The sequence below is a fragment of the Alteromonas sp. 009811495 genome, from assembly GCF_028865455.1.
Lineage (GTDB): Bacteria > Pseudomonadota > Gammaproteobacteria > Enterobacterales > Alteromonadaceae > Alteromonas.
The window spans coordinates 2,882,640-2,940,310 of record NZ_CP113972.1 but is presented as its reverse complement, the minus strand read 5'-3'; the positions used below and the strand labels follow the sequence as shown (position 1 = coordinate 2,940,310).

Genomic DNA, 57,671 nt, shown 5'->3' with positions numbered 1-57,671 from the left:
ATCATCCACCCAATTTAGCGTAGCGTTGATGTAATGGGAATGCGATAAAGAAGAGGGCTGGTATTTGTTTGGCATTGGACGTGTACAATCTAAGGGAATTAAAGGCACCATATGCAATGGTGCCAATAGCTAATGAACTAAGAATGATACTTAACGTAGGCTTCTAGCGTATTTTCAATCAAGCTTGCTACCGTCATTGGGCCTACACCACCTGGTACTGGGGTGATCCATCCCGCACGCTCTTTCGCTTTCTCAAAGTCTACATCACCCACTAACGACCCATCATTAAGGCGGTTAATGCCCACATCAATAACGATAGCGCCAGGTTTGACCCAATCGCCAGGGATAAAGTTAGGTTTACCTACCGCCACAACTAATAAGTCAGCACGCTGAACATGACTTTTCAGGTCTTGAGTAAATTTATGACACGTGGTTACCGTACATCCGGCAAGAAGTAGCTCTAGACTCATAGGGCGACCGACAATATTTGAAGCACCTACGATTACTGCATCTAAGCCTTTTACTGGTCTTTTAGTCGACTCAATCATTGTCATGATGCCTTTGGGCGTACAAGGACGAAGGGCAGGTATGCGCTGCGCGAGGCGACCTATATTATACGGGTGGAATCCATCTACATCTTTATGTGGCTGAATGCGCTCTAACACTTTTTCAGCGTTCAATCCTGCAGGTAGTGGGAGCTGAACCAAAATGCCGTCTATTTCCTTGTCTTCGTTCAACTCGTCAACGAGGTTAAGTAGCGTTTCTTCGGTGGTATCTGCAGGTAGATCAAAAGAGCGAGAGACAAAACCTACTTCTTCACATGCCTTACGCTTATTAGCAACATAAACTTGAGACGCTGCATCACTTCCTACTAGGACAACAGCAAGACCAGGTTGTCTTTTTCCAGCTTGTGTCAGTGATTCAACATAGGATGTAACGTGTTGGCGAACTTGTTTGGCAATTAGTTTGCCGTCGATGAGGTGAGCGGTCATAGTGTTATTTATTAAAGTATAGTGGTCAACAAGTGCCCTATATTGTTTCACAAAACGCTATTGCTAAACCAGCACTAAGCCTTCTCTTAATGAAAAAAGAGACTAAAGATGTGTACAAACGCAAATTATCCGTACACTTTTTTCTTATCCAAACGCAGTTTTTCTTATTTGTGCTTAAATGATGAAAACGTGTCACGCTAATTTTGCCGACAAAAAAGGGTGTAGCTAAGTAATTTCTTGCTTGTTTATTGCTCTTTTTGTTCAAAAAAAAGTTATAATGCGCGCTTTATGAGCGGTTGGAAAATTTATTTAAAAAAGTGTTTGACGAGGTGGGGTCATGTCAGTAATATTCGCACCCCGTAACGGCACAGAGACAAAACATCTCAGAAAGCAGTTACATCAGTCGGTGAGTGGCGCAGCTTGGTAGCGCACTTGTTTTGGGTACAAGGGGTCGCAGGTTCAAATCCTGTCTCACCGACCACTTTTTGCAGCGAAGATTCGCCGAGCGCCCGTAGCTCAGCTGGATAGAGCAACGGCCTTCTAAGCCGTGGGTCGCAGGTTCGAATCCTGCCGGGCGCGCCATGCGGGTCAGGTAGGTCCTGACAGGATGGCAGAATTTTCAAGTTTACATGTTTAACAATTCACATGTAAACTATGCAAGCACCTCTATGGTGGGCGTAGCTCAGTTGGTAGAGCCCCGGATTGTGATTCCGGTTGTCGTGGGTTCAAGTCCCATCGTCCACCCCACTTTTTGCGGAAGTGGTGGAATTGGTAGACACGCTGGATTTAGGTTCCAGTGCTTCACGGCGTGAGAGTTCAAGTCTCTCCTTCCGCACCATATTTTCAAGCTTTATCTAAAGCTTTTCAAAGATATCTCTGTCGGTGAGTGGCGCAGCTTGGTAGCGCACTTGTTTTGGGTACAAGGGGTCGCAGGTTCAAATCCTGTCTCACCGACCATTTATCTCTCTTTTCTTGAAAGCCTTTTAAATCTAAATGTCCATTTATCGCTGAATCGATACTTTTAGTGCTTGTTTGGTCGTATTCTGCACAAATGCGCGTTACAAACTTGTGTTTCCCTCTCGACTCTTGTGATCTGCGGCTGTATACTACCGCGTCTTTTTTTAACCAGTACGTTTGTTTCAGGTTGGCTTTTTGACATAAATATTGTCCTAACCATGATTGTATAAACGTCAGATAACGACCTCTTCCCCGCAAGTGATATGCAACATTGCATGACGGGAGAGGGGATTGAGAACAAAACGCCTGTAAAGGCGTATAGTTGAGGTAACATAATGCAAGTTTCAGTCGAGACGACCCAGGGTTTAGAACGCCGTCTTACTATCACCGTTCCAGCAGACGCGGTTGATTCAGCAGTTAAGTCACGCCTACAGCAGTTGGCAAAAACACAACGCATTAACGGCTTCCGCCCAGGCAAAGTTCCTGTAAGCGTAATCAAAAAGCGTTTCGGCCAAGCAGTTCGCCAAGAAGTTGCTGGTGACGTAATGCAACAAAACTTCTACCAAGCGGTTATTCAAGAAAAAATCCAACCAGCTGGTATGCCAAAGTTTGAACTGACTAAAGACGAAGACGGTCAGGACCTAGAATTTACTGCATCTTTCGAAGTTTACCCAGAAGTAGAAGTGAAAGGTGTTAGCGATATCGAAATCGAAAAGCCAGTAGTAGAAATTACTGACGAAGATCTTGATAACATGATGGAAACGCTTCAGAAGCAACACGCAACTTGGAAAGAAGTTAAGCGTAAAGCGAAAAAAGATGACAAAGTGATCATCGATTTCGTTGGTTCTATCGACGGTGAAGAATTTGAAGGCGGCAAAGCAGAAGATTTCGCACTTGAGTTAGGCAAAGGCCGCATGATCCCAGGTTTCGAGAAGCCTCTTGTAGGTGCGAAAGCGGGCGAAGAAGTGACTATCGAAGTAACTTTCCCTGAAGACTACCACGCAGAAAACCTGAAAGGTAAAGACGCGGTTTTCCAAGCAACTGTTAAGAAAGTAGAAGGTCAATCTCTACCTAAAGTTGACGAAGAATTTGCGAAGCTTTTCGGTGTTGAAGAAGGCGGTGTAGACGCACTTAAAGCAGAAGTTCGTAAGAACATGCAGCGTGAACTTGACCAAACGCTAAAAGCACAGGTTAAAGAAGACGTTATCGCTAAACTAGTAGAAGCTAACGAAATCGATATTCCTCAAGCGCTAATCGATCAAGAAGTAAATGCGCTTCGCGAGCAAGCAAAGCAACGCTTCAGCCAACAAGGCGGTGGTCAGAACCTTCCTGAACTACCAGCTGAGTTGTTTACTGACAACGCTAAGCGTCGTGTTTCAATTGGTCTACTTCTTGGCGAAGTTATCAAGAATAACGAACTTAAAGCTGACGAAGCGAAAGTTAACGAGATGATCGAAACTGCAGCATCTGCGTATGAAGATCCACAAGAAGTTATTGATTACTACAACAATAACCAAGAGCTTATGCAGCAAATGCAAAACGTTGCACTTGAAGAGCAAGCGATTGAGTGGGTTCTTGAGCAAGCAAAAGTTACTGAAGTAACTAAAGCTTTTGACGAGGTTATGAACAAACAGGCGTAATTTTTTACTGTCTGATTGACAATACTTGTCAGCAACTGCTTAAATGCTCGGAGCCTTCCGAGCATTTTTGTTTTTAACGCTAGATAATCAAGGTAGCTATGACTAATACCCCGTTTGACCCTATGAATGCACTTGTTCCAATGGTTGTAGAGCAAACCTCAAAAGGTGAGCGCTCTTATGACATTTATTCGCGCCTATTGAAAGAAAACGTTATTTTCTTAGTGGGGCAAGTTGAAGACCACATGGCCAACCTAATCGTTGCTCAAATGCTGTTTCTTGAAGCTGAAAACCCAGAGAAGGACATTTTCCTTTATATCAATTCACCTGGTGGTTCAGTAACTGCGGGAATGGCAATATACGACACAATGAACTTCATAAAGCCAGATGTTAGCACCGTATGTATGGGGCAAGCGGCAAGTATGGGCGCATTCTTGTTGTCTGCTGGTGCCAAAGGTAAGCGCTATTGCCTACCTAATTCTCGTGTAATGATTCACCAACCATTAGGTGGGTTCCAAGGCCAAGCTTCAGATTTTGAAATTCACGCGAAAGAAATTCTGTCTATTAAAGAGAAGCTAAATCGCCTAATGGCTGACCATACTGGTCAAGACTACGAAAAAGTTGCTCGTGATACCGATCGTGATAACTTCTTAAGTGCAACTGAGGCGAAAGAATACGGCCTAGTTGACCAAGTTTTAGCAAATCGATCTGACGTAGCCGCAACTAAGTAGTATAGTTATAGAGAACCCGAGCCAGTGCATCGCACGTTATGGTTTTCGGCTCGGGCAAGGCAGAGGCAAAAGTAATGAGTGATAAGCAAAGCGGTGACGGTGATAATAAGCTACTGTACTGTTCGTTTTGTGGCAAAAGCCAACACGAAGTAAGAAAGTTAATAGCAGGCCCGTCGGTATTTATATGCGACGAGTGTGTTGAGTTATGTAACGATATCATTCGCGAAGAAATTAAGGAAATCGCGCCAAAGCAAAAGCAGGACGCTTTACCTAAACCTAGTGAAATACATGCGCATCTTGACGATTACGTAATTGGTCAAGAGCATGCTAAAAAAGTACTTTCAGTAGCCGTATACAACCACTACAAGCGCTTGCGCAACGGTGATGTTCATGACGGTGTTGAATTAGGTAAGAGTAACATTCTGCTAATTGGTCCTACAGGTAGCGGTAAAACGTTACTTGCTGAGACATTGGCTCGATTGCTTGATGTGCCGTTTACAATGGCAGATGCAACTACATTAACCGAAGCCGGTTACGTAGGTGAAGACGTTGAAAACATAATCCAAAAGCTGCTTCAGAAATGTGATTATGACGTTGAAAAAGCACAACGTGGTATTGTGTACATCGATGAAATCGACAAAATTTCGCGTAAGTCTGATAACCCCTCGATTACTCGCGATGTGTCGGGCGAAGGTGTTCAGCAAGCGTTGCTTAAGTTAATCGAAGGTACTGTCGCATCAGTTCCACCACAAGGTGGTCGCAAACATCCTCAGCAGGAATTCTTGCAGGTTGATACCTCTAAGATCTTGTTTATCTGCGGCGGCGCATTTGCTGGCCTTGATAAAGTAATTGAGCAGCGAGCGCAAAAAGATACCGGTATCGGTTTTGGTGCTACGGTTAAGTCGAAAGACAACAGCAAGCAAATAAGCGAACTGTTTAAGCAGGTTGAGCCAGAAGACTTAGTGAAGTACGGATTGATACCAGAGTTCATTGGTCGTCTTCCTGTTGTAACCAGCCTTGAGGAGTTAAACGAAGAAGCGTTAATTCAAATTTTACGCGAACCTAAGAATGCCATCACTAAGCAATACGGTGCGCTATTCTCTATGGAAGATGTAGATTTGGAATTCCGTGACGATGCACTTAACGCTATTGCCAAAAAGGCAATGGAGCGTAAAACCGGTGCGCGTGGTCTTCGTTCAATTGTAGAAGCTGTTCTACTCGACACTATGTATGACCTTCCATCAATGGAAGATGTCAGCAAAGTCGTCATTGATGAAACCGTGATTCGCGGGGAATCGAAGCCGATTTTGATATATGACAGTAACGAAAAGAAAGCAGCCTCTGAATGATTTAGAGCACTAAGAAAGGCCCCTCGGGGCCTTTTTTGTTTTTAAACCGCTACTGCGCTGGTTTATACCGCGTTGGTAAATTTTGTGAAATCCTCATTTACCGTAAGTAAACTCCGGTTCCCCAAAACTTCCCGCCTTGTCTAAACCATGCTCGCTGACGCGGTTTAAAAACGACAGTCGCTGTTTCTGGTTTGATTCAACAAAAACAAAGGTTGTCGCGGTTTTTCGTCAACATCCGCCTTGCACCCACTTCGCTCACGACGCTGAACAAAAACACTGGATGATGTTTTCGGAGCACTTTTTTATACTTAGTCTGTGAAATCCTCATTTACCGTAAGTAAACTCCGGTTCCCCTAAATTTCCTGCCTTGTCTAATGCATGCTCGCTGACGCGGTTTAAAAACGACGAGTGTTGTTTTTTGTTTAGGTGAGGAGCCTATATAGGTTCATGCGGTTTTCGTTGGCTATCGGGTAGAAATGTAATTTTGAAGCGTTTGTGTTTTACTAATGCGCTACCTAGCAGTTAAATACGAAGGAACGTGAATATGGTTAAATATCTAGCACCTCTATTAATTTTTTTCCCTTTTTTATCTTTTGCGCAGCAAGTGGTAGACCCTGATTTTACGCCTCAACACACTGCTTGCTATTTTTGTCAGTTTGAATCTTCACCGGTTGTCGCCGTTGATAGTGCGCACCACAATTTTCATACCCTTGACGGACGCTACAAACCGTTCGCGAAAGTGCTTGAAGCCGATGGTTTAACGCTGAAAAATCATTCGAAACCTTTTTCTCGTGTGTCGCTTGCTGAAATCGACGTGTTGGTTGTGGCTAATGCGCTAAATGAAAGAAATACTCAGAACTGGGACTTGCCTAATTATCCGGCGTTTACTCGCGAAGAAGTCGAAGCTGTTTATCATTGGGTAAATAACGGTGGTTCACTTTTTCTTATTGCTGATCATATGCCGTGGCCTGCTGCCATGTCAGACTTGGCAGAAATATTTGGCTTTGGGTTCATCAATGGCTATGTGGAGATAGTCAACAAACAAGAGCAGTTTTTTGACCGTCAGTCACAGAGTATTTTGCTATCTCCTGTTACACCAGCAGATGGCGAAAACGTGGTAGATGTCATTCAGGGCTTTTTAGGTCAAGGTTTTACAATACCTCCGCAAGCACAGCCTGTACTTCAATTTACACAACCATCAATAAATTGGATGCCATCAAAATCATGGGCCATCGAAGACGATACGCCTTCACAAAGTGCCATTGGACTCTATCAGGGGGCAATAATGAAATTCGGAAAGGGTAAAGTGGCTGTATTTGGCGAAGCGGGTATGTTTACTGCGCAAGTTGTTAAAAGTGACGATGAGTCGTGGGCGATGGGAATGAATTCACCATCAGCAAAAGACAATCAACAGCTACTATTAAATATCGTGCGTTGGTTAGTGTCATACTAATTGATGTAAAAGCTTCTCAACCGGCAGTTGCGTAGCTTTTATCACTGATGTGTTTGAATTTTATTCACTTGTACAACGTATCCTATTCTTTCTATCAGATTTTTGACTTAAGTGTTGCCATACGGCTAAAAATCGATAATGGTTATAGGTAGAGCAGGGAAGGTAAGGTTGAGGAATTAACGCACTTTAATAAGTTTCGATTGAACTTTGCTCTTGCATCCCCATATAAAAATGACATTTCAAACTAATTGAGAACAAGTATGACAGTTGAGCGTGAAAATCGCATTGAAATTCCTGTGCTTGCCTTGCGGGATGTAGTGGTATACCCGCATATGGTCATACCCCTATTTGTTGGGCGTGAAAAATCAATCCGTTGCCTTGAAGCTGCAATGGAAAACGATAAACAAATATTTCTAGTCGCGCAGAAAGACGCTGGCGTCGATGAGCCAGAGGCTGATGACATTTATACCGTTGGTACTATTGCAACCATTCTCCAATTACTAAAACTGCCAGATGGCACAGTAAAAGTGTTGGTAGAAGGCAGTGTAAGAGGTCAAGTGGACGGCTACCAGCAATCAGAGCCGTATTTTGTTGCAAACGTAGAGAAACTCGAAGATGAAGCAATCGACGAGAGTGAGCAGGAAGTGCTTATTCGCTCAGCGGTGTCGCAATTTGAAGGCTACGTAAAGCTTAACAAGAAGATTCCACCTGAAGTGCTTACGTCACTCAATGGCATAGAAGACGCTGCACGCCTTGCTGACACTATGGCTGCGCATATGCCGCTTAAGCTGACAGAAAAGCAGAAAGTACTTGAGATGCAAGGGGTGAATGAGCGCCTTGAGTATCTGATGGCGCTAATGGAAGGTGAAATAGACTTATTGCAGGTCGAAAAGAAAATTCGTACCCGCGTCAAAAAGCAAATGGAAAAGAGTCAGCGTGAGTACTATTTGAATGAGCAAATGAAGGCCATTCAAAAAGAACTCGGCGAGCTTGACGACGCGCCAGATGAATTTGAAGCACTCTCTAAGAAAATAGCTGAAGCAAAAATGCCAAAAGAGGCAGAAGACAAGGCAAAAGCGGAATTACAAAAGCTTAAAATGATGTCGCCTATGTCAGCAGAAGCAACTGTATTACGCAGCTATATCGAGTGGCTAACCAATGTGCCATGGAATAAGCGCTCGCCAGTGAAAAAAGATCTTTCACGCGCAGAAGGCGTGTTGAACGAAGACCATTACGGCCTTGAAAAAGTTAAAGAGCGTATCTTGGAATACCTCGCAGTACAGCAGCGTGTTAAAAAGCTTAAAGGTCCTATATTGTGTCTTGTGGGGCCACCGGGAGTGGGTAAAACCTCGCTGGGGCAATCTATTGCCAAGGCTACTGGTCGTAAATATGTTCGTATGGCGCTTGGCGGTGTGCGAGATGAAGCGGAAATTCGTGGTCACCGTCGCACTTACATTGGTTCACTGCCAGGTAAGTTAGTGCAGAAAATGGCGAAGGTGGGCGTTAAGAACCCACTGTTCTTGTTAGATGAAATCGACAAGATGTCTTCAGATATGCGCGGTGACCCAGCGTCAGCCTTACTTGAGGTACTTGACCCTGAACAGAACAACAGCTTTAGTGATCACTATTTAGAAGTTGACTACGACTTATCTGATGTCATGTTTGTGGCAACCTCTAATAGTATGAACATTCCAGGCCCGTTACTGGATCGTATGGAAGTCATCCGCTTGTCGGGTTATACCGAAGATGAAAAGCTTAACATTGCTAAAAAGCACCTAATTGGTAAGCAGATGGAGCGCAATGGCCTGAAAGCCAAGGAGCTCGAAATTACCGATTCAGCAGTTATCGGTATGATTCGCTACTATACCCGCGAGGCCGGCGTTCGTGGTCTTGAACGCGAAGTATCAAAAGTTTGTCGCAAAGCGGTAAAAGACATTTTGCTTAAGAAGAGTAAAGGCAAAGTTGAAGTTACCCAAGACAACCTTAAGGACTATTTGGGTGTACAGCGTTTCGACTATGGCAAAGCTGATAAAGACAATCAAATAGGTCAAGTTACAGGTCTTGCTTGGACACAAGTAGGCGGTGATTTGCTGACAATTGAAACCACATCAGTGCCTGGTAAAGGTAAAATGACGTCTACAGGCTCGCTTGGTGACGTTATGCAAGAGTCGATTAAAGCTGCGATGACGGTGGTAAGAAGCCGCGCTGAAAAGCTGCGTATAAACGATGACTTTTACGAAAAACGTGATATTCACGTTCACGTTCCTGAAGGCGCTACACCTAAAGATGGTCCAAGTGCGGGTATTGCAATGTGCACAGCACTGGTTTCGTCTCTTACTGGGAACCCGGTTAAATGTGATGTTGCGATGACAGGTGAAATTACGCTTCGTGGCGAAGTGTTAGCTATCGGTGGCTTGAAAGAAAAGCTATTGGCTGCGCATCGTGGTGGTATAAAAACCGTTGTTATTCCAAAAGATAACGAGCGCGATTTGGAAGAAATTCCAGATAATGTTAAGAAAGATTTGTCAATTCACCCCGTTAAGTGGATTGATGATGTATTAGATATTGCTTTGCAAGAGCCGGTTGAAAGCTCTCAAGTGGTGAAAAACTAACTAGTTACAATGGCTGCATTGCTTAATTTTAAAGGCGTGTAGCCATTTTTTTGAAATAATTGCTTAAAAATTGTTCGTTAAAGTAAAGAAATACCGTTTTTTTTGAAAAATGGGCTTTCAACACACAAAAGTTGTGTTACCTTTAAGTGGTATTCGCTTGAAGCCTTGCCACAAAAGGGATTGCAGCGATTCAACAAAAAAGTTAATTATTTGTGACCGAAGCTTGATGTTAACGATCAAGCTTGCTATAACGTTCAAGCAAAATCGTTTTGGACAAACAGTATAATAACAATCGAAGGGGATCATAATTGTGAACAAGTCTCAACTTATCGACCAAATCGCTGCTGGTGCAGACATTTCTAAAGCAGCTGCTGGCCGCGCTCTTGACGCATTCACTGACTCAGTAACTGCTGCGCTTAAAGACGGCGACCAAGTTGCACTAGTAGGCTTTGGTACTTTCTCAGTTCGCGAACGTTCAGCTCGCAGTGGCCGTAACCCACAAACTGGTGAGACTATTCAGATTTCAGCAGCGAAAGTTCCTTCTTTCAAAGCTGGTAAAGCACTGAAAGACGCTTGTAACTAAGCAAAGAAATTATAGAAAAAGGCGATGGCTAGTCCATCGCCTTTTTTATTTGTAAACAGTAGATAGCAATAACGCGACACAAGCTGAAATGTGCCTAGCTACTGACGTTGAAGCACCTCGTCATTGAACATTACATCTAATTCTCTTGTTTGTTGTAGAAATCCCACAATAACGAATACAAATAGTGAGTTTAGGTCGTTTATATTCACTGGCATTGAGTTATAATCACCGCTTATTTTGTCTGTCGTACACGAAAATAATCTGCGAGAGATAACTGTAGTAAGCAACGGAGTTGAAGAACAATCATGCTAGAAAGAATCAGAGAAGGTTCTCAAGGCCCATGGGCGATGGCCATTATTGCGCTTATCGTTTTGAGTTTCGTATTCGCTGGTGTAGGTAGCTACCTTACCTCGTCTGGTACCACTGCAGTGGCAACTGTGAATGGCGAAGAAATCTCGGCACAAGAACTAGAGCGTGCGTATCAAAATCAGCGCGCGCAAATGGAGTCTCAATTTGGTGAAAGCATTGCTCAGCTTTTCTCTAGCGAGCAGTACCTAGCAGACTTTCGTAGAAACGTCTTAGATCGCCTAATCGCAGAAAAACTTATTCAGCAACAGGCTCAGGATATGGGGCTGCGAGTAAGTGATGAGCAAATTCGTGAAACCATTGTACAAATGCCAGAATTCCAGTTTGGTGGGCAATTTGACAACGAGCGTTTTCAAGCAATTTTGCGTCAAAATGGTTTCCAAGTAGCTGACTTCCGCAACTATTTGCGCACTCAGATGACACAAAATCAGCTAACAGCGGCGCTTACTAACTCAGCATTTTCATTGGATGGCGAAGTGGAGCTGGCAAATGCGCTTCAACGCCAAACACGTGACGCTAAGTACGCTGTTATAAGCTCATCAGCGTTTGCTGACAGTGTTGAAGTAACTGATGCTGATGTTGAAGCGTTTTACAATAACAACATTGCGTCATTTGATACTGAAGAACAGGTTAAATTGGCGTATGTGAAGCTTAGCGTTGACGATCTAAAAGACCGCGTGTCTGTCGATGAACAAGCTGTTCGCACATATTACGACAACAACATTAATAGTTATGGCAAAGAAGAAGAGCGCCGTGTGTCACATATCTTAATTGATGCTGGTGATGACGCCGATGCAGCTCGCGAGAAAGCACAGGCACTAAAAGCCGAACTCGACAATGGTGCGGATTTCGCCGCGTTGGCTGAGGCAAACTCAGATGATACTTTCTCTGCAGAAAACGGCGGTGACCTTGATTTCATAACGCCTGAAATGATGGATCCTGCGTTTGATGAAGCTGCATTTGGACTTGAAAACGTCGGTGATGTTTCTGACGTTGTTGAAACAGAGTTTGGTTTTCACATCATCAAGTTAACCGAGTTAAGAGAAGCGCAAATCAAGTCATTTGACGAAGTGGCGGACGAAATTCGTGATACGTTACTTTATGACGCGGCGATGGAGAAGTACTTCGAACTTCAAAATACCATGGCAGAAATTGCATTTGAGGTTCCAGATACGTTAGAAGACGTGGCTAATGCTGTTGACTTGCCAGTCCAAGAATCTGTGTTATTTAGTCGTAATACCGCACCGGTAGAACTAAGTTCTCCTGCAGTATTAGACGCTGCCTTCTCTTCACAGCTAGTTGATGAAGGACTTAACAGCGACATTATCGAACTGGATGACGAAAATATTGTTGTTGTGCGCGTGACAGAGCACCTTCCTCAGCGCACGCAGTCTTTAGACGAAGTTCGCGAGGGTATTGAAGCATCTGTTAAAGCAGACAAAGCCAAAGAAGCTGCTGAAGCATGGGCGTTTGACATTGCGCAACAAGTACGTGCGGGCGAAAGTGTTGACGATGCACTGGCGGCTAAATCTGTCACTTGGGAAACTGTGCAGGCAGTACCAAGAGCGGGTGGAACGTTAGCTCGTGCAATTGTTGATACGTTATTCTCACTTGCTCTAGAAGGAGAGAAGAAGGTAGACGTAGCGACTACGGTAAACGGCGATGTTGCAGTTGTGGAGCTTGAAGCTGTAAATGCCGCACCAGTGCTTGATGCAGAGTTGGGTGAAAGCTTGAAGCAACGTCTGGCTCAAATGCAAGGTCAGCGTGTATACCAACAGTATATTGAAGCATTGCGTGCTAAAGCGGATGTAACAGTGTCGGCGGCACTGTAGTAAACATCACACTCATACGCTAACTAAAAAGCCCCTTTCATTCATGAAAGGGGCTTTTTGTGTCTCACTAATACCGAACGCATTCTTGTAAAGCGGTCAGCGTGTTTTAATTACACTTAGTAAGTTCAATGGGTAACGAATAGCATAAATGTATAAAAAGCAGCGATAACACCAGATAATACAATGATGTAAACAAAGCCCTGCTTTCCTTGTTCCAGCGTGTACTTATTTAGTTGTAAGTAACCAAACCATAATAGGGAAAGGATGAGCGGAATTAGAACAATAATTTTTATCACATCAGTACCTTAAAACGTTATACCTAAAGCGTGCCAATCGTCAGAGTCCAGTGTGCACCGCAAAAATTAAGACATCCTATTTATAGCAAGCAGGCTGTTGAAATGCCACATCATTATTAATATCAAACTCGTTTCCAATACGCTCACTGTCATTGCTTTGTAGTAAAAGTGTTATTGCATTGTCACCTTATACTTATCTAATAGCCTAAAGCGTATAACAGGCAAGTTAAGTGTTATGTCCATTCAGTCTTTACCTCAAATTCCACTAACACGTAGTATCCACTTCGCTGAAGTATTAATGGCGCGAGAATCGATTACGCCTATTGATGCAGGCTGTCAGAGCTATTTAATGCACAGACTGGAAAAACTTGGTTTTATCTGTGAAAAACACAACGTAAAAGGCGTCAAAAACCTTATTGCCCGTTGGGGGAATGGTCCTTGTCACTTTGCGTTTTCGGGACATACCGACGTAGTACCACCTGGACCTCTTGAGAAATGGAAATCCCACCCCTTTAGCCCTGTTATCAGTCAGAACAAACTCTATGGTAGAGGGGCTGCTGATATGAAAACAGGCATAGCCGCTATGCTTGCAGCAACTGAGCGCGTTATTGGTGGTATGGATCCAACTAAAGTGACTTACTGGTGGTTGATTACCAGTGACGAAGAAGGCGAAGCGCTATGGGGTTCCAAATGGATAAAAGAAGCACTTGATTCGCAAAATGTAGTACTGGATATGTGCTTGATTGGCGAGCCTACGGCAACATCAAGCACAGGCGATACCATAAAAATAGGGCGAAGAGGGTCGCTGTCAGCCACGGTTACCGTAGCCGGAAAGCAAGGCCATGTGGCCTATCCAAAGACGGCAATCAATGCCATCCACAAGGCAAGTGACATAGTACAAGCATTGAAAAGCTACGCATTCGATGAGGGGACTGATGATTTTCCTGGTACTACACTTCAGATAACGCACATGGATACGGGAAGTTTCACCGACAACATTGTCCCAAGTAGCGTTCGAATTGAATTCAACGTTCGGTATTCTTGGCAGTTTGATGATGACAGTCTTAGTACCCTTTTAAAACGCTTAATCCACAATGCTGATGCAACAGCGATAATCAACTTTTCTCGCCCGTGTGAATCGTATTTAAGTAAACCTACTGATAACGGCAACTGTCTAATCTCATGTGTAGAGAAGGCGATAAAAAGTGCTACAGGTAAATACCCTGTTGTTAGTACGTCCGGGGGCACGTCAGACGGACGGTTCTTTGCGGGCGATAATACGCAAGTCGTTGAAGTGGGTGTGCCCAATAGCACAATCCACCAAATTAACGAGCACATTCATTTGTCAGATTTAGTCACACTTGAAGATATCTATACTGATATTTTGCTACAGGTTGGGAAAAGTGAGTAATCTACAAAGACTAACGGCGAGTGCGTCGATCGCGGCTCGCCGTACTCTTAATGCTACGCTGACGCCTTAAATTCACACTGTTGTAGATAGCGCTTACGTTTTTTATCTGTAAGTGCAAGCATATCGACAACTACTAATCCATCGATACAGTCATTGAAATCTGGGTCAACATTAAAGCCTAAAAAGGCGACGCCACCGTCTTTGGCAACTTCAGAGTATTGCTTGTACAGAGTGGGTACATTAACGCCCATATTGGCAAGCAAATGCTTAAGCTGGGTGAATTCCGCTTTGTAATCGGTACCAGAGAATGAATGCAGTGCATCTTGGGTTATTTGGTACGGGCGCTTACATGTGGCTTCTCCAAACTTTGCGGGAAAGTGTGTTGAATAAAACTGTACGATGAGATCCTTTGCAGGCTGAGGATAGGCATTGCTAAGCGATACCGCACCGAATAAATAACGGTATTTAGGATAGCGACTTAAGAATGCACCAATACCAAACCATAGGTAGTCTAAGCTGCGCTTACCCCAATAGCGTGGTTGCACAAAGCTTCTGCCTAGTTCTAAGCCTTCTGCGAATAAGGTTTTATTGTTATCACTGTAATCAAATAACGTGGCTGAATATAACCCAGTAGGGTGCTCAGGCTGAGTCAAAAGTTCTGCATCACCAAATCGGTAAGCGCCCACTATTTCAAGGTCTGAGTCGTCCCACAAGACAAGGTGGTAATAATGCGAGTCGTACTGGTCAATATCGCGACGTTTGTTCGTACCTTCACCTACGGCTCTAAAGGCAATCTCTCTTAGGCGGCCAATTTCGCGCATAATAGGCGAGCAATTTTTATGTTGATAAAGGTAAATTGACTTACCATCGCCAGTTTGACCAAGGTGCTCGCACTGGCGTATTGCTCTTGCTAATTCTTTTCTATCTTCTGGCATTGCGATAGACGCTTGTGTATCGAACACACCTTTTTTATTGCTACCTATTCGGTAAAGGTGCCGCTTGAAAAGCTTGACTTGCTCCTTTAGCGGTATAGTCGTTTGGCTGTAAGACTCAAAGGGTATAAGTTCGCCAATGCGCATGGGGAGGTGTTTGCGACGCTGTTTAAACATTTCCTTAACGAGTAGGGCAGTGGCCAATGGTTTATACACCATCGATACGCCATAAAACAGCGGGCTATTCTTTGCATCAATATAAACTGGCAAGATAGGTGACTTTGCTTGGCGTGCAATACGCAAAAAGCCCGTATGCCAACGAGTGTCTCTTACACCTTGTGGACGTAAACGAGAGACCTCACCAGCGGGGAATATTAATATTGCACCCTCATCATTTAAGTGTGATTGAATAGCTGATAAATGTTGTTTAGGCGTGCCACCTTGCATGTTGTTCACGGGGAGCAGCATATCGTGCAAGGGTTCGATCGCCATTAACATTTGATTGGCGACTACTTTTAAGTCATGTCTCACTTCACTGACGAGTTTGATTAGCGCCAGTGCATCTAAAGACCCAATTGGGTGGTTGGCAATAATTACCACACGTCCTTCACTGGGGATCCGCTCTTTTTCTACATCACGTGTCGAATAACTAATGTTGAAATACTCGAGAACTTGCTCGACAAAATCAATATCTTCGTAGTGAGGGTATGCTTCGCCAAATTCGGTAATTTCTTGTTCGTGCAATAGATGACGTAGCACAAATGACAGCGACTTGAATAAGATCGGGTTATTTGCGACTTGAGGGTAATGTTTGTTCAGTACATCGTTTACAGTAAACATAGTGCCTGTGTATCTCTTTAGATTTTGCCGAACAATAGCAGGCCAATATGACGCTTTTCACACAGTTTGATGTCAGTTATTTGACAATGTTAATGAAATGTAACTTTGCTTAAGCTGCATGATAAGCGTCTATTTTGTAATAACTGTGTACAGTAACTACGCTGCCTTTGAACGATTGGGTTTTACATTCAGCGTGGCCACGTTAGCGTTTTCAATGCAGTCTAAGTAGTGAATGAGTGTCAGGTTGCCTTTTGCGTCTTCACCCAATGCACTGCAGTTCTCAATCCAGTCTCCGTCGTTAATATAATGGATCCCTTGTTCCATACTGCTTTCTGGGTGATGTATATGACCGCATACAACGCCATCAAGGCCCATTTCTCTGGCTCTGTTGCAGCAGGCTTCACGGTAACGCGCGATAGCGTCGTTTGCCCCTTTAATATGCTTTTTGATATACCCTGCTAGCGACCAATACTCTCGCTTTCGCCATGCTCTTAAGCGGTTATATTCACGATTAAGAAATAGCAAAAGGTCGTACCCTTTATCGCCAATCCATGCGTGAAACCTACCCATAGTGACATCGCCATCAAATTGATCACCATGTAGTACCAGATAGCGTTTACCTTGCGCTGTGGTATGAACAAGTTCGCGTTCAATTTCTATATCACCAAAAGCCATGCCTGAATAAGATTGAATTGGTTCGTCATGGTTGCCAGGTAAATAAACAACCCGTGTACCTTCTTGGCTCATTTGCATGAACTTGTGCATGACTTGATTGTGGGCTTTTGGCCAGCGAAATTGCTTGGTCATTTGCCACATGTCAACAATATCGCCAACTAAGTAAAGTGTGTCGACGGTAATACTGTCTAAGAAAGAAAGTAAGTATTCGGCTTTGCAGTCTCGATTGCCCAAATGGATATCGGAAAGCCAAAGTGTGCGGTAGTGAATCTTTTTCATAGCGAAGTCCCAAAGCGATGCCTTGGAACGCCACTATAGAAGTTGTAATTGACAGTTAAGTGACGCTCGCTTGACCATTGTGTGACACACAGAAACGTGCTTTTTGTTGTATGGAAATAGCATTTTCAAAAATTTAAGGTGAAAAAGTATCTTGAAATAGGTAGTCTATTCTCATCAAGGATGAAGTATGACAATGTACATGGCAGTACATATTCTCGCTCTATTGTCATTTCCTAAACGTGTTTTCTTTCATCCTTACTATTTTTGTTGCAATAAACTTGTATAAGGATGAAACATGAAGTTAAACAAAAAACTCGCTCCAATTCCTCTATTTGTTTCGCTTGCGCTAACGGGCTGTATTGAAGTTGATGACGACAGTAACGATGGCGTAGTCGATGCGTTGAATCAACAAAACGCTGTGCTGACTGAACAAAATAACCTTTTAGCTGAACAATTAGAAAATAGTCAGACTTCCGTAACGCTTTCTGGTTTAGTGATTGGTGTTGATAGCGAGACACCTGTAGATAATGTGTTGGTTACTGTTTATCAGGGGGAATCAGTTCTTGCCGAGAATGTCGAAGCTGACAATGGGCAATTTACTATTGAAGGGTTGCCATCAAGTTCAGATTTGACTGTTGTAGCATCAACATCCGATGGCAGCTACATGAGTCGCGCATACTTTATAACAACCGCACCGGTAAGCACCGGTGAAGGGTTTGATGATATCGGTACTTTAATGCTATCTGAGCCTGTCAACGTGACTTTCTCAGTTATGGATGAGAGCACTGGAGAAGCAATTAGTGGTCTTTCTTTTACTGGTTTCTCATATTCAGGTGTGGCAACTAGCAACGTGTTTGATTTTGCACATAGCACAACGTTTAACGAAGAGACGCAACAGTACGATATTACGCTACCAAAAGACTTGGCAGTAACTTTGCGTGCAGATATTGACTTGGATGATGACGGCGCAGCTGATTTCGCTACTGCTTCTCTAGATTTTGTGAGCATTGTTGATGATAAAATGTATATCTACAATGCCAATGAATTGGACGCATCAGAGATTACACTGGGTGAACCTGAGGTTATTGTCGATGAAGAAAAGTCACTCTCCATCACACTTATCGATACGCAAGGAAATGTGTTAGACGAAGCAGCATTTATTGTTGAAATTGAAGATGAGACAATAAATTCATCGTTTGATAGCGAAGCGCAAGTGCATGAAATGACGGTGCCTTTCAACAATTATAGTGACATAGAGATGCCGTCATTCACTAGCGATGATGTTACTTATTCTACGGGTAGGATTTCGCTATCAAGGTATACAACGTCTCAAACAAACGAAACGCGTATTAGCGTAAATTTGTCTGGGTATGACTCTAATAGCTACTACAGCATTGCAGATGAAGAAACCCTTAATCTTGTGCTGGTAGCGCGTGAAGTGGTACCAAGTTCTACTGTTGAATTTATTACGTCTAACTTAAACAGTGATGACTTCGCTTACTCTGTTTTTTACAGCGAAGCGGTTAGTATAGACAGTGAAGAAGTTAGCTTAGTGTATGAAGACGTTACCGTTACACGTGGAAATGATTCAGCGGACGACACTGTACCTGCAGGGTATACGTATGTTAGAAGCACAGACAGAGAAGTAAGTGTAACAGCAAGCCAAGCATTAGGCGGCATAAAGCACACCTTTACGCCTGATGAAGCGTTACAAGGGAACACGTCATACCGTTATGAAATTGGCGAAGTTACCCCTGCTTCAGGCACGCCTGCAACTGAATTGTATGATGACGAGTACTCATTTACCACGCCTGCAAGTGATGCTGGTGACTTTGATATTAACTCGTTAGTGTTAGATAACTTTAACTACTACACAAATGGCGCTGTGATCGTTAGTGAAAATACTGCAGGTGTTGCCAATCCTGCATATCCTTACAGCAGAAATGTGAGTGTGCTACTACCTACATCAATAGAATCGCTAAACTATCTTATTTTGAATACACAAAGCTACTCAGAAAATGGTAGTGTGTATACACGAGAAAGACAGTATGAAATTGTTAGAGATGGCTATGTTTCGGCGACTCCCTATTTAGCCCTAGATGCTGCAGAAAATGAGATTGTTGATAACAATTCAAGCGAAAATATTATGCTCGGCACGACTGCTACCGACGGTAGCCACGTCTACAGACGTTCAATCAATATCTATCTTGAAGATAATACAGCTGATTATCCTGTAACCGTGACCTTCTCTTACGAGTATCAAACAAAAGAGGGTGAAACTGGCTCAGGAACAATGACGTTGCCTGTTCTATAAACCTACTATTGTTTTGCAAAGGCTGATATTTGATATCAGCCTTTTTTATTTCAAACCCAATAATTCGGTAACTTCTACCAATTTACTGCGCATCCATTTGTTGACTAAATCATCTGCATACTTTTTGTGCCAATACATGTAAACCGGTAGCAGTGGGACCTCAAACGGAAGCGGAGAAACAATAATGTCGAACTTTTCACTAAGCTGATAGGCATAGCGCTCTGGCATTGTCAGAAGAAGTGAGCATTGACTGGAGACGTGCACAGCTGCAAAGTAATGTTCACATTGAAGTGCAATGTTACGATGCATGTTATGTTGGGCAAGTGCGAGCTCCACGCTATCTAGCTTAGAGTCTTTGAGCGTTACCAAGATATGTTGCGCAGCAGCGTAGCCCTTTATTGTTGGATTTTTCAGGTAAGGATTGTTTGGTGCACTCACCACGGCAAAGCGCTCGTTGCAGACAAACTGTGACTGAATGTCTTCACTTGTTGGAACCAGAACGTCAATCACAAGATCCAGCTCTTTTTTCGTTAATAACGGCTCTATCTCTGGCCATGTGACTTGTCTGCTACATACCGAAATATTGGGAGTATGGGTAATTAGGTCAGGCATAAGCGTGGGAAGAAACGTCGACTCTAATATATCCCTCAGACCCAGCTTTAGCTGCCTTGCCGAAGCAGTAATATCAAAGGTTACATCACCTTGTACGGTTTGTTCTAGTGCATCAACGGCTTGACTGACTGGAGCAATGATTTTCTGGCATAAAGGTGTTGGCACCATTTGTCGGCCATGGCGGACGAAAAGTTCATCTTTAAAGTTGACTCGCAATCTGCCTAATGCATGACTAACGGCTGGCTGGGTTAAATGAAGGTGCCTTGCTGCTTTAGTTATACTACCTTGTTCATAAACTGCTCTTAACACGATAAAGAGGTTAAGATCGATCTTACCATGCATCATATTTATGGCTTTCCATAATAACACATCATTTTTGTTTATTTTAAAACAGCGTACACTGCTTCAATTGTTAATAAAAGGTTTCTTTTGTAAGGGGCGTGTTTATGCAGGCATCAGTACTTACTGAGGTATTGTTACCTCTGGCATTGGCGTTCATCATGTTTGGTATGGGGTTAACGCTAACCCTGCAAGACTTTTCGCGTTTACTTAAAGCGCCAAAGGCCGTGCTATCAGGGTTTATAGGGCAAATTGTACTGTTACCCATCTTGGCATTTTTGTTGTGTCTTGTTTTTTCACTGCCTGAGTATATTGCTGTAGGGGTGATGGTACTGGCGGCTTGTCCTGGGGGGACAACGAGTAATTTAATCAGCCACATTGCCAAGGCTAATCTAGCCCTGTCTGTGAGTCTTACTGCAATTTCAACGATTGCCTGCGTTTTTACGACACCCTTTATCATTCAGTTTGCCATTAACTATTTTGTGCAAGACAGTGCACCATCGTTTTCAATGATGCAAACCGTGGTAGGGCTTGTCAGTGTTTCAATTGTGCCAGTGATCGTCGGCATGGCCATACGCGTGGCTAGCACTGAGTTTGCTATGCGAACTGAAGGGTTCTTTCGCCAGTTCTCAATGTATTTTATGTTGTTAATGATTGCAGGTGTGCTGATTTCTGAGAAAGATAGCTTGGCCACATCGTTAGAAGATGCTTTTTTTGTATGTGTAACGCTGAACGTTTCGTCCGTAGGGCTAGGTATCTTACTATCGAGATTCGCCGGTCTAAGCGTAAAAGATGGACTGACGCTAGCGATAGAAATTGGTGTACAGAATGCTGCGCTAGCAATGTTAATTTGTATTAGTTTTATAAAGTCGCCTGACTATGCTATCGCCCCAGGCGTTTATGGCATAGCCATGTATATTGGGCCGGCATTGCTTGCGCTTTGGGCTAAGAGAAAGGCGCAAAAACACCTGCACAGTGAAAAAACACAGCAGGCACTATAAGTTACCCATAACTACAACATAATTAGTGAACGCAAAAAGAGAGAATAAAAGTATGCGTATAGTCATCACAGGAGGCGCGACGGGGTTAGGGCAGGCGCTAGCAATAAAATGGGCCGAGAAGCACCCGGGAATAGAAGTGTGTATTGCTGATGTAAACACTTCTAGAGCAAATGAAACCCTAGAGCTGTTGAAAGGGCTTGGTGCAAAAGCTTTTTATGTGCATTGTGACATTACTTCTGACGACGATGTACTTGAACTTGTTCAAAGAATAGAAGCGCGTTGGCAGGCGATAGATTACGTATTTAATAATGCGGGTGTAGCTACTGGCGGAAGCTTACTTGATGAAACTTTGGAACAATGGCAGTGGGTTTTTGATATCAATATGCTTGGTATGGTAAGAGTCAGTCGTGCACTCGTACCGCTTATGCGACAACAAGGTCACGGATATTTTGTCAATATCGCATCCCAAGCTGGATTGACTCCCATACCTTATATGGGAAGCTACAATGCGGTAAAAGCGGCCGTTGTGGCTTTTTCTGAAACAATGAAATTAGAACTGGCTCCCGACAATATTAATGTCAGTGTTGTATGCCCCAGTTTTTTCAAAACGAATTTAGATGAGTCAATGAGAAGTAGTAACCCTGCTGCGCATAAAATGATAAATCGCTTCTTTAGCAAAGCCGACATTACAAAAGAAGATGTCGCAGAGTCTATTTACCAACAGGTTCAACAGAAACGCTTTTTGATACTTACCCATAAGTTAGGCAAACGCGCTTATTGGCTGAAGAAATTTCTTCCTAACCAGCGTTACATTAACAGTATGCTTGGTCAGACAAAATCGATGAAACGAGCAATGGAAAAACGCTAAATTCTTTAAGTGGAAATGATATGTCACATAATGTAGTAGATAGAGCGGACAGTGTTCGAATTGGAGAAGAACTTAACACTGAGGCCGTCGATGACTGGCTAAAGTCGTCGTTGTCACAGCAGGCGTCAACAGCCCCTAATACTAAGCTAACGCTAGAAGGTAAGCCTAAAGTAACCCAATATGCGGGTGGTGCGTCTAACTGGACTTACTGTCTTGACTATGAAAATACGTCGTTAATATTGCGCAGAGCCCCTGCAGGCACCAAAGCAAAAGGTGCACACGATATGGGGCGGGAATATCGCCTGCAAAAAGCGCTTAAACCTGTATATCGCTATGTACCTGAAATGTTGGGGTTTTGTGATGATGAAAGCATCATTGGAACCGACTTTTATGTTATGGAGAAGCTCACAGGTATTATTCCCCGAAAAAATCTGCCTAAGGGGCTACAAACCACCGAGTCGCAAACTAAACTGCTGTGTACCAATGTGCTCGATAGCCTGATTGAATTGCACAAAGTGGACTTTAAGAGCACAGGGTTGTCGCACTTGGGCAAAGGGCAAGGGTACATAGAACGGCAAATAAGTGGGTGGAGCGAGCGTTACAGTAAAGCAAAAACCTGGAACGTGCCATCGGGTAAAAAGATTATGCGTTGGCTTGAAAAGCATATGCCTATTCACGAGCGCATATGTATCACGCACAATGATTTTCGCTTTGATAACGTGGTGCTTAACCCAAATAGCTATACCGAAATCATAGGTGTGTTGGACTGGGAGTTGGCCACACTAGGCGATCCATTGATGGACTTAGGCAATACATTGGCTTACTGGGTACAAGCAGATGATGACTTTTTAGCACAGTCAACCCGAAGACAACCGACACACCTGCCGGGCATGTTGACGCGCAAACAGGTAGTGGCGTACTACTGTAAAGAAATGGAAGTTGATGTAGAAGATTTTACGTTTTACGAGGTGTATGGTTTGTTTAGATTAGCGGGTATTGCTCAGCAAATTTATTATCGCTATCACCACGGACAAACAAACAACCCAGCATTTAAAAACTTTTGGATTTTTATACATTATTTAATGTGGCGATGTAATAAAGCCATAAAAGCATCAGGAAAACGATAATGACAACAAGACAAAATATTCTGATCACAGGTGCAAGTTCAGGACTTGGCAAGGGAATGGCCATTGAGTTTGCAAAACAAGGTTGTAATTTGGCGCTGTGTGCAAGACGTGTAGATAACCTCGAAAAGGTTAAGCAAGAACTATTAGATTTAAACCCTAATATCAATGTGTTTATTCGCGCATTAGATGTCAACGACCACGATGCGGTCTTTGAAGTATTTGATGCTTTTAAAGCCGATATGGGACAGCTAGACCGTGTTATTGTAAATGCTGGAATGGGCAAGGGGGCTTCGATAGGTACAGGCTTCTTTCATGCCAACAAACAAACGGCCGTTACTAATTTTGTGTCAGCATTGGCGCAGTGCGAAGCGGCAATGGCTATCTTTAGAGCTCAAAATAGTGGTCACCTTGTCACTATTTCATCGATCAGCGCAGTGCGTGGTTTCAGACGTGCTATGACAGTTTATGCTGCAACAAAAGCAGGATTAACCTCTATGACTGAAGGGATTAGAATGGATGTGATGAATACACCCATTAAGGTGACTTGTATCCACCCGGGTTTTATTCGCAGTGAGATAAATGAAAAAGTCGAAAAAGTCCCTTTTATCGTTGATACCGATGTTGGTTGTCGAGCAATGGTGAAGGCGATAAATAAAGAAAAAGCGAATGCATACGTACCAAGCTGGCCATGGGCGTTACTGCATTGGGTGATGCGAATTGCGCCTGCAAGTAGTATGCGAAAGATGAGCTAATACACAAAAGCACAATTATAGTTGAGCAGATACAAAAAAAGCGCCATAGGGCGCTTTTTTACTACTAATCTTAAAGATTAACCTAGTGCTTTGATTTGTGCAGCTAGACGGCTCTTATGACGAGCAGCTTTGTTCTTGTGAATCAAGCCTTTAGTAGCCATTCTGTCAAGAATCGGAGTAGCAGCAGTAAGTGCAGCTTGTGCAGCTTCTTTATCGCCACTAGCGATAGCAGCAACTACTTTTTTGATGCTTGTACGAGTCATTGAACGGCGGCTAGCGTTATGCTGGCGACGCTTTTCGGCTTGGATTGCACGCTTCTTAGCAGACTTAATGTTAGCCAAGGTGTAACTCCCAAAATAAATTCATGTCAAAAACGAGGGTGCGGATTGTGCCTAGCAAACGCCTAAATGTCAAACGATTTAAAACTTAAATCGTACCGCGTTAAACGCGCAAGCTATTGAACACAAAGTATGCTCAACACGTTGCACATTCTTTGCGACATTTTTAGCGGACATTAAGAGAGCGCAACGCTCAACCATGGCATCCCATATCGGGCGCGGATTATAGCAAGAAACTTACTAAAGGTGCACAACTATTTTGAATAAATCGTTTCACCCTCACACACCTTTGGTTATCATGATTTAATCATTCTTTATTATCACAGTGCGGCGCACCTCATCTTCTGCGTTTCGGCACTTTATAACCTGGAAGTATTACGTGTCGCGCAAGTTAATTAAATCGGGAATAATCGTCAGTGTTATGACACTGGTCTCACGCGTGCTAGGACTTGTTCGCGATGTGGTGGTGGCACGTCTTATGGGCGACGGTGCGGCAGCGGATGTATTTTTCTTCGCAAACAAAATCCCTAATTTTTTGCGGCGTTTATTTGCTGAAGGCGCTTTTGCTCAAGCGTTTATTCCGGTGCTGACGGAAGTACACGAAAATGATGATAAGCGGCAGTTGCGAGAGTTTGTTGCGAAAGTTAGCGGCACACTCGGGGCTATTGTTTTCGTCGTCTCTATTATTGGGGTGATTGCATCTCCTGTTTTGGCTGCGCTTTTTGGTACGGGCTGGTTTATGGCATGGCTTGAAGGCGACGAAGCAGGGGATAAGTTTGTGCTTGCCTCTACTATGTTAAAGATCACATTCCCTTATCTAGCGTTTATCTCATTAACGGGGCTAGCTGGCGCCATTCTCAACACGTTAAATAAATTTGCCGTGGCGGCATTTACGCCCGTATTACTGAATGTTTGTATAATAACGTGTGCTATTTTTCTTGCGCCTACCTTTGAACAGCCCGCCTATGCGCTTGCTTGGGGGGTATTTATTGGTGGTATTGTCCAGTTTTTATTTCAACTTCCCTTTTTGTTTAAGGCTGGCTTATTGGTAAAACCTAAATGGGGATGGCACGACGAGAATGTCGTTAAAGTGCGCACGCTCATGATACCGGCACTGTTCGGTGTATCGGTCGGTCAAATTAACTTGTTGTTTGATACGTTTATTGCCAGTTTTCTTGTTACTGGGTCAATCAGCTGGCTGTATTATTCTGATCGCCTGCTGGAATTTCCTTTAGGGCTATTTGGTATTGCCATTGCTACTGTAATATTGCCTACGCTGTCGCGAAACCATGTCAGCAACAACCCCAAGGCTTTTTCAGCCAACATCGATTGGGCATTTAGAATGGTATGTCTTTTAGGTATTCCAGCGGCCGTGGGCCTTGGTGTTATGGCGCGTCCTATCCTTACTGTGATATTCCAACGCGGTGCGTTTACCGCAGAAACGGCCATCATGGCGTCCTATTCCCTTACCGCGTATTCATTCGGCTTACTCAGTTTTATGTTGGTAAAAATATTGGCACCGGGGTTTTATTCTAGGCAAGACACTAAGACCCCCGTTAAATTCGGTATTTGGTGTATGGTTGCCAATATGGTGTTCAATTTAGTGTTGGCGGTTCCTTTTGGCTACGTTGGACTAGCAATCGCTACCAGCATGTCTGCAACATTAAATGCAGCACTGTTGTACATTACGCTCCATCAACAGGGGGTTTTTGTACTTAGTCGTACCTCTGTATTATTTATTTTGCGTGTGGTAATCGCGAGCGCGGCGATGGGAGGGCTTATCTACTACCGCGATAAAGGTCTCGCATTTTTTGAACTGTCGTTGTCTACTCAAATGCTTGAGGTAGGAATGACAATCTCAATGTCTGTTGTGCTTTTCCTTATCACAATGTTGATATTGGGAATGCGACCTCGGCATTTTAGAAGCGGCGGCGACTAGCGTTTTGGTGGCTGGCTTACGCTTGGTATTGTGCTCGTGGTCGGCTATAATCGCGAGCTTTGATTTTCTAGCAGTTATAAGGTAGTGGCTAAAAGTGGAATTTATCCGCGGGCTAAACAATGTAAAACCGCACCATAAGGGGTGTGTGCTCACTATTGGCAAGTTCGACGGTGTGCACCGTGGCCATCAGGCTGTGTTAGCTAATGTGCTTGAAAAAGCAAAGTCTCTTTCACTGCCTGCAACTGTCATGGTGTTTGAGCCTCAACCTGAAGAAGTCTTTATGCCTGAAAGGGCGCCAGCGCGAATCAGCCCACTTCGTGAAAAATACGAGTTGCTCAAACAGCAAGGCGTGGATAGATTGCTAGCGGTGCGCTTCAATGCCGAGTTTGCCAAACAAAGTGCGGACACTTTCGTACACGATCTCCTTGTCGACAAATTAGGCGTTAAATTTCTTGTTGTCGGTGATGATTTTCGTTTTGGCAATGGACGCAAAGGCGATTTTGAAATGCTCAAAGCTGCTGGTCGCCTATATGGTTTTGAAGTTGTAAGTACGCAAAGCTTTACTATGCATGCACATCGCATTAGTTCAACCGCTGTAAGAGATGTATTAGCTGATAGCGAGTTCGGGCTGGCTACTGAAATGCTAGGCCGACCATTTGCCATTCACGGCCGCGTGGTGCATGGCGAAAAGAAAGGGAGAACCATCGGGTTTCCTACCGCTAACGTGATGCTTAAACGACAAAAAACACCTATACACGGCGTTTTTGCAGTTCGCGTTGACATAGAGGGCAAGCACTACAATGGTGTGGCAAACATAGGTCGCAGACCAACCCTTAATGGCGAGCGAAATCAATTAGAAGTGCATATTTTTGACCTATCAAGTGATTTGTATGGAAAGCCAATAACTGTTTTTCCTATGGTCAAAATAAGAGACGAAATTAAATTTGCTTCGTTTGAGGCATTAAAAGACCAAATTCAAGCAGATGCTGCACAAGCGCGTCTGTTATTAGCGTAGTTGTTCGTGATAAAGTCACGCAAAATATACGCATAAATTTACTTGCTGCACCGTTTGGCGTTTGTAAAAAATGGCGCGGATAAAATAAGCAGTGCGGCAAAACAAAATTGAACGCCTTCACAATGCCTACTCGGCAATAGGTGAAACCCAAGGTAACCGGATAATACAATTTTATGAGTGATTACAAAGCCACATTAAACCTTCCAGAAACTGCGTTTCCAATGCGCGGTAATCTTGCTCAGCGCGAGCCAAAAATGCTTAAAGACTGGCAGGAAAAAGGGGTATACAGCAAAATTCGTGAAGCAAAAAAGGGTAAAAAGCCTTTTATTCTTCACGATGGCCCTCCTTATGCAAACGGCGACATTCATATTGGTCACGCAGTAAACAAAATACTGAAAGATATCATTGTAAAGTCTAAGAATTTATCCGATTTTGATTCTCCCTATGTACCAGGGTGGGATTGTCACGGTCTGCCAATTGAGCTGATGGTAGAAAAGAAAGTCGGTAAGCCGGGCAAGAAAGTAACGGCTGCAGAGTTTCGCCAAAAATGCCGAGAATATGCGCAGAAGCAAATTGACGGGCAAATGGCTGATTTCAAGCGCTTGGGCGTTTTCGGTGAGTGGGACAATCCTTACAAAACCATGGATTTTAAGTCTGAAGCAGACATCATTCGCGCGCTCGGAAAAATTGTAGATTCTGGTCACCTTGAAAAGGGCTTCAAACCTGTTCATTGGTGTACTGACTGTGGTTCAGCGTTAGCTGAAGCAGAAGTTGAATACAAAGATAAAGTATCACCTGCTATCGATGTAAAGTTCCCTGTTGCTGATAGTGGCGCAATAGCTGAGGCGTTCGGCGTTACAGAAAGCGATCTGCACGCGCACAAAGCTGGCGTGGTAATTTGGACAACGACGCCTTGGACACTGCCTGCAAACCGCGCTATCAGTCTGCATCCTGAACTGACGTATGCAATTGTTGAAATTCAACCATCGAAAGAGTGGTTGGTTGTAGCGCAAGACCTACTAGAAAGTTGTATGAATCGCTATGGGGTTGAAGACTTCCGCGAAGTAGCAACGTGTACAGGTGCTGCGCTTGATAAGCTTAAGGTTAACCATCCGTTCCTAGACCTAGAAGTGCCGCTTATTCTTGGCGAGCACGTAACCACTGAATCCGGTACTGGTTGTGTTCATACGGCCCCAGCACACGGTGTAGACGACTTTAACGTAGGTAAGCAATACGACATTGAAGTGTATAACCCTGTTGGTAATAACGGTGTTTATCTTGAAAACACGCCGTTGTTTGCCGGACAATTTGTATTTAAAGCCAACGATGAAATCATCGAAACTGTGAAAGAAAAGGGCAACCTTGTTCTTAACGTTAAATACGAGCACAGCTATCCACACTGCTGGCGTCATAAAACACCTATCATTTTCCGTGCAACACCACAGTGGTTTGTCAGCATGGACAAAAAAGGGTTACGTGCAGAGTCACTTGAACAAATCAAACAGACTAAGTGGATCCCTGATTGGGGCCAAAATCGCATTGAAAAAATGGTAGAAGGCCGTCCAGATTGGTGTATTTCTCGTCAACGTACTTGGGGTGTGCCAATTCCTCTATACGTACACAAGTTGACTGGTGAAATTCACCCTGAATCAGCTGCGCTTATGGAAAAAGTGGCGTTAGAAGTTGAAGCTAAAGGTATTCAAGCGTGGTGGGACATTGACGATGCGGCCCTTCTTGGCGGCGAGTTAGAGCACTACGAGAAAGTAACTGATACTCTTGATGTATGGTTTGACTCGGGTGTGACACATTATTTTGTTGTTGATCAGCGCGATGACATTCCAGCATCAGCAGATCTTTATCTTGAAGGCTCTGACCAGCATCGTGGTTGGTTTATGTCGTCACTGATGTCATCGACTGCGATGCATGGACATGCGCCTTACAAAGAAGTACTAACCCACGGCTTTACCGTTGATGCTCACGGTAGAAAAATGTCTAAATCGGTGGGTAACGTAGTTGCTCCACAAGAAGTTACCAACAAGTTAGGTGCGGATATTCTTCGTCTTTGGGTTGCATCAACTGACTATCGTGGAGAAATTGCGGTATCAGATGAAATCCTAAAACGCGCCGCCGATTCGTATCGTCGTGTACGCAACACGGCACGATTCCTACTGGCAAACCTCAATGGGTTCAAAGTAGAAGACGCGGTTGCTGAAGATGACATGGTAGCGTTAGACCGCTGGATTGTAGCTCGCGCCAAGGCGCTTCAAAGTGAGCTAATCGACGCGTATAACAATTACGATTTACTCGTTGTGTCGCAGAAGCTTATGCACTTCTGCTCCATCGAGCTAGGTTCGTTCTACTTGGACGTGATAAAGGATCGCCAATACACTGCAAAAGCGGATGGTGTAGCACGTCGTTCTTGTCAAACTGCGATGTACCACATTATTGAAGCGTTAGTGCGCTGGATGGCACCGATTACTAGCTTTACTGCACAAGAAATCTGGGAAACGTTACCAGGTCAGCGCAGTGAGTTTGTTTTCACTGAGACCTGGTATGAAGGCTTCAGTGATTTTACACAAAGCGATACGTTCAACGATGAACTATGGCACCAAGTACTAAGTGTGAAAGACGCTGCTAACCAGGCAATGGAGCAAGCGCGCAAAGATGGCGAGCTAGGTGGTTCATTAGAGGCAAGCATTTCACTTTATGCGTCTGAGTCACTTTACAATGTACTAGCAAAACTGGAAGACGAACTTCGGTTTGTGCTTATCACTTCTGGTGTAAGCTTGACCAAGGTTGAAAGTGCGCCAGAAGGTGCGACAAAAACCGATGTGGACGGTTTGTGGCTAAGCGTTGATAAAGCAAGCGGAGATAAGTGTGTTCGTTGCTGGCATCATCGTGACGATGTAGGTACACATGAAGGCCATGAAGAACTATGTGGTCGTTGCGTTACCAATATCGATGGCGATGGAGAAGAGCGTCATTATGCTTAACCTTTTTCGCGATACCGGCCTTCGATTTTTATGGATAAGCGCAGTTGCGTTTATGCTTGATCAATGGAGCAAGTATGCGGTGATAGACAGTATGTCGTTGTATCAATCGATACAAATATTGCCGTTCTTTAACCTGACCTATGTGCACAACTACGGTGCTGCTTTTAGCTTCTTAGATAGTGCAGGTGGTTGGCAGCGCTGGTTTTTCACTGCTATAGCAGTTGTTGTTAGTGTCGTTATATTGTGGTGGTTAAAGCAGTCTCCTCGGTCGCAAAAAATGTTGCCAGTGGCGTTTGCCTTCATCCTTGGTGGCGCTCTAGGCAATGTGTATGACCGTCTTGTTCACGGCTATGTTATCGATTTCCTCGATTTTTACGTAAACAACTATCATTGGCCAGCCTTTAATATTGCTGACAGTGCCATCTTTATTGGTGCAGCGCTATTGATTATCGACATGGTCAAAAATGGTGATAAAAGCAATAACGCCAACAAAAGCGTACAAAATAGTGAAACCTTAAAGTAAGTTTCGGAAAAGTCATGACAGATTCTTTAGTAATTAGTGCTGACAGCGAAGTGATTCTTCACTTTGACTTAAAGTTAGAAGATGGCTCTGCGGCAGATAGTACGCGAGTTAACAACAAACCCGCTAAAATGGTAATGGGTGATGGCAGCCTTACTCCTAACTTTGAGGCGTGTTTGTTAGGCCTTAAGAAAGGTGACAAAAAGGCGTTTACGTTAGCGGCAAACGACGCGTTTGGTGAGCCAAACCCAAACAATATTCATTATATGGATAGAAGTCGCTTCAGTGCCGATTTAAGTATCGAAGAGGGGATGATCTTGGCTTTTTCTCAGCCTGATGGCTCTGAAATACCGGGTATTATTCGAAGTGTGGCAGGCGACTCTGTGACAGTAGACTTCAATCACCCTCTTGCGGGGCAAACTGTCATCTTTGATGTGGAAATTGTCGATGTTAAGCCAGGTGCTTCGGCACAAGAGGTAAATTAATCATGCAGATTCATTTGGCAAATCCCCGTGGTTTTTGCGCAGGCGTAGACAGAGCGATCACCATCGTAGAACGCGCTTTAGAAATGTTTGAACCGCCTATTTACGTTCGACACGAAGTTGTTCATAACAAGTTTGTGGTTGACGGTTTACGCGAGCGCGGTGCCTTGTTTGTAGATGAGTTACATGAAGTACCTAATGATAGCATTGTCATCTTTTCAGCTCATGGTGTATCACAAGCGGTGCGAAAAGAAGCTGATAAGCGTGGACTTAAAGTTTTCGATGCGACCTGTCCATTGGTGACTAAGGTGCATATGGAAGTAACAAGGGCGAGCAAAACAGGCACGGAGTGTATCCTTATAGGCCATGCTGGGCATCCAGAAGTAGAAGGTACGATGGGGCAATACAGTAATGAAAATGGCGGGATTTATCTTGTGGAATCCGAAGCTGACGTTGCAACATTAGAAGTTAAAGACCCGTCTAATTTATACTATTGCAGTCAAACTACCCTGTCGGTAGACGACACCGCGGATGTGATTGACGCCTTACGTGCCAAGTTTCCTCAAATTAATGGCCCACGCAAAGACGATATTTGCTATGCAACGCAAAATCGCCAAGATGCTGTACGCGACCTTGCCCAAGACTGCCAAGTCTTGTTGGTTGTAGGGGCACAAAACAGTTCTAACTCTAACCGCTTAAGAGAACTTGCTGAAAAAATCGGCGCCAAAGCGTACCTTATTGCCGATGCAAACTGTATCCAAAAAGCGTGGCTAGACGGTGTCGAGCACATCGGCGTTACTGCTGGCGCGTCGGCACCCGAAGTATTAGTTCAAGGCGTAGTAAACCGATTAAAAGAGTGGGGCGCTGTGTCTGCGTCTGAACGCGCTGGTCGCGAGGAAAATGTCGAGTTCGCGGTTCCTAAGGAACTGAGAGTTAAACAAGTCATTTAACCTACATTCCTTAAAACGTACTTTTTAAAACACCGCGCATCGTCGCGGTGTTTTTGTTTCTATTTTAAGACAAAAAATGTAATTGGGTATTAGGAATAATTGCCGATACCTATATGCACAACCACCGTATTGTATATAAGGCAATAACTTGATTTTATAACATCGCAAGCGCGATGAAGTGTGGCATCGTTTATGTTGTTCTCATCCAATAGACGGTTGCTGTTAGCAAGTAGTCAGTAAGTTAATTCAAACTTTGCGTGCGCGTATCAAAAAATTATACGTTTTAATAACCAAGAATACGCAGTCACTTACCGTTTTGTCTTACTATACTACAGTGGCAGTAGTGCCAAATGTAATCTCACGTAGATGGCAGTAATGATGATAACAAACAAGGTGACAACGAAGCCTATTATGCAAGACCGCTTCTTCAAACAGCATGGCGCAGGGTTAATTGAAATCCTTATTACGCTATTTATACTCGCTGTCGGGCTACTTGGTGTTGCTGCTTTACAGTTTACGGGGTCGTTTGCAAACAAAGATGCCATTAGCCGCACCCAAGCTGAAATGGTGGCCTCTCAGGTTGCTGAACGCCTTCGAGCCGCTGCGCGTCCCGCCTCGGTGGGAGATGGCATGGTGGTGCCTAATAATTACTTTTCTGCCAATACGTATAACTTTGCTGGTCTAAGTTGTTCCGGGTCGTCTCACCCTTATCGTTGTTACTGCTTAGTAAGACCGGCGGGTATTCCCAATTGCGAAGGTCAAGACTGCAACGAAGTGCAAATGGCTGCTTATGATGGTTGGGCATTGTCTTGCTCGGCTGTACAAACTAATCCTCAAACAAAAGTGCGAGTGAGCTGCGACGATAACAACAATGCTGATGTGTATAGTTGTAGTGCCGGCTCTCGCGTAGAGATTTTGTTAACGTGGCCGGTGACGTCATCTGGCAATCAAAAGTATACGCTCAATGCGCGATGCAATGCAGCAGAAGGTGATAGTAACGCCTGCGTGTTTAAGGATATCACGCTATGAGACGTATTCCCCACGTTCCAGCGCACCAAAATGGTTTTTCACTGGTTGAGTTAATGGTAACGCTAACGCTGGGCTTGTTGATTTCTGCTGCCGTTATCCAAGTGTTAGTAAGTAGTAGCGTAACTAACAAGCTCAATCAAGCGGTGGCGCAGGTCCAAGAGTCGGGACGATTTATTATGGGTCGCCTATCGGCTGAGTTCTACGAAGTTGGGCGCTACGATTTGGTAACGGCAAATATCGACAATTCAGTTGATACCATTGCTGAAGCCGCTTATGTACAAAATAATCCCATTGCCATACCTGGCGACTTTGGCTCTATAGCTAGCCTGGGTAGTGTGCAAACCGCATCAGGTGGTAGCGACAAACTCGTGGTGAGTATGCTGGGAACAGAAGATTGTACGGGCAATAACCATGGCTACGCAGTCGATGCTGAGTTTCATGTTGTGAATCACTATTTTGTCAGTGGCAATGCGCTGAAATGCACCGGATACGACGGGCGTGTATTGCGAGGTTTAAAGGTACAAGCTGTTTCACCCAGTACAGTGACGCTGCTTGACAACGTTGAAAGCTTTCAAATTCAGTTTGGCGTTTCAGACACCATCACGTCTTCGAGAGGTCAAGCCATAAGATACGTTACGGCCGATGAAATTGGTGGGCTGCGCAATACAAATCAACAAGTTGTATCTCTTCGGTGGGCGTTAATGCTGAAAAGCTATCAAAACGAAGTACAGCAAACGCAAGCGCAGAAATACGCCTTGCTTAATGAAGCCGCAAGAACAATGAGTACTTCTCATTATTACCAAGTTTTTTCTAAGACATTGGCGCTTCGCAATATGAAGAATTTTGTAAGGAGTTCGCAATGAGGCAACAAGGTTTAGTTATGGTGTTTGCACTACTTGTACTCTTGTCGATTACGGTATTAGGAGTAAGCGCGGTTACTAGTAGTTTATCTCAGTCGAAAATGGCCGTGTCGATGCAACAAAGCGGTTTGGCTTTCGACGCTGCAGAGTCGGCGATCGCGGGCGTATTTTTTGAATCGGAAGATGAAGTGTTGTTAAGTGATGCAACCAAAACTGACCCACTATCTGAAGCGCGCCAAGGAAATATATTTGACCCTGTAGCAGATACTATGAGCTGTTTTGATGAAGGTCAGTGGACTGACCGATATATGACCGAGGGTGGTTTGGCCGTTGGGGATAGGCATGTTACAGACGGTACCTATCAAACTGCTGCCTCCTCAAAAAGCTGGTCGCGTACTGCATTTGTGAGAGAGCAGGCGTGTCGTGGGTCAAGTAATGTTATAGGCGGCAGTAATATCAACTGCCATATGTTTGTTATTCGTGGTTGTGGAAAGGTGTCTGGTAAGTCGTCAGTGGTAGCTAATACACTCGCAGCATCTGTATTCGGACCAGCATCTCAGTAGGTGGCGTTATGAAGAAAATCTCAAGTTATCTTGCCTCCATTACACTTTTTAGCTGTATTGGCTTTTCCGCGGTTGGTGATGACCTCGATATTTATTTAGGTAATGCCAATAGTGCGGTGACCTATAACCCAAATGTACTGTTCATAATGGACTCATCAGGCAGTATGGGCGGGTATGATGGCACGTCGCAGACACGAATGTTGAGAGTGCAGAACGCACTTAAACAGGCCCTTCAGTCGGCAACCAATATCAATGCTGGTCTTATGCGTTTCTCCGACTACGGTGGCCCCATTCTTTATCCGGTGCGTAACATTGATGAGGCAGTGAGACCTGAAATCATCATTTCGACAAGTGAAGATGACCATGACGCACATGAAATCGACGGCACGGTAACCACGCAAAGCAACGATCTTGTGCTAAGTAGCGGCACCAAAACGGTCACCTCTGGCTTGCGTTTTACAGACCTTAATATTCCTCAAGGTGCAACGATTGTTAGTGCTAGCATTCGATTTACTTCAGAAAAATTCAACGTTGCAGGCACGTCATTTACAATTGCAGGCGAAGCGTCTGCTGCAAGTACTGCATTTTCAACGACCAATAACGACTTGTCCTCACGCACGAAAACGGGAGCAAGTGTCGAGTGGTCAACAGATAATAGTTTCCCCTCATCGGGCGAAGTAATCACCACGCCAGACATCAGTAGTGTTATTCAAGAAATCGTCGATTTGAGTGCTTGGTGTGGCGGTAAATCACTGAATATTCTTATTGAAGGAAGTAGTACAGATTCGGCGAGTAGTCGAGAAGCAAGAGCAAGTGACGTTGGACAAAGTGGTGCGCCACAGCTTGTTATTTCCTATGACGATTCAACCGCAACTGGTTGTATTCAAGGTGAGGGAATTTATCAGGTTGGTAACTCAAAAGATAACTCTGAAGAAGACACTAATGGCTACCCGAATACTGGTAACGAGCTGACATTCAATTCTTACTATAACGACAATATTGGTATTCGTTTTCGCAATGTTAATATTCCTCAAGGTGCGGTAGTAACAGAGGCATACCTTGAATTTACGGCATACAGCACACGTACTTACGGAAATCCGAGTATGCGTATTCGCGGTGTTGCTGATGACGATGCAAGCGACTTTCACCCCAATAGACGTTATCGATTAGCAAACCTGCCAAAAACGTCAGGTGTTACTTGGTCTATGCCAGATTTCTACAGCAATGGTGAATATCGCTCTCCAAATATTAGTAGTATTGTCAAAGAGATCGTCGATCGTAGCGGCTGGGTCGCAGGCAACGATATGGCGTTTATTTTAGATGATTTTGTTTCATATCGCGGTGCCTATACCTATGGCGGGTCACCTTCAAAAGCGCCCAGACTCATTGTGAAGTTTAACGGTTCAGCAACGCCTGGCGCTTCTGCTACGGTAAGAGAACATTTAATCAGTAAAATTGACGAGTTAAGTGCCAATGGTTATACCCCCATAGTTGATACTCTTTTAGAGGCAACAAACTATTACGGTGGATTGGCAGTTGATTACGGTTTGCGACGTGGCCAGGGTGATGTCAGCAGTTCGGTACGACGTAGTACCCGAGTCAGTCACAGAAGTTCGTATCTGGGCGCTGACTCGATACTGCCATCGGGTTGTACCGTCGATAATTTATCAAGCAGTAACTGTATTAACGAAGCTATTCCAAGCGGTGCGACTTACATCTCGCCTGTTTCTGACCTTCAATGTCAGACCAATAACCATATTGTGTTACTTTCAGATGGTGAAGCGAACAACAACCACAGTGTAAGTAAAATTCAAACGCTGCTCGGTAAGTCGTGTACAGGAAGCGGTGGTGAAAAATGTGGTTTGGATCTCGTTAAAAATATCAGTAAATCAGAAACCTCCGTCATCGGCCCCCGAGTTATCACGCACACTATTGGCTTTGCCGCCAACAGTACGGCTAATAATTTCTTAAATCAATTAGCGTTACAAAGTGGTGGTGGATTCTATCAGGCAGACAACAGTACTGATCTACTTGAAGCGTTCAATACGATTTTGCGCTCCGTAAAAGATATTAACGCGACTTTTGTATCGCCAGGTGTTGCCGTTAACCAATTAAACCGACTTACTCACCGCGATGAGCTTTATTTTGCACTGTTTAAACCTAGTGAAGGTGCGATTTGGCCCGGCAACTTAAAACGCTATCGGTTAAGCGGCGACGAAATTTTAGATAAGAACAGTTTAAACGCGGTAGATAGTGTGACGGGGTTCTTTGCTGAGAATTCTCACAGCTATTGGTCTACGTTAGCCGATGGTAGTGAAGTGAGTGACGGAGGCGCAGCCAGTAAGCTAGGTGCTAACCGCAACATCTACGTATTTGAGGACGCTGGTAGCATCGTACGAAGTGCTAATGCACTTCACGAAGACAATAGCAGCATAACGATAGGGGATTTGGCGCTTGAGAGTGAACCTGATGCAGAAGCACTTCGCGAAGCCATATTAAAATGGGCACGTGGTGTTGATGTAAAGGATGACAATGGCGACGGCAGCACAAGTGATTACCGTCCTCAAATGGGAGACCCCATTCATTCCCAGCCCATTATTGTGAACTATGGCCTAAATGATTCAGCGATTTTTGTTGCGACAAACCAAGGTATGTTGCACTCGTTTGATACGCAAACGGGTGAGGAAAATTTCGCTATTATGCCAAAAACCTTGCTTCAGAATTTACACCACTTCTACAAGGATGCTTCGTCATTTGAGCACAAGTACGGTATTGATGGCGACCTCATCTTGCGCACCGTTGATGAAAAGAAATACCTGTACGTAGGAATGCGCCGTGGTGGTCAGAACTACTATGTTTTTGATGTAACGAATAAGACAGCACCAACCTTAAAATTTAAAATTGAAGGTGGTACAGGAGAGCTTGCCAAACTTGGACAAACGTGGTCTCGACCTACAATTACCAAAGTGCGTATGGGAGACCAAGTTAAAAACGTGATGATTGTTGGTGGCGGCTACGACGACGCTCAAGATGATCGCATTGTTAGGTCGAGTGACGGTATAGGCAATGCGGTGTTTATGTTTGATGCGGATAATGGCAGTTTACTGTGGCATGCGAGTAACGCAGACGCCAACCTTAATCTTACGAATATGACATACAGTATCCCTGGGCGTATTTCCGTGATAGACAGAGACAACGATGGATTTGCCGATCACATGTATGTCGCTGATACAGGTGGACAGCTTTTCAGACTTGATATTTACAACGGCAAATCAGGAAGTAACTTCATAAAAGGTGCACGTTTAGCTGATTTTGGCGGCGACACCGCAGAAACGAATCGTCGTTTTTATTATGGTCCCGATGTTACAGAGATCGCGTTGGGTGATGAGTTGTACTACGGTGTTGCTCTTGGTAGTGGTTGGCGAGCGTCACCACTAGACACGGTTGTTGAAGATAACTTCTACATGTTAAAAGACACTGGTGTGTTTAAGCGAGACATAAATGGTGACTATTCGTTTATGACTACCGTGTATGAAAGTGATATGTACAATGCAACAAGCCATGCACTAACAAGTAGTGATGAAACTGCTCGCGAATTAGCAGCTGCAACGTTTGCTAACAAAGCAGGTTGGTATCTAAACTTAACCACCAATGGCGAAAAAGTACTATCATCACCGCTCATTCTTGATTACAAAGTATTCTTTACAACCTACGTACCTGCTGTGAGTAGCACAAGCGCTTGTGCACCACCGACCGGCAATAGTCGCGCTTATTTGGTGAGCATGTTTAATGGCAATGCGGTCACTGATCTCAATAATAATGGTGTGCTTGACGACGGCGATCGTGTTGCTGAACTCAAGCAAACAGGGATAGCACCAGAAACTAAAATTCTTATCGAAGATATTGTTAGCCCTGTGGTGTGTTTGGGCACCGAGTGTGTATCTGCCGTTATCGAGGTGGATGAAGATGGTAACAATGAAGCCTGCATTTCAGCATTTGAATGCTTAGCGGAAAATATCTATGGACGATTTGAACGAATTCAACGCGGAAGCTGGCACTCAGAGACAGAGAGAGAATAAAATGATTAAAGGTGTTCGACAAGCGGGTTTCTCCCTTATTGAGCTTATGATTGTAGTAACGATAATCGGTATTGTGGCAGCAATTGCTTACCCTTCATATCAAGGTGTTATTGCCGATGGATATCGCGGTACTGGACAGGCAGACTTATTGGCTTTAGCCGCGGCAATGGAGCGTCATCACAGCGGCTCTTTTAGTTACGAAGGTGCAGCGAGCGGCGGCGGTAACACAGGTGCACCAACGATTTTTGCTACTTACTCACCATCGTCAGAGCCAGCTGCTAACAAGCGCTATGACTTAACTATCGTTGCCTCAAATGCGACGTCATACCAACTTAAAGCGACACCTGTAAGTGGGTCAGGTCAGGCGTCAGACGGAGCATTATTTTATTATAGCGACGGTCGAAAAGGATGGGATCAAAATAACAACGGTAGTCTGGAGTCGTCCGAGTACTGTTGGTCTTGCTAACTGAAGTGTAAAACGCTCAATCAGTGTTTAGACACAGGCTTAACCTGCAATTTCCCGAAAAGCACTATGTCATCCCAATGCTGTTCGTAGAGCGGGGTAATGGAGGCGAGTGCTTTTTGGTTAGTTTGGATTTGTCGCTGCGCTTTTGACTCAACAATTGTTATCAATAACAACTTTGTTTGAATATAAGTATCAAGAAGTAACACCGAAGTACTGACGAAAAAGAAGAGGGCAACAAGTACCTCTACTAAAGCCACCCCGCTGTTTCGAATATGCTGTTTTTCATTGCACATACCAACTCCCCGTTATTGGAATTATTTTTTGCAACGAGGGTTTGCGCTGTAATGTGGTTAATATCTTGCTGGAGTAATGCATACTTCCTGCAATATGTTCGATTAATTGCGTATTTGATAAGAATGCACCATTGATACTCGCTCCACTTTTCAGTGACAACGTGTATTTCGTTGGAGTAGTTGATAGGTGTACCAAAAGGCCCTCGAAAGTCGTATTTTGAGCCAATGTTATGTTGCCGTTTTTAACAATGATAAGCATAGGCGACGCGCTATTGGCATGATCTACATCGTTATTATCTATAACACAATCACCAACAACCCAATGCACACTTGCTTCTGCAAGATCATCACAGGCATTGCGAATGTCTGGGTTGGGAAAATACAGCCCTGTTAGTTTTTGAATGTTACGATTGAATAAGGACTCGGTAATTGCGGGGGAAAAGGCCGTTGCTTGAACAATCGTTGGAATATTTAACAGAGCTGGGTAGCGCAGATATTGTTCACCCAACGTAATATTGTGGCTCACAGAGCTCACAGTTATATGATACTGCTCAAGGTGCTGTTGATTTTTAGCAAGAAGCGAGAGTGCGTTAATTGAGTGGGTTACATCAGCACTTATTTTGGGGATATTTGGGGGTGAAGTGGTACGCAACTGTGCCGCAATATCGCGTAGTGATTGAGTCAGCGAAAACTCTATATCATTACTAGATGTAATCGACCTATCGACATCCAAAAAATGTTGCACTGCACGGGAGGTTGCCCCCGTAAGAAAGGCTGTTATTGTCAAAAGGATTATCACAATACCAAGAATTACCATGCCCCGCTGTCGTCTACTTTTAGCGATAGCATTGTTAATTGAAATGCCATAGATACTCATCAGTTACCCTTGTTAACGCGCATTAGGAATGTGAATGGTAAATTTCAGGGCTGACACGATAGCGAAATTTTTTGTACTTTTTGCATCTATTTCAACCTCATATACACCGCCTAGTGCATTATGCTGTATGGGTGCAATTGAAAAATGCGTGATAAGCAACGACTGACTATCGGTAATATCGTGCCACCCTTTGGCTTTACATGATGCTCCCGATACTCGCTGTTCAATTGCATAGTCACGTAAACGAAAACCCATAAGTTCTCCCTCAGCTTGAGTTACCTTACTATTGTGATTTTTATCGAATGAGAAGGTGACACAACTATGCTTTTTCTCTTTTGGGAAATTGCTGATGCTAATTGAACTGCCTGCTGTAGGGCTGAGGTTAATGGGTGAGAGTACTGGCGGCATGTTGAAGTCGGCCTGGCGCAAATTGCGTTTTAAATAATGATGCAAGGTTCGGATTTCGTCCTTTAAGGCAAGTTCAAGCTGCATCTGAAGAAAAGCGTGATGCAGCATTGCAACATTGCTTGTGGCGTAAGAAATGACAAGCGCGCCTAGGGTCGCTGCAATCAGCAACTCAACCAATGTAAACCCTTGAAACCTCAACATAATGCAACGCCTGAAAGGGGAGTATTTGAACAAGCCCTCACTCTGCCCAATACACTTATTGTCACTTTGCCCGTTAGTGACGCGTGAGCAATTTGCAATGTTGTGTTGCCACCAAAAAAAACCGTCCCTAGTGGCGAAAAGGTCACATGCTTTTTGTTTTCGTTTTTGTTCACAATACTGGCATTAAGTGCATGGGATTGTATCGACCACACTTTGTCATCAACAGCGCATTTATGAAGTGTTTGGCAGTCGCAGCTTTTGTCCACACTCACCGCAACGCAGCTGCTTTTATTCATTTGTAAATGCAAGTGCACAGGTGCTTTTCGTGAAATAGCAGCAGTGCGTGCCATGGTAGCAAGCTCTGCAATAGCCCCCAGTGCGCGTCTAAATTCAATTTCTTGTTTCCACTTGACAAAAGAAGGGAGTGAAAGCGCACTGATAAAGCTCACCAAGGTAACGACGAGCATGACTTCTAACAAGGTATAACCCTTATATCTTAACTTTCTGAAAAGAAGAGATGTTGTGTCGCGTAAAACCATACGTAAGTTCGGTTAATCTGAAGTAGGTAAATTGATAGCGTTACTGTATCGGTGAATACACGTGAAGGAAGCTGTACTATGGAAGGGAATTGGCAGAGAAAGGCATTTGTAGCCAAAAATGAGGGGGTTACACTAGTCGAATTACTTTGCGCTATCGCAGTAGTAGGCATTATCGCCGTCGCACTACACAGTCAGGTTTTTGGGTCATCGCAAAAGGTAAATAAGCTAAAAGCAAAGGCATATATTATTGAAATTCAGGCCGTGCAAGCACGCCATTGGCTGCTCACCGGATTATACTTGCCATTATCATCACTGCCTTCTGTACCGGTTGACGAGGTTACAGTGTCAGAAAACAACGTTAGCAAAAATACCTATGAAATTACGTTTAGCATGGGGTTTTACACCAACGGTGAGAAGTGTAAAACCCTTGTATTGACGCCGCAAGGCGTAACGCCTAGGTCATGTATGTAAGAACACGCTAGAGAAGGGGTTAGCTACAACTTAGCTCAGTGCCGCTTAAGTCTTCTTTAACGCCATTACCATCACTATCTACCGCAACAGAAATACGTCCATAAAGGGATAGTAATAAGGCAGAAGCATAAGCATTATCGTTCGTTTTTGGACACATTGTTATCGTGGCTGCGGTATCAATACCACCTTGTTCGTCAAACACTATGGCGCCACTGATACCGTAAATCGCGTTTGCAGAATTTAGCGGGTCACTGCTTACAATTAGTTCTTCGGTATTATCACGAGTACCATTGCCATTGGCATCGATAAACACCATTTTTGCATTTTTCCAATCGTTGACGCACGCCGTATAGTTTTCGGTAGGGCATAAAACGACATTTGTTTGTTCGTCGACAGCAGTAAACCTAGCGCGTTGTGCTACCGCACTTAAACTATTTAAGTCAGCAGTAATTTTGTTTTTGATAAGGATGCTTTGAATGTTGGGTGCCACCGATGTAAGGATAATTGCCAAGATAGCCACAGCGACTAGCATTTCCAATAACGTGAGACCGTGTTGCGATTTCAGCGAATGAAATGATGAGTTACGAGCTACGACATTTTTCATACGGTGTAATTAACTCTTTAACTTAGATTACAAATAATAAATTGTGCGATGGATCAAACACACTAATACATTATAGGTTAAACTAATTCTCAGTCGGTAGGGTATGTAATTACGCCTTAGCGCATATACGACCATACACTTAACGTGCTTATCAAAAACAACAGCATAATAGCACTAACATCTCGTTGTATATTATCGTAAACTCATTAGACAGGACGCCTCAACATTACGTGGAAATTATGATGCAAAAACAAGCAGTTATTGAAGAAATGAAAGTGCTGCCTGAAATTGACGTGGAATTTGAAATTGCTCGTCGAGTCTCATTTATCAAAAAGCAGTTATTAACGTCTGGCCTGAACGCCCTTGTGTTGGGCATTAGCGGCGGTATTGATTCGTGTACGTTAGGGCGCCTAGCCCAGTTAGCCGTGGATGAGCTAAATCAAGAAAATCATGAAAATTATCAGTTTATTGCAGTGCGTCTGCCATACGATACTCAAGCTGATGAAGACGACGCGCAACAGTCTATTGATTTCATAAAACCTACACACGCTGTTACGGTTAATGTACAGCCAGGTGCAGATGCTATTCACGTCTCTACAACCGAGGCACTTGCGCAAACTAACCTACTGCCAGAAAGTGACGCCAAAAAAGACTTTGTCAAAGGCAATGTTAAGGCGCGTACCCGCATGGTAATTCAGTATGAGATAGCGGGCATGGTTGATGGACTCGTGTTAGGTACTGACCATTCTGCTGAAAATATTACAGGCTTTTACACTAAATACGGTGATGGCGCGTGTGATTTAGCACCTCTGTTCGGGTTAAGTAAGCGCCAAGTACGTGCAATAGCGGCACATTTAGGTGCACCACATAATGTGATTACAAAAGCGCCTACGGCCGATCTAGAGAGTTTAGCGCCGCAGAAGGCTGACGAGCAGGCGTTAGGTATGACCTATGACCAAATAGATGACTTCCTTGAAGGAAAAGCGGTTTCTGCAGAAGTGGAAGAGAAATTGCTCTATATTTATGAGCGTACACAACATAAACGTGTGCCAATTCCAACAGTTTACGATGAGTTGTAGTCATGAAGAAAATTGAAGCTATCATTAAACCGTTCAAAATGGACGACGTTAGGGAAGCGCTAGCTGAAGTCGGTATAGCAGGGATGACAGTGTCAGAGGTGAAAGGCTTTGGTCGTCAAAAAGGCCATACTGAGCTATATCGTGGCGCTGAGTACCAGGTCGACTTCCTACCGAAGATTAAAATTGAATTAGTGCTGGATGATGAGCGAGTAGAGCAGGCCGTTGAGGCCATTCAATCATCCGCAAAAACCGGCAAAATCGGCGACGGAAAGATTTTTGTCTACAACGTAGAGATGGCCGTGCGAATTCGCACTGGTGAACAAAACGAAGACGCTATTTAATTTTATCGTAAAAAAGAACAAAGGGGAGCAGACAGTAGTGTGCTCCCCTTTTCTTATTGTGCGTTATTAGTGGTCGTGGCCACAGCCGCCAGCGCCATGTGCGTGGCCATGCTCAAGCTCTTCAGCAGTGGCTTCTCGTACATCAATGACTTTCACGTCAAAGGTAAGTGGAATACCTGCAAGCGGGTGGTTTCCATCAACAACCACTTCGTCATCGGTGGTCTCAATAATGATCACAGATTGCTCACCCTGTGGTGTCGTTGCTCTGAACGACATGCCAACTTCTACGTCCATACCTTCAAACATTGAGCGAGGAACGGTTTGAACCAGTTCATCAGCGCGCTCTCCGTATGCTTTTTCAGGTGTAACAGCAATGTTGAAGCTATCATCTTTCGACTTGCCAATTAATGCATCTTCTAATCCCTCAATAAGAAAGCGGCGTCCTAGCAGCACTACCAGCGGAGACTTCCCTTCTGATGAATCAAGTGTTGTACCATCTTCGGTAGAAACGGTGTAGTGCAGCGTTACAACGCTGTCAGAGGTAATTGTCATAACAAATCCTAGTTGGGCCCTAAACAAAAATAGGGCAGTAAAAAATGTAATTCAGTACTTTTAAGTTGGTGTACTGTTAACGGCGTTTCTTCACAATATTGCTCGCTTGTTGCTCAATATTGTACGGCAATGCATTAGGGTAGCAGGTCACAGCAGTATTATCAGCCAATCTGTGTAAATCCGAGGGAGTTGTATCGTTATTGAGTACTGCAAGCAGCCATGTTTCTTGTCCGAGAGCCACACTATTAATAACTTTCCCCGCTATACGCCAATTCTCTCCAAGTTGCTTTTCTAACGATGCACCAGGAGCAATATCAACGGTGCCATCTAGGGTTAGACTAAACGCTGCGCGTTTATTTTTACCCAGGAAACGGGTGCGTGCTACAACCTCTTGACCCATGTAACAGCCTTTATCAAAATCGATGCCTTCTAGGGCATGCACGTTCATCATCTGAGGCACGTATTCAGCAATAGACGCTTCATCTATTGTGGCATGTACGTTCTTTATCTGAAGTGCACTAAACACGCTATGGGGAAAACAGGTAATATCAAGTGACACTAGTTGCTCGCGAAGTGCACTAGCAACGTCGCTTTTTACAATCGCTATAACACCGTTTTCTTGAAGGCCACTATTATAAAGAATGCCGCTTTCAGCAGAATAGCTTGCTAAATTCTTTTGAGAACTCGGTATTGAAGTAAGTGCCGCAAAGTCTGCGTGGGGGAAGTGTGTTTTGAGCAATGCTTCAGCAACGTTTGAAGAGACAAAAAATGATTCATACGACGGTGTCGCATCAATTATGTCTACCTTAGAGAACACCCCATATTTGTTTAACTGAGCCAACGAATGGGCGCCTGATGATGTATTTGTGATCATCAATAGTTGCTTGTCATGGCGTGCTACTACACCTAATGACCAGGTTTTACCTTTATTGTCACAGTGGGCATAGTGACGAGCAATGCCGTCGCTTAGTGCCGTGATATTAACCGTTAACTGACCGTGCAGGTAGCTGTCAGCTTGCTCACCTTCCAGTGAAATAATCATATTGTCACTTAGCTGTACGGCAAACTGTTCAGGTAGTGAATGTAAAGCGGTGAGTTGCGTCATAACGGGTTCTCATAAATAACGAATGATGTGGTAAACGTATGGCAAAAATCAGGATATTCAAGTCCCTGCTGGCGCCAAAAGTTAGGACTTTGGTTAGTATGCAAAGTATACCTATTCCAATTCATGTTGGGCACAACCAATAAAGCGAATCGAAAAGGCGTTATCAGACCAAAAGAGCAGTGATCCACACACCGCTTGCGTGGTATTATCCTATGTGAATTCAAAACGATAATTAAGACACTATGTTTGAACCAAAAAGACTAGCACGATTAAAATGGGCTTGCCGAAGAGGTATGCTCGAATTAGATGTACTCTTACTTCCTTTTGTTGAAGAAGCGTTTGACGATTTAAGTTATGAAGATCAAGTGACATTTGAGCGCTTACTCACTAGCGATGATCCAGATTTGTTTGCGTGGATTATGGGTCACCAGAAGTGTGACGATCCAGAGTTGGCGGCAATGGTCGCAACCATAGTTAACCGTGTCAAAGTATAGGATTGAAATTAGACTTTCTCCTTACCGATATGTAGCCACTGCGCTATCTGTAATAGTCTGTGTTGCATTGGCAGTGATAAGTGCTTCACCGCAAACATGGTCATGGGTATCACCTGTTGGGCTCATAGCGTTTTGGGTAGGGGCTTTTGTTGTCGGTGGTGCAGTGGCATTTATGCTAGACAAGGCCACTATTTTTAGATGGTTCGGCATATTTAGTAACAAAGTTGTTATTCCCGGTTATACGCTTTCACTTTCAAGCAATGGTATTATTAGCGTGACCAACGAGTCTGCGCGTACAAAAGGCAGAGTACAGCTTTTCAACACTTTATCACGCTCACAAATCAATACAGATAACATCCCTATGCAAATTCATTCTTCTTCTCAAATGTTTGTGTGGGGACTGTGCATTGAAGTGGCGAGCGTAAAATGTCGTTGGTTCGACCGGAGTCATACTCATTTTGCTTGGGTGTTAAAAAATGAATGTTCCGAAGCGGATTATCGCCGATTAGCAAGAGCAATAATTTTCGCGAAAAAGGAACGCCTTCAAGGAATTAAATAGATGTTTCGTGAGTATACTAAAGCGTTGTTTAAGCGCGTAGATACAAGGCAGTTGATGCAATTCAAGCCACCTACATTGCCACAGCGTATCTACACCAAAACGCTTCACATCGATAACGTACACTATGGTAACTTTTGCAACGAAGTTGACTGGCCTGCTGGTGATCAACTACATCCGTTGTATTTGCAAATGTTGTCGCTTCCACTTCAAATGCAGTGTCTGCTTGATAAGCAAAGTCCTTTTCCTTTACTGGGACTTATTCATGCAGCTAATCGTATATCCGTCGTTAACGAGTGTGACATTAGTGAAGCGTTTGAGTGTCGTGTGCGCTTTAATGACGTGCGGCCCCATCAGCGAGGGTGGGAAGTTGATGTCATGCTAGAAGCATGGCAACACGGACAATTGGTATATCGCGCCATTAGTAGCTATTTGGTTAAAGTGAAAGCTGTTCATGTCGCACCTCGTGCAGTACACAACGAATCGCATGAAGAATGTGACACTCAGCAAAAAGCGCTGATTAGTGAAATTACAGTGCCATCCAATACTGGGCGACGCTATGCAAAGCTGTCTGGTGACTATAACCCTATACACATTTCAGCAATTTCGGCCAAAGCTTTTGGTTTCAAGAAGCCTATTGCTCATGGCATGTGGACCCTTGCAAGGGCGGTATCTGCGTTTGTTTCACATTATAGTGGTTCGAACTCACTGCAGTTAAAAGACGTGGAGTGCCGCTTCAAGAAGCCCGTTTTCTTACCAAGTGACATACATATTCATCAACACTGTGTAACGGATAACAGCGCTCTTGTGGATGTGACTAATTTTGACGAGACACTGACTCACGTAGAAATAAAGCTTAGCTTTTAATTTTCGTTTGGGGTTGGTGCGATTACAAAAAAAGGTGAGTATTAACTCACCTTTTTTACCTTAGATTAATTACTCTGTACCTTCTCCGTCACGAAAGCTTGCTTCAGTGATAAGCGAACCCACGTCGGCACTGGATAACTGCTTTTTCGGTGTCAGAATAGTGGGTTTCGGGTCGTCGAGTTGTTCGGGATGGTCCAAGTTAAAATGTAGGCCACGACTCTCTTTTCTTTCCATTGCACAGCGTACAATGAGTTCTGCAACGGTAACCAGATTTCTCAGTTCCAACAGATTGTTGCTGACTCGAAAATGCGCGTAGTACTCTGCAATTTCTTGCTCTAACAACTTTATTCTGCGCATAGCGCGCTCTAGTCGTTTGTCTGTTCGCACTATGCCAACATAATCCCACATAAATAACCGCAGTTCGTGCCAATTATGCTGAATAATAACTTCTTCATCAGAATTGGAAACCTGACTTTCATCCCACGGCGCAATGGCTTCTTCGAAGTCTGCGCTTGGTAAATTACTAATGATATGTTCAGCGGCGGCGGTTGCAAAAACAACACATTCCAGCAAGGAATTTGATGCCATACGATTGGCGCCATGAAGGCCTGTATAAGCAACCTCTCCGACAGCGTAGACATTATCAAGATCCGTTTTTGCGTTAAAATCAGTAATGACGCCACCACAACTGTAGTGTGCTGCAGGTACCACAGGAATAGGCTCGCGGGTTATATCTATGCCGAGTGAACGGCACTTTCGATAAATATTAGGAAAGTGTTTAACAATGAAGTCAGCTGGCTTGTGACTGATGTCGAGATACATACAGTCTGCGCCTAAACGCTTCATTTCATAATCAATCGCGCGAGCCACGACATCACGCGGTGCCAAATCGCCGCGTTCATCAAACTTGTGCATAAAGCGTGTGCCGTCAGCATGGCACAAATTAGCCCCTTCACCACGCAGCGCTTCTGTAATTAGAAAGTTTCGAGCCTGCGGGTGGAATAAGCAAGTGGGGTGGAACTGGTTGAATTCCATATTGGCTACTCTGCAGCCAGCCCGCCAAGCCATTGCAATGCCATCGCCGCTTGAAACGTCGGGGTTAGACGTATACTGATAAACTTTGCTGCCCCCACCGGTTGCAAGCGCTATGAACGGTGCTCGTATTACCTCCACATGTTCTTGTTGTCTATTCCAAACGTAAGCCCCAACACAGTGGTTCTTTTTTGATTTTGAAGGAATAAGGTCAATAGCATTGTAGCGTTCGAATATATGAATATTCGGATGTGTTGATACTGCGTCGTTTAACGTGATTTGTAGCGCTTCTCCTGTAGCGTCAGCGGCATGAAGAATGCGACGGTGGCTATGTCCACCTTCTCTCGTTAAATGAAACCTTTCCTCTCCATTTTCACTTTTTTCCGTATCAAAGGGCACGCCGTAGCTAATAAGCCACTCTAGTGATGCTTTTGCGCGCTCAGCGGTAAAGCGCACGGCGGGCTCATCACATAAACCACCACCGGCTTTAAGTGTATCTTTAACGTGTGCATCAATGGAGTCTTGTTCATCAAATACTGCCGCTATGCCACCTTGTGCATAACGCGTTGAACCCTCGTTTCTATCGCTTTTGCTTAAAACGATGACCTGACAATGGTCAGCGAGCTTCAACGCAAGGCTAAGTCCAGCTGCGCCACTTCCAATTATCAATACATCACAACGGTGTTCTATTGCATTTGATGTGGAAGTTAGTGAAGACGATACAGATTTCATGTATTTTTATATCAATTCAAACGAGCAAAGGTTCGGCAAGTCTAAAGGATGAGTGACAAAACACAATAAGTGTTAGGTGTAGATACACGCATTTTTTAAAATTTTTAATGCTTAGACAGAACTTTTAATAAAAGAACGCGTCTACATCCATGCTTATGAGAGCTAGGGTGTGGTAGAAGTAGGGAGTAACGGCTCGAATGAGCGAGCAGATAACCGACCAACAATTGGTCGAAAAAGTACAGCGTGGCGATAAAAATGCGTTCAATTTGTTGGTAACTCGCTATCAACACAAAGTTATGCATTTGGTTTCTCGATATGTAAAAAACACGGGCGATGTGGCGGATGTAACACAAGAGGCGTTTATCAAAGCCTATCGTGCACTGCCTAATTTTCGTGGCGATAGTGCCTTTTATACGTGGTTGTATCGCATTGCGGTAAACAGTGCAAAGAACTACCTTGTATCACAAGGGCGTAAGCCGCCTGCAAGCGACGTGGATGCAGATGAAGCAGATTACTACGAAGGCAGCGATGCACTTAAAGAGCAATCTACGCCAGAGAGAAGCCTTTTATCCGAAGAAATAGAAGAAACGCTTTTTAAAGTGGTAGAAAAACTGCCCGATGATCTGCGTATGGCAATTACACTTCGAGAAATAGAAGGGCTTAGCTACGAAGAAATAGCGAGTGTGATGTCGTGCCCTGTAGGGACAGTTCGTTCTCGTATTTTCAGAGCGCGAGAAGCCATTGATAAAGTAATTCAGCCGCTGTTAGAAAATTAATCGAAATAAATTAAAAAAAAGATGAACTTTCTTTTTTCGTCGATGACTAACAGCTGTGTTAGGGTAGTTAACGATCAAATTGATCTGGATATGAATATATGACGCAACAGCAAGAAAAATTGTCCGCATTCATGGATGGTGAGATAGAAGGCAATGAAATTATCGATGCGATAAAGCACGATGAAGCGCTTCAGGCCAAATGGCAACGTTACCATGTTATTCGCGGTGCAATGAGAAAAGAAGCGAGTGTCGCCCCACAATTAGATATTACGGCAAGTGTTGCAGCTGCATTAGAGAATGAACCCGCAATTGTGGCACCTAAACCGTCTCGCTGGCACTCAATTCCCGTGCTCGGTAGTGTGGTTCCATTTGCTAAGCAATCGGGTCAGTTCGCTGTAGCAGCCTCTGTTGCCGTTGCCGTTATTTTAGGTGTACAGCAATTTAACCAACCTGCGCCAAGCGAACCTTTTGAAACGTTTTCGACAAGACCTCAAGGTGGTTTATCTCCTGTGAGTCTTGAGCAAACTCGCGCACTTCCTCGTAACGATATGAACGAAATGCTAGAGACAAAACGGAAAATCAATGCGCTGATAGCCGATCACGAGCAACAAATCAGATTGAAGCAAGCTGAGGAAGCCAGCGACAGTGACAAACAAGACTCGGAGGCTGAGCGCCCAGAGTAGCTGTTTGCAAGCGCTGTTGATTATCGTCAGCGTTGGGCGGTTAGCGTCACGCATCTACATTTACGTGTAATTGTGCCATAATTACATCTGAGTAGTTTATTTTTAAAGTGCAAACCAGCATCTACTGCTGGTTTGTCTGTTTCTGAGGCAAGGAAAATGCGCCGTACTTCTCTTTTCTTTTCAATTGTCATTCTAGGTCTTTCTATATCGCATGCTGCCGCCCAGACGAGTGCAGAGCCTGAAGCGGGTAAAGAGCCCTCAGCTCATGCACAGCCCTCAGCTGATACACAGTCTTCAACGTCAACAGAGCCTTCAGATAATGAGCAGCCCTCGGCGCAAGAAATGCCTTCACAACGAGAGAATGGAACTACCTCTTCGAATCCAATCAGTACTGTGCAATGGCTGTCTCAGCTGCAGCGCGTTATTTCGTCTGCTAATTTTCAAGTGACCTTTGTACAGACCATCGCTGGGAAAGAAACCGTTCCGTATCTATGGCGCCATGGCATTTTGGAGGATGGTACCGAAGTTGAGCAGTTAAGTTTGCAAAACGGCCCAGGTCGCGAGCTCATCCGTATCAACGACGTTGTCAGCGTTTTTGAGCCAGATGTTCAACCTTACAGTTTACACTCTAATCATATCAATGGCCCTATACCGAGTGCGTTGGTCTATCACCCCGAAGAGCTTCTCGAAGCGTATGAATTTGTACCCGTTGGTCGCGCAAGAGTCGCTGGGCGACCTGCTCAACAAATACGCATTGTTAGTCGTGACAACACGCGTTTTGGTTATCAGCTTTGGTTAGACGAACAGTCAGGTATGTTGTTGAAACTGAATATGCTCGACTTGCAAGGCGCTTTGCTAGAGCAGATTCAGGTGACTGCCTTTGCTATCAACCCTGAACCGTCTGATTATTTTTCGAGAATAAACCCAAGTTCATTACCGAAACCAATGGCAATGGGCACTAGTCAAACCCGTGAGCACAGTTGGGATATTGGCTATATGCCGGCTGGCATGAGAGAAATAAAGCAAGATACACGGCGATTGGCATTAACAGGTCAAGTGGTAGAATATAAACTATTATCTGACGGTCTTGTGGATGTGTCTGTCTATGTACAACCAGCGGAAGACGCGTTAGGCGGTGATTTAGCATTGCGCAATGAATTGAGTACTTTTTTGACGTTAACTGATGGTAAGGCGCAAGTGACAATTGTGGGTGAAATTCCATTGCAAACGGCCAAGGCTATTGCAACGTCACTTGGCCCCAAGACCGTGAATTAAATTAAGAGAATACAGGCTGTATGATTAAAGAAACTGCTACTGTTGTTGCCGTTGATGGCGATTTAGTTACTGTCGAGGCGGCAATCAAGTCAACCTGTAGTAGTTGTCAGGCACAAAGTGATTGTGGAACGGGGCTCGTCTCTCGTGCATTAGCGCCGAAGACACAGCAACTGACATTACGCTCTCCTATGCCTGTGAATGTGGGTCAACAAGTCAGTGTTGGGATCCCTGAAGCAGGTGTATTAAGTGCATCGGCATGGCTATACCTGATGCCACTGATAGTGTTTATGGCATCTTTTGTGTTGTCGTCTTTTTCGCTTGCAGCGCTTGGTCTTGAGCAGGAACTTTGGGCTTTGTTGCCAAGTGGTATGGTTACTGTTTTTGCGTATCGGTTTATCGCAAGAAGGCTTCATAAGACTGAAAGTAACAAGTATCAAGCAGTATTGCTTGGGAAAATCAGCGCTTAACTTTTTAGCAAGGTAATGACGTTGAAGCTGCAAAACAAAAATAGGGCCGAAAGATCACCATCTGAGGTAGTTTCAATACCCGTGTAAATCTACACATCGCAAATATCACCAAAATTACATCATGCGAATTCGCTTTTCGCTAAAGAAATGGGTAAAATCCGCTCGCGCTGCGTATAACTCGTAGCTTTATTTTGTTTAATGAATTTTTCTGCAGGTAACTTCCAGCATTATGCAACAGTCGCACATTCGTAATTTCAGTATTATCGCCCACATTGACCACGGTAAGTCTACGCTTTCTGACCGTCTAATTCAGCACTGTGGAGGGCTTTCCGATCGCGAAATGGCTGAGCAGGTTCTCGATTCAATGGACCTAGAAAAAGAGCGCGGTATTACCATTAAAGCGCAAAGCGTTACGTTAAACTATGAAGCACGAGATGGTGAAACCTATCAGTTAAACTTCATTGACACGCCAGGACACGTTGATTTTACGTATGAAGTATCGCGTTCTCTTGCGGCCTGCGAAGGTGCATTGTTGGTTGTTGATGCTGGGCAAGGGGTTGAAGCACAAACCTTGGCGAACTGTTACACAGCCATCGAAATGGATATGGAAGTTGTTCCTATTCTTAACAAAATTGACTTGCCCCAAGCTGAGCCCGATCGCGTTGCTGAAGAAATAGAAGATATTGTTGGTATTGATGCGTTAGACGCAGTGCGTTGTTCTGCGAAAACGGGCATTGGTATTGAAGACGTATTAGAAGTTATTGTTAACAAGATCCCACCCCCGCAAGGTGATAGAGAGGCACCATTAAAAGCACTCATCATCGACTCTTGGTTCGACAACTATCAAGGTGTTGTATCTTTGGTGCGTATTGTCGAAGGCCAGTTGACCAAAAAAGACAAAATCCAAATTATGTCGAATGGCCAAACTCACCAGGTCGATAAAATTGGTGTGTTTACACCTAAGCCTCTTGAAACGGGTGTACTACGAGCAGGTGAAGTAGGCTTCATTATTGCTGGTATCAAAGATATCCAAGGAGCGCCTGTTGGTGACACGATCACCCTTGCAAGGGAGCCAGCAAAAGAAATGCTTCCTGGATTCAAAAAAGTGAAGCCACAGGTATATGCGGGTATTTTCCCAATAAGTTCTGATGATTACGAAGATTTTCGCGATGCACTCGCTAAACTAAGCTTAAACGATGCGTCTCTTTTCTATGAGCCAGAGAGCTCGGCAGCATTAGGCTTCGGATTCCGTATTGGTTTCCTTGGCATGCTTCATATGGAAATTATTCAAGAGCGTTTAGAGCGCGAATACGATCTCGGACTTATCACGACAGCCCCTACGGTAATTTACGAAGTAGAAACCACCAAGGGCGAGATTCTTACTGTAGATAGCCCAGCTAAGTTACCACCCGTTAACGACATTGCCGAAATTCGCGAGCCTATGGTTGAAGCGAACATTCTTGTTCCTCAAGAGTACTTGGGCAATGTTATTACGCTATGTGTTGAGAAGCGTGGCATGCAAACCAATATGACATACCACGGTAAGCAAGTAGCAGTAACCTATGAGCTGCCAATGGCTGAAGTAGTGCTTGATTTCTTCGATAGATTGAAGTCAACCAGTCGTGGATTTGCATCACTTGATTATAACTTTAAACGTTTCCAAACCTCAGACATGGTAAGGGTTGATATTCTAATCAATGGTGAGCGAGTGGATGCATTAGCTGTGATTACCCACAGAGAAAACTCACAAGGCCGAGGTCGTGAACTCGTTGAGAAGCTGCGTGAGCTTATTCCTCGTCAAATGTTTGATATTGCAATTCAGGCAGCTATTGGCAACCACATTGTTGCACGAAGCACGGTTAAACAGTTGCGTAAAAACGTAATTGCAAAATGTTACGGCGGTGACGTTAGCCGTAAGAAAAAACTACTTCAAAAACAAAAAGAAGGTAAGAAGCGAATGAAGCAGGTGGGTAATGTTGAGTTACCACAAGATGCATTCCTCGCAGTACTCAAGGTAGGTAAATAATGGCGAATTACTTCTCCCTGATTTTGGTAGCGCTAACCTTAGTGACAGGGCTTATCTGGCTAGTGGACAGCCTAGTGTTTGCGCCTAAACGCAAAGCGCGTCTGCAGGCTGCGGCTACCGCAGAGGGTGCGGCGTACGGAGAAGATCCTCAGCTTCCTTATTTAGTTGATACCTCACAGCAAATATTCCCTGTAATTGCGTTTGTGTTGGTACTGCGTTCGTTTTTATACGAGCCGTTTCAGATACCTTCAGGTTCAATGATGCCTACTTTGTTAGTAGGCGATTTTATCTTGGTAGAGAAGTTCGCATACGGGGTTAAAGATCCAGTATTCAGAAGCAAGATGATTGAAACGGGTGTTCCTGAGCGCGGTGATGTTGTTGTTTTTAAATATCCAGAAGACACTTCGATAGACTATATCAAGCGTGTTATCGGGTTACCCGGCGATACAGTGGTGTATCAAAACAAGCAGGTTTACATTAAACCCAAATGTGAAACTGGCAGTAACTGTCCAAAGTTAAAGGCGGTGCCACTTGATTTCCAGGAGCGCGGAGAGTTTGTACAGGATATGGCGCAACTGATGCGTTACACCGAAGATTTGGGCACAGTAGAGCACGATATATTACGTCATCCAGTGCGTGAAATATCACCAGTCAACTTCTACACCCAACCTGGTACGCGCAGTAACGAATGGATAGTTCCAGAAGGTCAATATTTTGTGCTAGGTGATAACCGTGATAATAGCCGAGACAGTCGTTTCTGGGGATTCGTACCTGATGAAAACCTAGTGGGCAAAGCTGTAGCTATTTGGATATCGTTTGAATTTGAACGACAGCCTTCTGATGCCCTTCCTTCGTGGGTTCCAACCGGAGTTCGATTTGAGCGTGTAGGTGGCATTCATTAATGCAAGGTATTGATAAATATCGTCGTTTGTACAAAGCGATAGGTTACACATTTAACGATGAAGCGCTATTAGAACAAGCGCTAACCCATAGAAGCGCAGCAAAGCAGCACAACGAGCGCTTAGAGTTTTTGGGTGATGCTATACTCGGTATGATAGTAGGGGAGACGCTTTTTAAGCGTTTTCCCGCGGTTCCCGAAGGAAAACTCACGCGTATGCGTTCTACCTTGGTTAAAGGGGAAACATTGGCAGAGTTGGCGAAAGAGGCGAGCGTTGGAGAACTTCTCAACCTAGGCCCTGGTGAGCTTAAAAGTGGAGGCCATAGAAGAAGTTCAATTTTGGCCGATGCGGTAGAAGCGATTCTAGGGGCTATATATTTAGATTCAGGTATGGACGAAGTGCGTGGTGTTATCGACCGATTATGGGAGTCGCGCATTGTAAAGCTCGACCCTAATGCGCACCCCAAAGATAGCAAAACACGCCTACAAGAATTCTTGCAAGGTCGCAAACAAGCATTACCTACCTATGAAGTATTATCGATTTCGGGTAAAGATCATGCGCAGACATTTGAAGTGAGCTGCAAAGTAGAAAGCCTAAGTGACGCTGTAGTTGCGTCTGGCAATAGCCGTCGTAAAGCAGAACAAGAAGCTGCGCGTTTAACCTTGGAGAAGCTAGATGACAACGCATAATGAAACCGAGTCTGGTGAATTGCCTGATGTGCAAACACGTTGTGGTCTAGTGGCTATTGTTGGTCGTCCAAATGTGGGTAAATCAACACTTCTCAACCGACTTCTTGGTCAGAAGGTCAGTATTACCTCGCGCAAACCCCAAACAACGCGGCATCGCATTTTGGGAATTGATACCGACGGTGATTACCAAGCTATCTATGTTGATACGCCCGGACTTCACCAAGACGAAAAACGTGCTATAAACCGTTACATGAACCGCGCAGCATCGAGCTCTTTGGCTGAAGTGGGCCTTGTGCTGTTCGTCGTGGAAGGCGATCGCTTTAATAGCGAAGATGAAATGGTACTGTCGAAGGTGAAGCAGTCAAATCTGCCTTGCTATCTTATTGTCAACAAGATGGACAAAGTAGAGGACAAAGAAGCCTTTATGGTGCACCTTCAAAAGCTGGGTGAAAAGCACGCTTTTGAGCACATTATTCCCGTTAGTGCCAAGCAAGGAAAAATGATCGATGGCATTCGCGATCTTGTGGCTGAATCTCTACCAAAAAGTGAATTCTTCTTCCCTGAAGACTATATAACCGACCGCTCAAGTCGATTTATGGCTGCTGAGATTATTCGAGAAAAACTCATGCGTTTCACAGGCGATGAATTACCTTATTCAACGACAGTTGAAATTGAGCAGTTTAAGATGGCTGAAAATGGTGTTTATCGCATCAGTGGTCTTATTTTGGTTGAGCGGGAAACACAAAAGCGCATGATCATTGGTAAGGGTGGCAAGCACCTTAAAACTATCGGTGAACAAGCGCGAAAAGATATGGAAAACTTGTTTGATAACAAAGTTTTCTTAGAGTTGTGGGTTAAAGTGAAGCAAGGGTGGGCTGATGACGAACGCGCGCTGCGCTCTCTTGGTTACGGTGACGACAGCAATTTCTAAACGAATATCGCTATACAATAAACCGTAAGTCTGATGCCAAGTGATCTTGGCATCGCCCCTTCTCGTTATCATCTCAAATTATTAATATCGGTATAACGCGGGAGCGTGATATGGCAATATCAGATATGCGCAGGCAGTACTCAAAAGGGTCTTTGAGTGAGTCAGATTTAACTTCTAATCCTTTTCTTTTATTTGATAAGTGGCTTAACGACGCCATCGCCGCAGGCATTCCAGATCCCACCGCGATGACGGTTGCAACGGTAGATGCAACCGGGCAGCCTTCGCAGCGTATTGTTTTACTCAAAGATGTGAGTGAAAAAGGATTCGTCTTCTTTACTAATTTGGGCAGTCGAAAAGCACAAGAGCTCGCTGTAAACCCTAAAGTCTCTTGCCATTTCCCATGGTTTTTTATGGAACGTCAAGTTCGAGTGTGCGGCACGGTGGAAAAGCTGTCAGTGTCTGAGAATGCTAGCTATTTTTTCTCTCGCCCTAAAGACAGTCAACTTGCAGCTTATGCGTCTAAACAAAGTAAGCCAATAAGTAGTCGCGAATTATTGCTTACCCAGTTCAAACAGCTAAAAG

53 protein-coding genes and 5 tRNA genes (2 of these 58 cut by a window edge) are annotated in these 57,671 nt (G+C 44.1%); 44 read left to right on the top strand and 14 right to left on the bottom strand.

The features are described 5' to 3' along the window. Positions 1-75: the beginning of a DUF1415 domain-containing protein gene (locus tag OZ660_RS13445; RefSeq protein WP_274741242.1), read on the bottom strand. It extends 501 nt beyond the left edge of the window; 75 of the gene's 576 nt are visible here — the first part of the coding sequence; its start codon is at positions 73-75; its stop codon lies beyond the left edge, outside the window. Positions 76-137: 62 nt separating this feature from the next. After that, entirely contained in the window at positions 138-992 is an 855-nt protein-coding gene (gene folD / locus OZ660_RS13440) for a bifunctional methylenetetrahydrofolate dehydrogenase/methenyltetrahydrofolate cyclohydrolase FolD (RefSeq protein WP_202266071.1), read from the bottom strand. 404 nt (positions 993-1,396) lie between these two features. On the opposite strand from folD, the gene OZ660_RS13435 reads away from it, so the two are divergent. The 13 genes from OZ660_RS13435 to dapE all read left to right on the top strand — a co-directional run bounded on the left by OZ660_RS13435 (position 1,397) and on the right by dapE (position 14,219). After that, positions 1,397-1,473: transfer RNA gene (locus OZ660_RS13435), tRNA-Pro, on the top strand. 24 nt (positions 1,474-1,497) lie between these two features. After that, positions 1,498-1,574: transfer RNA gene (locus OZ660_RS13430), tRNA-Arg, on the top strand. 89 nt (positions 1,575-1,663) lie between these two features. After that, positions 1,664-1,739 (top strand) — tRNA-His (locus OZ660_RS13425). Between the two features lie 6 nt (positions 1,740-1,745). Then, positions 1,746-1,830, top strand: a tRNA-Leu gene (locus tag OZ660_RS13420). 42 nt (positions 1,831-1,872) lie between these two features. Continuing rightward, a tRNA-Pro gene (locus OZ660_RS13415) sits at positions 1,873-1,949 on the top strand. A gap of 335 nt (positions 1,950-2,284) precedes the next feature. Further along, positions 2,285-3,589 carry a trigger factor gene (gene tig, locus OZ660_RS13410; RefSeq protein WP_274741241.1) on the top strand — a complete coding sequence of 435 codons (1,305 nt, stop codon included), beginning with the start codon at positions 2,285-2,287 and terminating at the stop codon, positions 3,587-3,589. 98 nt (positions 3,590-3,687) lie between these two features. After that, positions 3,688-4,317, top strand: coding sequence for an ATP-dependent Clp endopeptidase proteolytic subunit ClpP (gene clpP, locus OZ660_RS13405; RefSeq protein ID WP_159627017.1), 630 nt, complete (start codon positions 3,688-3,690; stop codon positions 4,315-4,317). 74 nt (positions 4,318-4,391) lie between these two features. After that, on the top strand, positions 4,392-5,666 hold the full coding sequence (gene clpX, locus OZ660_RS13400; RefSeq protein ID WP_274741240.1) for an ATP-dependent protease ATP-binding subunit ClpX: 1,275 nt from the start codon (positions 4,392-4,394) through the stop codon (positions 5,664-5,666). Positions 5,667-6,210: 544 nt separating this feature from the next. Then, positions 6,211-7,119: a DUF4350 domain-containing protein gene (locus OZ660_RS13395; RefSeq protein WP_274741239.1), complete on the top strand. Its 909-nt coding sequence runs from the start codon at positions 6,211-6,213 to the stop codon at positions 7,117-7,119. A gap of 260 nt (positions 7,120-7,379) precedes the next feature. Then, a complete protein-coding gene (lon, locus tag OZ660_RS13390; protein WP_274741238.1) occupies positions 7,380-9,731 on the top strand; it encodes an endopeptidase La in 2,352 nt (783 codons plus the stop codon). A 310-nt stretch (positions 9,732-10,041) separates the two neighbouring features. Continuing rightward, positions 10,042-10,314 carry a nucleoid-associated protein HU-beta gene (gene hupB / locus OZ660_RS13385; protein ID WP_012518978.1) on the top strand — a complete coding sequence of 91 codons (273 nt, stop codon included), beginning with the start codon at positions 10,042-10,044 and terminating at the stop codon, positions 10,312-10,314. A 305-nt stretch (positions 10,315-10,619) separates the two neighbouring features. Further along, positions 10,620-12,512 carry a SurA N-terminal domain-containing protein gene (locus OZ660_RS13380; protein WP_274741236.1) on the top strand — a complete coding sequence of 631 codons (1,893 nt, stop codon included), beginning with the start codon at positions 10,620-10,622 and terminating at the stop codon, positions 12,510-12,512. Positions 12,513-13,043: 531 nt separating this feature from the next. After that, the gene (gene dapE / locus OZ660_RS13375; protein WP_274741235.1) at positions 13,044-14,219 is read left to right on the top strand and encodes a succinyl-diaminopimelate desuccinylase; all 1,176 of its coding nucleotides are present in this window, start codon (positions 13,044-13,046) and stop codon (positions 14,217-14,219) included. A gap of 53 nt (positions 14,220-14,272) precedes the next feature. Here the strand turns inward: dapE and OZ660_RS13370 are convergent, their stop codons facing one another. Further along, positions 14,273-15,991: a lysophospholipid acyltransferase family protein gene (locus tag OZ660_RS13370; RefSeq protein ID WP_274741234.1), complete on the bottom strand. Its 1,719-nt coding sequence runs from the start codon at positions 15,989-15,991 to the stop codon at positions 14,273-14,275. A gap of 156 nt (positions 15,992-16,147) precedes the next feature. Then, positions 16,148-16,945 (bottom strand): UDP-2,3-diacylglucosamine diphosphatase, encoded by a 798-nt coding sequence (locus OZ660_RS13365; RefSeq protein WP_274741233.1) that lies wholly within the window; start codon positions 16,943-16,945, stop codon positions 16,148-16,150. A gap of 295 nt (positions 16,946-17,240) precedes the next feature. Between OZ660_RS13365 and OZ660_RS13360 the strand changes: the two genes are divergently transcribed. After that, complete coding sequence (locus tag OZ660_RS13360) at positions 17,241-19,259, top strand: hypothetical protein (protein WP_274741232.1); 2,019 nt, start codon at positions 17,241-17,243, stop codon at positions 19,257-19,259. Between the two features lie 45 nt (positions 19,260-19,304). Here the strand turns inward: OZ660_RS13360 and OZ660_RS13355 are convergent, their stop codons facing one another. Next, positions 19,305-20,216, bottom strand: a complete 912-nt coding sequence (locus OZ660_RS13355; RefSeq protein WP_342455322.1) for a LysR family transcriptional regulator — start codon at positions 20,214-20,216, stop codon at positions 19,305-19,307. 101 nt (positions 20,217-20,317) lie between these two features. Here OZ660_RS13355 and OZ660_RS13350 point away from each other — a divergent pair, with 101 nt between their 5' ends. The 4 genes from OZ660_RS13350 to OZ660_RS13335 are packed head-to-tail and all read left to right on the top strand — an operon-like array spanning position 20,318 to position 23,958. Continuing rightward, positions 20,318-21,211, top strand: a complete 894-nt coding sequence (locus OZ660_RS13350; protein WP_274741231.1) for a bile acid:sodium symporter family protein — start codon at positions 20,318-20,320, stop codon at positions 21,209-21,211. A 52-nt stretch (positions 21,212-21,263) separates the two neighbouring features. Then, positions 21,264-22,079 carry an SDR family oxidoreductase gene (locus OZ660_RS13345; protein ID WP_274741230.1) on the top strand — a complete coding sequence of 272 codons (816 nt, stop codon included), beginning with the start codon at positions 21,264-21,266 and terminating at the stop codon, positions 22,077-22,079. A 20-nt stretch (positions 22,080-22,099) separates the two neighbouring features. Next, positions 22,100-23,206 (top strand): phosphotransferase family protein, encoded by a 1,107-nt coding sequence (locus OZ660_RS13340; RefSeq protein WP_274741229.1) that lies wholly within the window; start codon positions 22,100-22,102, stop codon positions 23,204-23,206. Beyond that, positions 23,206-23,958 carry an SDR family oxidoreductase gene (locus tag OZ660_RS13335; RefSeq protein ID WP_202262007.1) on the top strand — a complete coding sequence of 251 codons (753 nt, stop codon included), beginning with the start codon at positions 23,206-23,208 and terminating at the stop codon, positions 23,956-23,958. Before OZ660_RS13340 ends, OZ660_RS13335 begins: the two co-directional genes overlap by 1 nt. Before the next feature lie 77 nt (positions 23,959-24,035). Here OZ660_RS13335 and rpsT read toward each other — a convergent pair whose 3' ends face one another. After that, entirely contained in the window at positions 24,036-24,299 is a 264-nt protein-coding gene (gene rpsT / locus OZ660_RS13330) for a 30S ribosomal protein S20 (protein WP_202262006.1), read from the bottom strand. 376 nt (positions 24,300-24,675) lie between these two features. On the opposite strand from rpsT, the gene murJ reads away from it, so the two are divergent. The 11 genes from murJ (at position 24,676) to OZ660_RS13275 (ending at position 39,192) form a co-directional block, all read left to right on the top strand. Continuing rightward, positions 24,676-26,235 (top strand): murein biosynthesis integral membrane protein MurJ, encoded by a 1,560-nt coding sequence (gene murJ / locus OZ660_RS13325; RefSeq protein ID WP_202266726.1) that lies wholly within the window; start codon positions 24,676-24,678, stop codon positions 26,233-26,235. A 94-nt stretch (positions 26,236-26,329) separates the two neighbouring features. Further along, the gene (ribF, locus tag OZ660_RS13320; protein ID WP_274741228.1) at positions 26,330-27,250 is read left to right on the top strand and encodes a bifunctional riboflavin kinase/FAD synthetase; all 921 of its coding nucleotides are present in this window, start codon (positions 26,330-26,332) and stop codon (positions 27,248-27,250) included. 173 nt (positions 27,251-27,423) lie between these two features. Continuing rightward, on the top strand, positions 27,424-30,243 hold the full coding sequence (gene ileS, locus OZ660_RS13315; protein ID WP_274741227.1) for an isoleucine--tRNA ligase: 2,820 nt from the start codon (positions 27,424-27,426) through the stop codon (positions 30,241-30,243). Continuing rightward, positions 30,236-30,766, top strand: coding sequence for a signal peptidase II (lspA, locus tag OZ660_RS13310; protein ID WP_274741226.1), 531 nt, complete (start codon positions 30,236-30,238; stop codon positions 30,764-30,766). Before ileS ends, lspA begins: the two co-directional genes overlap by 8 nt. Positions 30,767-30,780: 14 nt before the next feature. Further along, a complete protein-coding gene (gene fkpB, locus OZ660_RS13305; protein ID WP_159627000.1) occupies positions 30,781-31,248 on the top strand; it encodes an FKBP-type peptidyl-prolyl cis-trans isomerase in 468 nt (155 codons plus the stop codon). A gap of 2 nt (positions 31,249-31,250) precedes the next feature. After that, a complete protein-coding gene (gene ispH / locus OZ660_RS13300) occupies positions 31,251-32,195 on the top strand; it encodes a 4-hydroxy-3-methylbut-2-enyl diphosphate reductase (protein ID WP_274741225.1) in 945 nt (314 codons plus the stop codon). Positions 32,196-32,573: 378 nt separating this feature from the next. Continuing rightward, entirely contained in the window at positions 32,574-33,224 is a 651-nt protein-coding gene (locus OZ660_RS13295; RefSeq protein ID WP_413228898.1) for a type IV pilus modification PilV family protein, read from the top strand. After that, complete coding sequence (locus OZ660_RS13290) at positions 33,221-34,087, top strand: PilW family protein (protein WP_274741224.1); 867 nt, start codon at positions 33,221-33,223, stop codon at positions 34,085-34,087. The genes OZ660_RS13295 and OZ660_RS13290 overlap by 4 nt, the downstream gene beginning before the upstream one ends. Continuing rightward, positions 34,084-34,647 (top strand): pilus assembly PilX family protein, encoded by a 564-nt coding sequence (locus OZ660_RS13285; protein WP_202262000.1) that lies wholly within the window; start codon positions 34,084-34,086, stop codon positions 34,645-34,647. The genes OZ660_RS13290 and OZ660_RS13285 overlap by 4 nt, the downstream gene beginning before the upstream one ends. An 8-nt stretch (positions 34,648-34,655) precedes the next feature. After that, positions 34,656-38,726 carry a PilC/PilY family type IV pilus protein gene (locus OZ660_RS13280; protein ID WP_274741223.1) on the top strand — a complete coding sequence of 1,357 codons (4,071 nt, stop codon included), beginning with the start codon at positions 34,656-34,658 and terminating at the stop codon, positions 38,724-38,726. Between the two features lies 1 nt (position 38,727). Continuing rightward, on the top strand, positions 38,728-39,192 hold the full coding sequence (locus OZ660_RS13275; RefSeq protein ID WP_226433535.1) for a type IV pilin protein: 465 nt from the start codon (positions 38,728-38,730) through the stop codon (positions 39,190-39,192). Positions 39,193-39,212: 20 nt separating this feature from the next. On the opposite strand, the gene OZ660_RS13270 is transcribed toward OZ660_RS13275, so the two are convergent. Genes OZ660_RS13270 through OZ660_RS13255 form a run of 4 tightly spaced genes read right to left on the bottom strand, consistent with a single transcriptional unit; the run spans position 39,213 to position 41,510 of the window. Next, positions 39,213-39,485, bottom strand: a complete 273-nt coding sequence (locus OZ660_RS13270) for a hypothetical protein (protein WP_274741222.1) — start codon at positions 39,483-39,485, stop codon at positions 39,213-39,215. Continuing rightward, on the bottom strand, positions 39,475-40,362 hold the full coding sequence (locus tag OZ660_RS13265; RefSeq protein ID WP_274741221.1) for a hypothetical protein: 888 nt from the start codon (positions 40,360-40,362) through the stop codon (positions 39,475-39,477). The genes OZ660_RS13270 and OZ660_RS13265 overlap by 11 nt, the downstream gene beginning before the upstream one ends. A 12-nt stretch (positions 40,363-40,374) precedes the next feature. Next, positions 40,375-40,971: a prepilin-type N-terminal cleavage/methylation domain-containing protein gene (locus tag OZ660_RS13260; protein WP_274741220.1), complete on the bottom strand. Its 597-nt coding sequence runs from the start codon at positions 40,969-40,971 to the stop codon at positions 40,375-40,377. Beyond that, positions 40,965-41,510, bottom strand: a complete 546-nt coding sequence (locus OZ660_RS13255; RefSeq protein ID WP_274741219.1) for a GspH/FimT family pseudopilin — start codon at positions 41,508-41,510, stop codon at positions 40,965-40,967. The genes OZ660_RS13260 and OZ660_RS13255 overlap by 7 nt, the downstream gene beginning before the upstream one ends. Before the next feature lie 78 nt (positions 41,511-41,588). Here OZ660_RS13255 and OZ660_RS13250 point away from each other — a divergent pair, with 78 nt between their 5' ends. After that, on the top strand, positions 41,589-41,981 hold the full coding sequence (locus OZ660_RS13250) for a type IV pilin protein (protein WP_274741218.1): 393 nt from the start codon (positions 41,589-41,591) through the stop codon (positions 41,979-41,981). 19 nt (positions 41,982-42,000) lie between these two features. On the opposite strand, the gene OZ660_RS13245 is transcribed toward OZ660_RS13250, so the two are convergent. Beyond that, positions 42,001-42,585, bottom strand: coding sequence for a GspH/FimT family pseudopilin (locus OZ660_RS13245; RefSeq protein ID WP_274741217.1), 585 nt, complete (start codon positions 42,583-42,585; stop codon positions 42,001-42,003). A 242-nt stretch (positions 42,586-42,827) separates the two neighbouring features. Between OZ660_RS13245 and nadE the strand changes: the two genes are divergently transcribed. Both nadE and OZ660_RS13235 read left to right on the top strand, forming a co-directional pair. Beyond that, positions 42,828-43,664 (top strand): ammonia-dependent NAD(+) synthetase, encoded by an 837-nt coding sequence (gene nadE / locus OZ660_RS13240; RefSeq protein WP_274743459.1) that lies wholly within the window; start codon positions 42,828-42,830, stop codon positions 43,662-43,664. 2 nt (positions 43,665-43,666) lie between these two features. Beyond that, complete coding sequence (locus tag OZ660_RS13235; protein WP_159626988.1) at positions 43,667-44,005, top strand: P-II family nitrogen regulator; 339 nt, start codon at positions 43,667-43,669, stop codon at positions 44,003-44,005. A gap of 66 nt (positions 44,006-44,071) precedes the next feature. On the opposite strand, the gene OZ660_RS13230 is transcribed toward OZ660_RS13235, so the two are convergent. Together OZ660_RS13230 and ygfZ are read right to left on the bottom strand one after the other, a co-directional pair. Further along, a complete protein-coding gene (locus OZ660_RS13230) occupies positions 44,072-44,557 on the bottom strand; it encodes an FKBP-type peptidyl-prolyl cis-trans isomerase (RefSeq protein ID WP_159626987.1) in 486 nt (161 codons plus the stop codon). A gap of 76 nt (positions 44,558-44,633) precedes the next feature. Then, the gene (gene ygfZ, locus OZ660_RS13225; protein ID WP_274741216.1) at positions 44,634-45,662 is read right to left on the bottom strand and encodes a CAF17-like 4Fe-4S cluster assembly/insertion protein YgfZ; all 1,029 of its coding nucleotides are present in this window, start codon (positions 45,660-45,662) and stop codon (positions 44,634-44,636) included. Positions 45,663-45,904: 242 nt separating this feature from the next. On the opposite strand from ygfZ, the gene OZ660_RS13220 reads away from it, so the two are divergent. From OZ660_RS13220 to OZ660_RS13210, 3 genes are read left to right on the top strand one after another with little or no spacing between them, the layout of a single operon-like run. Continuing rightward, the gene (locus tag OZ660_RS13220) at positions 45,905-46,156 is read left to right on the top strand and encodes an FAD assembly factor SdhE (RefSeq protein ID WP_159626985.1); all 252 of its coding nucleotides are present in this window, start codon (positions 45,905-45,907) and stop codon (positions 46,154-46,156) included. Further along, positions 46,143-46,715: a hypothetical protein gene (locus OZ660_RS13215; protein ID WP_274741215.1), complete on the top strand. Its 573-nt coding sequence runs from the start codon at positions 46,143-46,145 to the stop codon at positions 46,713-46,715. Before OZ660_RS13220 ends, OZ660_RS13215 begins: the two co-directional genes overlap by 14 nt. Further along, positions 46,716-47,579, top strand: coding sequence for a MaoC family dehydratase (locus OZ660_RS13210; protein WP_274741214.1), 864 nt, complete (start codon positions 46,716-46,718; stop codon positions 47,577-47,579). Between the two features lie 69 nt (positions 47,580-47,648). Here OZ660_RS13210 and nadB read toward each other — a convergent pair whose 3' ends face one another. Continuing rightward, positions 47,649-49,343 carry an L-aspartate oxidase gene (gene nadB / locus OZ660_RS13205; RefSeq protein WP_274741213.1) on the bottom strand — a complete coding sequence of 565 codons (1,695 nt, stop codon included), beginning with the start codon at positions 49,341-49,343 and terminating at the stop codon, positions 47,649-47,651. A 197-nt stretch (positions 49,344-49,540) separates the two neighbouring features. Between nadB and rpoE the strand changes: the two genes are divergently transcribed. From rpoE to pdxH, 9 genes are all read left to right on the top strand, one after another. After that, on the top strand, positions 49,541-50,119 hold the full coding sequence (rpoE, locus tag OZ660_RS13200; protein WP_159626982.1) for an RNA polymerase sigma factor RpoE: 579 nt from the start codon (positions 49,541-49,543) through the stop codon (positions 50,117-50,119). A gap of 98 nt (positions 50,120-50,217) precedes the next feature. Beyond that, the gene (locus OZ660_RS13195; RefSeq protein WP_274741212.1) at positions 50,218-50,802 is read left to right on the top strand and encodes a sigma-E factor negative regulatory protein; all 585 of its coding nucleotides are present in this window, start codon (positions 50,218-50,220) and stop codon (positions 50,800-50,802) included. Between the two features lie 156 nt (positions 50,803-50,958). Beyond that, a complete protein-coding gene (locus OZ660_RS13190) occupies positions 50,959-52,077 on the top strand; it encodes a MucB/RseB C-terminal domain-containing protein (protein ID WP_274741211.1) in 1,119 nt (372 codons plus the stop codon). A gap of 20 nt (positions 52,078-52,097) precedes the next feature. Next, positions 52,098-52,544 carry a SoxR reducing system RseC family protein gene (locus OZ660_RS13185; protein WP_226433524.1) on the top strand — a complete coding sequence of 149 codons (447 nt, stop codon included), beginning with the start codon at positions 52,098-52,100 and terminating at the stop codon, positions 52,542-52,544. Between the two features lie 229 nt (positions 52,545-52,773). After that, complete coding sequence (gene lepA / locus OZ660_RS13180) at positions 52,774-54,570, top strand: translation elongation factor 4 (protein ID WP_226433523.1); 1,797 nt, start codon at positions 52,774-52,776, stop codon at positions 54,568-54,570. Further along, complete coding sequence (lepB, locus tag OZ660_RS13175; protein WP_159626977.1) at positions 54,570-55,472, top strand: signal peptidase I; 903 nt, start codon at positions 54,570-54,572, stop codon at positions 55,470-55,472. The genes lepA and lepB overlap by 1 nt, the downstream gene beginning before the upstream one ends. Continuing rightward, positions 55,472-56,158 carry a ribonuclease III gene (gene rnc / locus OZ660_RS13170; RefSeq protein WP_274741210.1) on the top strand — a complete coding sequence of 229 codons (687 nt, stop codon included), beginning with the start codon at positions 55,472-55,474 and terminating at the stop codon, positions 56,156-56,158. The genes lepB and rnc overlap by 1 nt, the downstream gene beginning before the upstream one ends. Continuing rightward, complete coding sequence (gene era / locus OZ660_RS13165; RefSeq protein WP_446698934.1) at positions 56,145-57,089, top strand: GTPase Era; 945 nt, start codon at positions 56,145-56,147, stop codon at positions 57,087-57,089. The genes rnc and era overlap by 14 nt, the downstream gene beginning before the upstream one ends. A 110-nt stretch (positions 57,090-57,199) precedes the next feature. Beyond that, a protein-coding gene (pdxH, locus tag OZ660_RS13160; protein WP_274741209.1) for a pyridoxamine 5'-phosphate oxidase crosses the window boundary here: on the top strand, positions 57,200-57,671 show its 5' portion. Its footprint extends 167 nt past the window's final position; the window shows 472 of its 639 coding nt (coding positions 1-472); its start codon is at positions 57,200-57,202; its stop codon lies off the right edge, out of view.

What these genes read in the sequence shown, in the direction of transcription:
- folD (WP_202266071.1), bottom strand. Translation starts at nt 992, where the DNA reads ATGACCGCTCACCTCATCGACGGCAAACTAATTGCCAAACAAGTTCGC.
- tig (WP_274741241.1), top strand. Translation starts at nt 2,285, where the DNA reads ATGCAAGTTTCAGTCGAGACGACCCAGGGTTTAGAACGCCGTCTTACT.
- clpP (WP_159627017.1), top strand. Translation starts at nt 3,688, where the DNA reads ATGACTAATACCCCGTTTGACCCTATGAATGCACTTGTTCCAATGGTT.
- clpX (WP_274741240.1), top strand. Translation starts at nt 4,392, where the DNA reads ATGAGTGATAAGCAAAGCGGTGACGGTGATAATAAGCTACTGTACTGT.
- OZ660_RS13395 (WP_274741239.1), top strand. Translation starts at nt 6,211, where the DNA reads ATGGTTAAATATCTAGCACCTCTATTAATTTTTTTCCCTTTTTTATCT.
- lon (WP_274741238.1), top strand. Translation starts at nt 7,380, where the DNA reads ATGACAGTTGAGCGTGAAAATCGCATTGAAATTCCTGTGCTTGCCTTG.
- OZ660_RS13380 (WP_274741236.1), top strand. Translation starts at nt 10,620, where the DNA reads ATGCTAGAAAGAATCAGAGAAGGTTCTCAAGGCCCATGGGCGATGGCC.
- dapE (WP_274741235.1), top strand. Translation starts at nt 13,044, where the DNA reads ATGTCCATTCAGTCTTTACCTCAAATTCCACTAACACGTAGTATCCAC.
- OZ660_RS13370 (WP_274741234.1), bottom strand. Translation starts at nt 15,991, where the DNA reads ATGTTTACTGTAAACGATGTACTGAACAAACATTACCCTCAAGTCGCA.
- OZ660_RS13365 (WP_274741233.1), bottom strand. Translation starts at nt 16,945, where the DNA reads ATGAAAAAGATTCACTACCGCACACTTTGGCTTTCCGATATCCATTTG.
- OZ660_RS13360 (WP_274741232.1), top strand. Translation starts at nt 17,241, where the DNA reads ATGAAGTTAAACAAAAAACTCGCTCCAATTCCTCTATTTGTTTCGCTT.
- OZ660_RS13355 (WP_342455322.1), bottom strand. Translation starts at nt 20,216, where the DNA reads ATGATGCATGGTAAGATCGATCTTAACCTCTTTATCGTGTTAAGAGCA.
- OZ660_RS13350 (WP_274741231.1), top strand. Translation starts at nt 20,318, where the DNA reads ATGCAGGCATCAGTACTTACTGAGGTATTGTTACCTCTGGCATTGGCG.
- OZ660_RS13345 (WP_274741230.1), top strand. Translation starts at nt 21,264, where the DNA reads ATGCGTATAGTCATCACAGGAGGCGCGACGGGGTTAGGGCAGGCGCTA.
- OZ660_RS13340 (WP_274741229.1), top strand. Translation starts at nt 22,100, where the DNA reads ATGTCACATAATGTAGTAGATAGAGCGGACAGTGTTCGAATTGGAGAA.
- OZ660_RS13335 (WP_202262007.1), top strand. Translation starts at nt 23,206, where the DNA reads ATGACAACAAGACAAAATATTCTGATCACAGGTGCAAGTTCAGGACTT.
- ileS (WP_274741227.1), top strand. Translation starts at nt 27,424, where the DNA reads ATGAGTGATTACAAAGCCACATTAAACCTTCCAGAAACTGCGTTTCCA.
- lspA (WP_274741226.1), top strand. Translation starts at nt 30,236, where the DNA reads ATGCTTAACCTTTTTCGCGATACCGGCCTTCGATTTTTATGGATAAGC.
- fkpB (WP_159627000.1), top strand. Translation starts at nt 30,781, where the DNA reads ATGACAGATTCTTTAGTAATTAGTGCTGACAGCGAAGTGATTCTTCAC.
- ispH (WP_274741225.1), top strand. Translation starts at nt 31,251, where the DNA reads ATGCAGATTCATTTGGCAAATCCCCGTGGTTTTTGCGCAGGCGTAGAC.
- OZ660_RS13295 (WP_413228898.1), top strand. Translation starts at nt 32,574, where the DNA reads ATGATAACAAACAAGGTGACAACGAAGCCTATTATGCAAGACCGCTTC.
- OZ660_RS13290 (WP_274741224.1), top strand. Translation starts at nt 33,221, where the DNA reads ATGAGACGTATTCCCCACGTTCCAGCGCACCAAAATGGTTTTTCACTG.
- OZ660_RS13285 (WP_202262000.1), top strand. Translation starts at nt 34,084, where the DNA reads ATGAGGCAACAAGGTTTAGTTATGGTGTTTGCACTACTTGTACTCTTG.
- OZ660_RS13280 (WP_274741223.1), top strand. Translation starts at nt 34,656, where the DNA reads ATGAAGAAAATCTCAAGTTATCTTGCCTCCATTACACTTTTTAGCTGT.
- OZ660_RS13275 (WP_226433535.1), top strand. Translation starts at nt 38,728, where the DNA reads ATGATTAAAGGTGTTCGACAAGCGGGTTTCTCCCTTATTGAGCTTATG.
- OZ660_RS13270 (WP_274741222.1), bottom strand. Translation starts at nt 39,485, where the DNA reads ATGTGCAATGAAAAACAGCATATTCGAAACAGCGGGGTGGCTTTAGTA.
- OZ660_RS13265 (WP_274741221.1), bottom strand. Translation starts at nt 40,362, where the DNA reads ATGAGTATCTATGGCATTTCAATTAACAATGCTATCGCTAAAAGTAGA.
- OZ660_RS13260 (WP_274741220.1), bottom strand. Translation starts at nt 40,971, where the DNA reads ATGTTGAGGTTTCAAGGGTTTACATTGGTTGAGTTGCTGATTGCAGCG.
- OZ660_RS13255 (WP_274741219.1), bottom strand. Translation starts at nt 41,510, where the DNA reads ATGGTTTTACGCGACACAACATCTCTTCTTTTCAGAAAGTTAAGATAT.
- OZ660_RS13250 (WP_274741218.1), top strand. Translation starts at nt 41,589, where the DNA reads ATGGAAGGGAATTGGCAGAGAAAGGCATTTGTAGCCAAAAATGAGGGG.
- OZ660_RS13245 (WP_274741217.1), bottom strand. Translation starts at nt 42,585, where the DNA reads ATGAAAAATGTCGTAGCTCGTAACTCATCATTTCATTCGCTGAAATCG.
- nadE (WP_274743459.1), top strand. Translation starts at nt 42,828, where the DNA reads ATGCAAAAACAAGCAGTTATTGAAGAAATGAAAGTGCTGCCTGAAATT.
- OZ660_RS13235 (WP_159626988.1), top strand. Translation starts at nt 43,667, where the DNA reads ATGAAGAAAATTGAAGCTATCATTAAACCGTTCAAAATGGACGACGTT.
- OZ660_RS13230 (WP_159626987.1), bottom strand. Translation starts at nt 44,557, where the DNA reads ATGACAATTACCTCTGACAGCGTTGTAACGCTGCACTACACCGTTTCT.
- ygfZ (WP_274741216.1), bottom strand. Translation starts at nt 45,662, where the DNA reads ATGACGCAACTCACCGCTTTACATTCACTACCTGAACAGTTTGCCGTA.
- OZ660_RS13220 (WP_159626985.1), top strand. Translation starts at nt 45,905, where the DNA reads ATGTTTGAACCAAAAAGACTAGCACGATTAAAATGGGCTTGCCGAAGA.
- OZ660_RS13210 (WP_274741214.1), top strand. Translation starts at nt 46,716, where the DNA reads ATGTTTCGTGAGTATACTAAAGCGTTGTTTAAGCGCGTAGATACAAGG.
- nadB (WP_274741213.1), bottom strand. Translation starts at nt 49,343, where the DNA reads ATGAAATCTGTATCGTCTTCACTAACTTCCACATCAAATGCAATAGAA.
- rpoE (WP_159626982.1), top strand. Translation starts at nt 49,541, where the DNA reads ATGAGCGAGCAGATAACCGACCAACAATTGGTCGAAAAAGTACAGCGT.
- OZ660_RS13195 (WP_274741212.1), top strand. Translation starts at nt 50,218, where the DNA reads ATGACGCAACAGCAAGAAAAATTGTCCGCATTCATGGATGGTGAGATA.
- OZ660_RS13190 (WP_274741211.1), top strand. Translation starts at nt 50,959, where the DNA reads ATGCGCCGTACTTCTCTTTTCTTTTCAATTGTCATTCTAGGTCTTTCT.
- OZ660_RS13185 (WP_226433524.1), top strand. Translation starts at nt 52,098, where the DNA reads ATGATTAAAGAAACTGCTACTGTTGTTGCCGTTGATGGCGATTTAGTT.
- lepA (WP_226433523.1), top strand. Translation starts at nt 52,774, where the DNA reads ATGCAACAGTCGCACATTCGTAATTTCAGTATTATCGCCCACATTGAC.
- lepB (WP_159626977.1), top strand. Translation starts at nt 54,570, where the DNA reads ATGGCGAATTACTTCTCCCTGATTTTGGTAGCGCTAACCTTAGTGACA.
- rnc (WP_274741210.1), top strand. Translation starts at nt 55,472, where the DNA reads ATGCAAGGTATTGATAAATATCGTCGTTTGTACAAAGCGATAGGTTAC.
- era (WP_446698934.1), top strand. Translation starts at nt 56,145, where the DNA reads ATGACAACGCATAATGAAACCGAGTCTGGTGAATTGCCTGATGTGCAA.